Consider the following 57,344-nt stretch of genomic DNA (forward strand, 5'->3'; position numbering starts at 1 on the left):
CTGAAAGATTTAATGGCCAAGGCTACGCCGATGCGCTCCGGCGACGCGCTGGCGGGGCTGGCCGCCGCCAGTGCCGAAGAGCGGGTGGCGGCGCAAATGGCGCTGGCCGACCTGCCGCTGCGGCTGTTCCTGAACGAGCTGGTGGTGCCGTACGAGGACGACGAGGTCACGCGCCTGATCATCGACGACCACGATGCCGCCGCGTTCGCCCCCATCGCCCATCTCACCGTGGGCGACCTGCGCAACTGGCTGCTCGGCGACGCCGCCGACAGTGCCACCCTGGCCGCCGTCGCTCCGGGCATTACGCCCGAGATGGCGGCAGCGGTGTCCAAGATCATGCGCATCCAGGACCTGGTGCTGGTGGCCCGCAAGTGCCGCGTGGTCACGCGCTTTCGCAATACCATCGGGCTCGAAGGCCGCATGGCCACCCGGCTGCAACCGAACCACCCGACCGACGACGCCACCGGCATCGCCGCCAGCCTGCTCGACGGCCTGCTGTACGGCAGCGGCGACGCCGTGATCGGCATCAACCCCGCCACCGACAACGTCCCGCAAGTCATAAAAATCGTCACCATGCTCGATGAAATTATCGATCGCTACGCCATCCCCACCCAGTCGTGCGTGCTCACCCACGTTACCAATACGATTGCCGCCATCGAGCGCGGCGCGCCGATCGACCTGGTGTTCCAGTCGATTGCCGGCACCGAGGCCGCCAACACCAGCTTCGGCCTCAACCTGGCGCTGCTGGGCGAGGCGCGCGAGGCCGCGCTGTCGCTGGGGCGCGGCACCGTGGGCGACAACGTCATGTATTTCGAAACGGGGCAGGGCAGTGCGCTGTCGGCCAATGCCCACCACGGCGTCGATCAGCAAACGTGCGAAGCGCGCGCGTATGCGGTGGCGCGCAAGTTCAAGCCGCTGCTGGTCAATTCGGTGGTGGGCTTCATCGGCCCCGAGTACCTGTACGACGGCAAGCAGATCGTGCGCGCCGGGCTGGAAGACCATTTTTGTGCCAAGTTGCTGGGCCTGCCGATGGGCTGCGACGTCTGCTACACCAACCATGCCGAGGCCGACCAGGACGACATGGACATCCTGCTCACCATGCTGGGCGCGGCTGGCTGCACGTTTGTGATGGGCATTCCGGGCTCGGACGACATCATGCTCAACTACCAGACCACGTCGTTCCACGACGCGCTGTACGCGCGCCGCGCGCTGGGCCTTAAACCCGCACCGGAGTTTGAAATATGGCTGAAGCAGATGGAAATTTTTACCGGCGACGAGCGCGCCACGCTGGGCCGCACCATGCCGCCCTCGTTCCAGCGCGCGCTGGCGCAACTGACGTGAGGGCGCCATGAGCGAACTCGAATGCCGGCAGACTGACGCCAACGCCAACTCCAACGCCAACGCCAACGCCAACGCCGACACCGAAACCGCCGCAGCCAACGCGAACGTTGAAGACGCGCTGGTAGTGGCCAATCCATGGGCCGCGCTGCGCCGTTTCACCGCCGCGCGCATCGCGCTGGGACGTGTCGGCGTGAGCCAGCCGACCGCGCCGCAACTGGCGTTCCAGCTGGCCCATGCGCGCGCGCGTGACGCCGTGCACCAGGCGCTCGACGTGGCGCCGCTGCTCGAAGGCTTGCAGGAACTGAGCGGTCAACCCGCGCTGGCGCTGCACAGCGGCGCCGCCAGCCGCGACATCTACCTGCAACGGCCCGACCTGGGGCGCCGGCTCGATGATGCCTCGCGCCAGTTGTTGCAACAATACGCGCAGCCGCAGCCGCAGCCGCAGCCGTCAGCGGCACCGTCACAACCGCAAACGCAGCCACGGTCGCCAGCGGCACAGTCGCAACCACAACCGTCAGCGGCACAGCCGCCACCGCTACCCGCAGCCGCCGGCTACGACCTGGCGTTCGTGATCGCCGACGGCCTGTCGGCGCTGGCCATCGAGCAAAACGTGCTGCCATTCCTGCGCTGCCTGGCGGCGCGCCTCGCCCTCGAGGAATGGACGATTGCCCCGCCGGCCGTCGTGCTGCAGGGGCGCGTCGCCGTGGGCGACGAGGTGGGCGAATTGCTCGGTGCGCGCGCGGTGCTGGTGCTGGTGGGCGAACGTCCTGGCCTGAGCTCGCCGGACAGCATGGGCTTGTACCTGACCTGGGCGCCGCGCGTGGGCCTCACCGACGCCAGCCGCAACTGCATCTCGAATGTGCGGCCGGCGGGGTTGACCTGGGAGGCGGCAGCGTTCAAGCTGCACTACTTGCTGTCCGAAGCGCGCCGCCGCCAGTTATCGGGTGTGGCGCTCAAGGATGAAACCTCGGACGACGATCCGGCGCTGGCGTCTTCGCGGCGTAATTTCCTGCTCGACTAACATCCACAACATGAGCCGCACCACCCGACTTTTCCAGCTGATGGATGCCTTGCGCGGCTACCGCCGTCCCGTCACCGCCGCCCGCCTGGCCGAACAGCTGGGCGTCTCCGAGCGCACCATTTACCGCGACATCCAGACCCTGTGCAGCCTCGGCGCGCCGCTCGAAGGCGCGGCCGGTGTCGGTTACCGCCTGAAGACCGGCTTCTTTTTGCCGCCGCTGATGTTCAACATGGACGAGCTCGAAGCGCTGGTGCTCGGTGCGCGCTGGGTGCGCGGCCAGGGCGACGCCGCGCTCGCCGCTGCCGCCCAGACCGCGCTGGCCCGCATCGCCGCCGCCACGCCGAAAGATTTACGTGACGACATGGCCGAAACCAGTTTATGGGTGCCGCTCGGCATGGAACGGCAGCCGGTCGAAGAACAGCACGTGGGCCCGGTGCGCGAGGCGATCCGCTACCAGCACCGGCTGCGCATTGGCTACTGCGACGAGCACGGTCAGCCGTCGGAGCGCATGGTGTGGCCGTTCGCGCTGGCGTTTTTCGAGGGCAAGCGCCTGCTGGCCGCGTGGTGCGAGCTGCGCGCCGGTTTCCGCCATTTCCGCATCGACCGCATCGCCACCGTCGAGACCACGCGCGAGCGCTACCCGACCCGCCGCCACGAGCTGCTGGCCAGCTGGCGCCGCGAACACAATATCCGCCCCGACTCCTGACAGAAACTGGCGCGCCGCACCGCTACCATCGTGGCTCTTCTACACACCACACGGAGCACCGCATGCGCTTGTACCACCACCCGATCTCGTCCAACTCCCGCCGCGTGATGATGGCCGCCATCCACCTGGACGTGCGGCTCGATCTGACCGAAATCAGCCTGATGGACGCGGGCGACCGCCGCCGCCTGGCCGAGCTCAATCCGAACGGCATGCTGCCGGTGCTGCAGGATGGCCAATTCATCCTGTGGGAATCGTGCGCCATCATGCAGTACCTGGCCGACACCACGGCGGGCGGCGCGGCGCTGTACCCGCGCGACCCGGCGCAGCGCGCCGATGTCAACCGCTGGATGCTGTGGGCGTGCCAGCACTTCGCGCCGGCCATCAGCGTGCTCACCTGGGAAAATATCTGGAAGGGCATGACCGGTGGCGGCGCCCGCGATCCGCTCGAAGTGGCGCGCGGCACCTACGACCTCACGCGGCATGCGGCCGTGCTGGACCGGCACCTGCGCGCCCATGCCTGGGTCGCGGGCGACGCCTTGAGCCTGGCCGACTTCGCGCTGGCCGCGCCGCTGATGTACACGCGGCAGGCCCGCCTGCCGCTGGACGGCTACATCCACCTGGCGGCATGGCACGCGCGCATCCGCCAGCTGCCGGCATGGCGCCAGACCGAAAAAGATTTGGATTTGGAAACGAATGGTGCGCTTGTGTGAAGTGGCGCACGGAGCGAGTCACGCAGAGCTGATATTGTTCAGTCATCTCCTCTGGAGGAGATCCCTAGTTTTGGACTTCGCCCGCTACCCAGCGGGCTTTTTTTTGCCTACATCATCAGCACGGAGTACAGCGACCGCACTTCTTCGGCCGATTCGAGCATGATCCCATGCAGCGAGCCGTCGCCGATCAGGAAGTCGATGGTGCGAGCACCCTGTTCGCTGATGTTGGCGCGCGGCTGGTACAGCGGCGACGGCACGGGCGACAGGTCGTTGGCCAGCAGCAGGGTATCGCCCAGTGTCTCCGGCGGAATCGCGCGCAGGCCGGCCCACATCGCCTCGATGGCCTGGAACACGCCGTCGGGTACGCCCAGCCGGGTCAACACGCCACGGCCGATCTCGATCTCGCCATGGTCCACCCAGTCTTCCGGTTCGCCGTCGATGATCTCCGGGTAGTCGCCGGCGCACGACAGCATGTAAAAGCCCGCCACCTCGTGCATGATGCCGGCGAACAGCGCGGTTTCCGGATCGACCCGGGTGACGCGGCGCGCGATCACCTGCGCGAGCGCGGCCACGTGCGCCGTGTGCTCCCACAACTGGTTGATTTGCTGCTTGAGGGCGGGATTGGTGACTTCGCTGCCGATCTGGCGCACGATCAGGGCCGCCACCAGCGATTGCAGGGTGCGCACGCCGAGCCGTTGCACGGCGGTTTTGACGCTGGTGATCTCGATGCCGGAGCGGTTGTAGGCCGCCGAGTTGGCAATCGCCACGCTGCGCGCGGCCAGCAACGGGTTTGCCTGGATGAGTTTGGCTGCCGCTTCCACGTGGCAGTCGGGATCGTTCAATGCCTGCTGCAAGCGCAGCGAAGCGTTGACGTTGGCGGGGAAGGTCAATTCCCCGCGGCCAGCCTGTTGAGCGATGGCCTTGAATGCGTCGAGTCTGTCCATCCGAAAAATTATACGCGGAATATTGCTCCGTAGAACTTTTTGGTAGAACTTTTATGTAAAGACTTTTTAAACTGTCTTACTCTTCGCTGAAGATGGCGTCGTAGCCGTCGGTATTGTCCATGCCCTTGAGCTCGTCCACCAGGCCCAGGTCTTCCAGCTCTTCCACCGCGTTCATATAGCTGTTCGGTTTGGTTGCGCCGATCAGGCGGAAGATTTCGCCTTCTTCATTGCGCACGCCGATCAACAGCTTTTCCAGGCGCACTTCGTCCTCGTGGGCGACGTTGAGCAGCAGGTTGCCGATGATGTGTTTGTCGAATTTTGCCGGCTTGACGCCGTCGATCAGAGCAGTTTTCAAATGATTTCCTTGGTTGGGTCGGTGATGGGCGCACAGTGATTGGCGCCAGCCATGACGGCATTCTTAAGCCTGGCGAGATTTTTTTCAAGGGCCGCGTAGTCTTCGTCGCTGTAATCGGCAAACATTTGCCGGCCCATCGCCACCATTGCCGGAAACGCCGTGTGGAACGTGGCCTCGCCGGCGGCCGTGAGCCGGACAAAAAACGAACGCTTGTCGCAGTCGCTGCGCTCGCGCTCGACCAGGCCTTTCTGCTCCAGCCGTTCGATCACGCCGGTCATGGTGCCCTTGGTGATCAGGGTTTTCTCGCCCAGCTCCTTGTACGACATGCCCGGTGTATTGCCCAGCGTGGCGATGATGTCGAACTGCGCATGGGTCAGACCGCAGGCGCGCGCGTGTTCCGCCGAGCTGCGCTCAAAGCTTTGCATGCACTCGGCCAGCAGCCGGACACTTTTCAAATATCGTTCGCCCATGGGGCGTGATTATAGCTGGTTCGCAATTTGCAGCCGGGGCGGGTACTATAGTGAACTTCCATTCATGCCCCAGCGTATCGATGTCCTTTGCTAACCTGTCCGGCCTGGCCCGCCAACGGCCGCTGCGCGTGCTGCTGGTCAATGCGGGCGAGGCCGACGCGCTCACCTGGGCCGGCCTGGTGCAACCGCTGCGCATGGCCGCCGCCATGCTGGGACGCGACGCCTTCCAGCTTGAAACCATGACTCCTGCGCAAGTGGTGCTGGCCCAGCCCGGCTGGCAGATTGCACTGCTGGTGGCCGACGACGCCGACCGCACCATGGCGCCGGAGCTGGCGCGCGCCGTGATCGAGCGCATCCGCAGCGCCGAATACTGGGGCGGCGTGGGCGCCGGCGTGCTCTGGCTGGCGCTGGCGGGCGTGATGGCCGGCGTGCGCGTGGCGCTGCCGTGGGCGCTGTACGGCGACACCGAGAGCATCACCGACCGCGCCATCCTGAGCCAGCACTTGTTCGAACTCGACGGCCGTCACCTCAGTTGCTGCGGCGGCGCCGCCAGCATCGACTTCGCGCTGACCCTGGTCGAGCACCTGTGCGGCGCCACGGTGCAGGCGGCGATCAAGGAAAACCTGTGCATCGAGCGCGTGCGCAGCCACGACGAGCGCCAGCGCATCGCCCTGCAGGCCCGCTTCGGCGCCTTGCAGCCACGCCTGTCGGAAGCGGTGACCCTGATGGAAACCAATATCGAGGAACCGCTGTCCACCGACGACATCGCCAACCTGGTGGGCCTGTCGCGCCGCCAGCTCGAACGCCTGTTCAAGCAGTACCTCGACAGCCTGCCGTCGCGCTACTACCTGGAGTTGCGCCTGCAACGTGCGCGCCAGTTGCTGCTCGAAACCAACCACTCGATCGTGCAGGTGGGACTGATGTGCGGCTTTTCATCGGGCTCGCATTTTTCCACGGCGTTCGGTGCTTTATTCGGCAATACCCCCCGCGAAGAGCGTCAGCGTAAACTCGCCAATTAGGCAAGCTTTCCTGACGGCCAAAAGTGAAAAACCTTGTCGCCATTAGAAAAGAGTTTTAGCATGCGGCTTTTTATAATGGGTCTCGCGGCACGTTGCCGCGCGCAACCCAAGTACTCTCCAACATGAATAAGGGAATGCCATGAACGCCAAAGATACGACCGCTACCACCCGTCCTGTGACGCGTCAGACGTATGACGAAGTCCTGGTGCCTACTTACGCACCGGCAGCGATGGTTCCGGTCCGAGGCTCTGGCCTGGACCTGTGGGACCAGAATGGCAAGCACTACCTGGACTTCACGTCCGGCATCGCCGTCAACTCGCTCGGCCACTGCAACCCGGTCGTGGTCGAGGCACTGACGCGCCAGGCCAACACCCTGTGGCACCTCGGTAACGGCTACACCAACGAGCCGGTGCTGCGCCTGGGCCTGGCACTGACCGAAGCTACGTTTGCCGATCGCGCCTTCTTCTGCAACTCGGGCGCCGAAGCCAACGAAGCCGCACTGAAGCTGGCCCGTAAATACGCGCACGCCAAGTTCGGCCCGCACAAGTCGCGCATCGTCTCGTGCCTGCAATCGTTCCACGGCCGCACGCTGTTTACCGTTTCGGTAGGTGGCCAGTCGAAGTACACCGAAGGCTTCGAGCCGCTTCCACCGTCGATCGACCACATCGTCTACAACGATATCGAAGCGGCACGCGCGGCGATTACCGATGACGTGTGCGCCGTGATCGTCGAGCCGCTGCAAGGCGAGGGCGGCGTGGTGCCGGGCGACCAAGCCTACCTGCAAGCGCTGCGCGACCTGTGCGACCAGACCGGCGCCGTGCTGATCTTCGACGAAGTGCAATGCGGCATGGGCCGTACCGGCGACCTGTTCCACTACATGACCTACGGCATCACCCCGGACGTGCTGACGTCCGCCAAGGCGCTGGGCAACGGCTACCCGGTCGCTGCCATGCTGACCACCAATGAGTTGGCGGCCACCCTGGGCGTGGGCAGCCACGGCACCACCTACGGCGGCAACCCGCTGGCCGCTACGGTGGCGCTGACCGTGCTGGAAACCATCAACCAGCCCGAGTTCCTGGCGCGCGTGAAACAGGCCGGCGACAAGCTGCGCGGCACCATGGAGCAATTGATCGCCGATTACCCGCAAGTGTTTGCGCTGGTACGCGGCGCCGGCCTGCTGCTGGGCATGGTGGTCACCGACGCCTGGAAAGGCCGCTCGAAAGACATCCAGAAAGCCGCTGAAGCGAACGGCCTGATGGTGCTGATCGCCGGCATGGACGTGCTGCGCCTGGCGCCGGCGCTGATCGTCACCGACGAGCAGATTGCCGAAGCCGACCGCATCCTGCGCCTGTCGATCGATGGTTTGCTGAAGGCGTAAATTTCGCCGCCGACGTTTCCGGGTGGGCGCCTTGCCTGTACCCTAACGGGGGCCTCGAAAACCGTAGCGAGCGGCGCGATATTGTCTCGAGTAGCGCAAGCGTACGGACGTACGCTGAGCAACGCAGAGGCAATAGCGCCCCGCGCAGTAGGTTTTCGAGCCCCCTACCGAAGGAGTTCCCATGTATGTAGTCCGTCCGGTCGAACTAGCGGATATCGGCGCCCTCGAGGCGCTGGCCGCAGTACCCATGCCGGGAGTGCATACCCTGCCCAAGACACGCGAGAAAATCCTCGCCATGATCGAGGGTTCGATCGCTTCCTTTGCCGCGCAGGTCGATATCGCCAGCGAGGAATCGTACCTGCTGGTGCTGGAAAACCTGGCCGATGGCGCCATTGCCGGCACCGCCGCCATCTTTGCCGCTGCCGGGTCCAACGGCACCTATTTTTCGTTCCGCAACGACGTCATCCAGCAAGTCTCGCGCGACCTCAATATCAGCCACAGCGTGCATGCGCTCACCTTGTGCTCGGAGCTCACCGGCTACTCGCAGCTGTCGAGCTTTTACGTGGGCGAGCGCGAACAGGGCACGGCTGAAGCGGCGCTGCTGTCGCGCGCTCGGCTGATGTTTGCCGTGCTGGCGCCGCACCGCTTTTCCGACCGCTTCTTCGTGCCGCTGGCCGGCGTTACCGATGCCAATGGCGGTTCGCCGTTCTGGGATGCGCTGGGCCGCAAGTTCTTCCAGATGGATTTTCTCGATGCCGAACGCGTGATCGGTGGCGCCCGCAACCGCACCCTGATCGTGGAACTGATGCCGCACTATCCGGTATACGTGCCGCTGCTGCCGGGCGACGCCCAGGCCGCCATGGGCCAGATCCATCCGTCGGGCGAACTGGCGTTCAATCTGCTCACGGCCGAAGGTTTCGAGGCCGACGACTATATCGACATTTTCGATGGCGGTCCGATCTTGCAGGCCCATAAAAATTCGCTGCGCACCTTCACCGGCGCGCTGCAACGGCGCGCCGCCGTGGCGCCGGAATTGCGCGATCGCGGCCGCGAACCGCAGGTGCGCTACGCCATTTCGTCCGGCTTTGAGCACAACTTCCGCGCCGTCATCGCCGACTGCGCCGCGCTCGAAGCGCAGGTAACCGTGGCCTTGCCGGCAGAGGTGCTGGACACGCTGAACATCGCGGACGGCGACACCGTCATCTGCGTCCGAATCTGAGACTGGACCACCTATGCTAGTAGTACGCGCCATCCAAGCCGACGACCTCGACGCCCTGTACGTGATGGCCACGCAGGTCGGCAGCGGCATGACCACCTTGAAGCCCGACATGAAGATGATGGGCGACCGATTGGCGATCGCGGTCGCCTCGTTTGCCGAAACCATCGCGCCCGAAAAGCGCGACTACATGTTCGTGATGGAAGATACCGACACGGGCCGCCTGGCCGGCGTGTGCGCCATCAAGGGTGCGGTGGGCCTGAACGAGCCGTTTTATAACTACCGCATCGGCACCCTGGTGCACTCGAGCCGCGAGATCGACGTGTTCACGCGCATGGAAACGCTGTACCTGTCGAACGATCTCACCGGCAGCACCGAACTGTGCTCGCTGTTCCTGCACCCCGACTACCGCACCGGCAACAACGGCAAGCTGCTGTCGAAAAGCCGCTTCCTGTTCATCGCCCAGTTCCCGCACCTGTTTACCGAAAAGCTGATCGCCGAAATGCGCGGTTACCAGGAAGAAAACGGCCGCTCGCCGTTCTACGAAGGGCTGGGTCGCCACTTCTTCAAGATGGACTTCGACCATGTCGATGCGCTCACCGCAGTCGGCAAAAAATCGTTCATCGCCGAGCTGATGCCGCGCCAGCCTTTGTATGTGGCCTACCTGCCGGACGATGCGCAAGAGGTGATCGGCAAGGTCCACACGTCCACCGCGCCGGCGCGCCGGCTGCTGGAACAGGAGGGCCTGTATTTCGAAGGCTACGTCGATATTTTCGACGCCGGCCCGGTGCTGCAGGCGCGCGTGTCCGAATTGCGCGCCATGCGCGACAGCGTGCTGGCGCATGTCGGTACCACGGTGGCGCCCGATGCCGCGTGCGCCACCGTGGCCGACCCGGAGCCGCTGCTGGTATCGAACACCACGCTCCACGATTTCCGCATGATCCTGTCGCAGACCGCGCCAGTGAACGGCGCCGTGGCGCTGTCGGCAGCGGAGCAGGACGCCCTGCGCTGCGCCGACGGCGACGCCGTGCGCACCCTGTCGCTCAATCCGAGGAAGAATCCCCATGTTTAATACCGTGAACAACCCCCTGAGCAATGTCCTGAGCAACTTCGTCAACGGCCAGTGGTCGGTGGGCGGCGGCGCCGAACTGGTCACCGTCGATCCATCGAACGGCCAGCAAACCTGGGCCAGCCGCGAATCGACGCCCCAGGATGTCAATGCGGCCTGCACCGCTGCGCAAGCCGCATTCGAAGCATGGGCGTTGACACCGCTGGAAGAACGCATCGCGGTATGCCTGCGCTTCCGCGACCTGTTGAAACAGGATGCGGAAGAACTGGCGCTCTTGATCGCCGAGGAAGTGGGCAAACCGTTGTGGGAAGCGCGCACCGAGGTGACCACCATGGCCAACAAGATCGACGTCTCGGTGCAGGCCTATAACGCCCGCACCGGCCTCACGCAGAACAAGGTGGCCGATGGCGAGGCGGTGCTGCGGCACCGCCCGCACGGCGTGTTCGGCGTGTTCGGACCGTACAACTTCCCCGGCCACCTGCCCAACGGCCATATCGTGCCGGCGCTCATCGCCGGCAATACCGTGGTCTTCAAGCCGAGCGAATACGCGCCGCGCACGGCGATCAAGACCGTGCAGCTGTGGGAGCAGGCCGGCTTGCCGGCCGGCGTGATCAACCTGGTCAACGGCGGCCGCGAGACCGGCATCGCGCTGGGCCAGAATCCGCAGCTCGACGGCGTGCTGTTTACCGGCAGCTGCCCCACCGGCACCGCGCTGCACAAGCAGTTCGGCGGCCAGCCGGGCAAGATGCTGGCGCTGGAAATGGGCGGCAACAATCCGCTGGTGATCTGGGATGCGAACGATATCGATGCTGCCGTGTTCATGGCCGTGTCGTCGGCGTTCATCTCGGCCGGCCAGCGCTGCACCTGCGCGCGCCGCCTGATCGTCCAGCAGGGGCCTGCCGGCGACGCACTGATTGCCCGCCTGGTGGACGTGGCCAGCCGCCTGACGGTGGGCGCCTCGAACGCGGAACCGGCGCCGTTCATGGGCCCCGTCGTCTCCTCTGCGATTGCCAAACGGCTGGTGCAGGCGCAGGAAGACATGGTCGCCAAGGGCGGCGTGAGCCTGCTCGCCATGCGCCACCTCGACGAGAACACCGGCTTCGTCACGGCCGGCATCGTCGATGTGACCGATGCCGAGGACATCCCCGACGAAGAGTGGTTCGGCCCCCTGCTGCAGGTGATCCGCGTGGCCGATTTCGACGCGGCCATCCGCACCGCCAACGCCACCGAATTCGGCCTGGCCTCGGCGCTGATCTCGAACGACGAAAACCTGTGGAAGATTTTTCAGGTGCGCGCGCGCGCCGGCATCGTCAACTGGAACCGTCCGACCACGGGCGCCGCCAGCACCGCGCCGTTCGGAGGCGTGGGCAAGTCCGGCAACCATCGCCCGAGCGCCTATTACGCTTCCGACTACTGCGCGTACCCGGTTGCCTCGATCGAAAACCCCGCACTGGAACTGCCGGCCAAGCTGTCGCCCGGCATGCACTTCTAAGGAAGCTCCACCATGCCCGCACGCGAATTCAACTTCGACGGCCTGGTCGGCCCGTCGCACAACTACGCCGGCCTGTCGTTCGGTAACGTCGCCTCGTTCAACAACGTCAAGAGCGCGAGCAATCCCAAGCTGGCCGCCTTGCAGGGACTGGCCAAGATGCGCGCGCTGGCCGCGCGCGGCTTCGGCCAGGCCGTGATGCCGCCGCAGGTGCGCCCCAACTTCCGCCTGCTGCGCAGCGTGGGTTTTACCGGCACCGACGCCGAGGTGCTGGCCAAGGCTGCGAAAGACGCGCCGGTAATCCTGGCCAGCGCGTATTCGGCGTCACCGATGTGGACCGCGAATGCGGCGACCGTCAGTCCGTCGGCCGACAGCGCGGACGGGCGCGCGCATTTCACCGCCGCCAACCTGAACAACAAGCTGCACCGCGCCTTCGAGCACACGCAGTCGGCGCGCAGCCTGCGCGCCATCTTCGCCGATCGAAAACACTTTGCCGTGCACGATGCGCTGCCCGGTACCCCGGCGTTCGGCGACGAGGGCGCGGCCAACCACACGCGCTTTGCCCAGGACCATGGCAGTGCCGGCGTGGAGCTGTTCGTCTATGGCCGCACCGAGTTCGATGCGGCGGCGCTGGCGCCCAAGCGCTTCCCGGCGCGGCAAACGCTGGAAGCCTCGCAAGCCGTGGCGCGCCTGCATGGCTTGTCGCACGAGCGCACCGTGTACGTGCAGCAGAACCCCGACGTGATCGACCAGGGCGTGTTCCACAATGACGTGATCGCGGTCGGCAACGGCAATGTGCTGTTCTACCACGAGCAGGCGTTTGCCAATGAGGCGGACGCCATCGAGCGGCTGCGCCGCGCGGTGGGCGAGGTGGGAGCGCAGTTCAATCCGATTCGCGTGGCGACATCGCAGGTGGCGGTGGCCGACACCGTGGCCAGCTACCTGTTCAACAGCCAGCTGCTGACCAAGGATGGCGGCAAGATGGCGCTGGTGGTGCCGCAGGAATGCCAGGAAAACGCCGCCGTGGCGCGTTACCTGGAAGGCCTGCTGGCCGAGCAGGGCGCGATCGATGAACTGATCACGTTCGATCTGCGCCAGTCGATGCGCAACGGCGGCGGCCCGGCATGCCTGCGCCTGCGCGTGGCGCTGACCGAGGCGGAAAGCCTGGCCATGCACCAGGGCGTGGTGATGACCGAAGCGCTGTACCACACGCTGGTGGCGTGGGTGGAAAAGCACTACCGCGAGAGCCTGTCGCCGGATGACCTGGCCGACCCGCAACTGGCGATCGAGGTGTGCACGGCGCTGGAAGATTTGAGCCGGATCCTGGATTTGCCCGACCTGTACGATTTGAGTTGACCTGCAATCCTTCTGGTATGGGCGCGAAGTTTTAAAAGCTGGTCTAATACCGCATCACCACACCTTGACGCCACAAGCAACAAGGCGTGGGCATTTGAAAAATACCTATAACGTATCGGAGAAGCAACGATGAAACAAACACCACAAGACCTGCGCGCCGAGACGCTCGCATCGATCAACGCCAGCCAGCCTGCCAGCAGCAACGCCCAGGTCCCGGCCCTGATCGGCGCCTGGCTCGCAGCCCTTGACGACGAAGACCTGGCCGGCACCGTGCCCGCCAGCCTGGCGCCGGTCTTGATGGAAGGCTTCAGCAAAGCGGCCACCCGCACCGGCGCCGGTGCGCAAGTGGTGACCCTCCCTTACGACGACGGCCGCGGCGGCAAAGCCACCGCGCTGCTCATCCTCAACGACGACATGCCGTACCTGGTGGACTCCATCGTCATGGCCATGCGCAAGCTGCACATTACCGCCAACGGCGTGATGAATGCCGTGCTGCCGGTGGCGCGCAACGCCGATGGCGTGGTCACCGGCGTGGGCCAGGCCGGCGACAAGCTCGAATCTTACGTACTGTGCCTGCTGGCCGAGGACTTGCCCGCCGCCGAACTGGGCGCGCTGGTGGACCGCATCCAGATGGTCTCGCGCGACGCTGCCGTGGTGCGCCGCGACAAGGCAGCCATGCTGGCGCACCTGGGCCGCATCGGCGCCGAAGCTGCCGCCATCGGCGAAGAAGGCCAGGAAGTCGCCGCCTTCCTGGAATGGGCGCGCACCGAAGGCTTCGAGCCATTCGGCTACGCCTACTACCAGGTAAAGCCGGGCGTGCGCGAACTCGAACGCGACATCCCGAGCCGCATCGGCGTGCTGCAAGATACGTCGCACCCGGTCTATGGCACCTGCCTGGCCAACATTCCCGGCGACTTCGACACGCTGTCCAAGCGCGCCCACACGCTGTCCATCGTCAAGGCCGACGTGGAAGGCACTTTGCACCGCGACCAGCAGCTCGACTTCATCGGCATCCGCCACACCGACGCGCAAGGCGCGATCCTCGGCGAATACTGCTTCGTCGGTTTGTTCACCCGCGCCGCCACGTCCACCCCGCTGAACCGCCTGCCGTTCGCGCGTGGCCGCGTGGCCAAGGTGCTGTCGATCGCCGGCGTGCGCCAGGAAGGCTTCCGCGCCGAGAAATTCATCGAGATCCTCGAATCGCTGCCGCGCACCGAAGCGCTGGAAGCTGATCCGCAATGGCTGGCCGACGTGTGCGGCGCCGTGGTGTCGCTGTACAAGCAGCCGCGTACCAAGGTGTTCGCGCGCCGCGACGTGTATGCGCGCCACCTGAATGTGCTGGTGTACCTGCCGCGCGAGCGTTACAGCAACAGCGTCGCCTCCTCGCTGGCGCGCACGCTGCAAAGCACGTCGGGCGCCAACCACGTCAGCCTGCAAACGCTGGTGGCCGATGGCCCGCTGGCCCGGGTGTACCTGATCGCCCATGGCGCGCGCTATCCGCTCGACCTGGAAACCGATATCCAGCAACCGCTCACCGCAGTGCTCGACGGCTGGCACGACAGTTTCTCGCAACTGGCCGACACCGTGCCCAACGAGCCGGTACGCGCCCACCTGCGCAAGATGTGCGCCACCCTGCCGGTCGATTACGTGGCGTCCACCACGCCGGTCGCCGCTTTCCAGGACCTGCAAACCATCCTGCACAACACCGATCCGTCGCGCGTCGATGTGCGGGTGGAGAATTCCAACGGTGGCACCTCGATCCGCCTGTACTCGGTGGACCAGGTGCCGTCGCTGTCGATCATCCTGCCGGCGCTGCATAACGCCGGCGTGACCATCGACCGCGAACAATCGCACTCGCTGCGCCTCGACGGCCAGCGCCGCTACGTCACCAGCCTGTCGGTGGACCCGGCCAGCGCGGCCAGCCTGTCCAAGCCTGGCGTGGTGATGGTGGCCGAAGAATTGTTCTCGGCGCTGTTCAACAACGAAGCCGAAGACGGCCGCCTCAATGGCCTGGTCATCGAAGGCGGCTTGAGCGTGCGCGAAGTGCAGCTGGTGCGCGCGTACATGAGCTACTGGCGCCAGACCGGCACCCAGTTCTCGGTGCGCTACATCGCCGAAACGCTGCGCAAGCAGCCGGCATTGGTCAAAGAGCTGGTGGACGTGTTCCTGCGCCGGTTCGACCCGTCGCTGGCCGAGGCCACCCGGGCCGAGGCGCTGGACAAGCTGGCTGACATCAAGGCGCGCCTGCCCGGCATCAACCACGCCGACAGCGAGGAAGTACTGGGCGCGCTGGCCAACCTGATCGCCGCCACCCTGCGCACCAACTACTTCCAGAACGACCAGAAGGGCGACAAGATCATCTTGAAGTTCGACACAAGCAACCTGTCGCTGGTGCCGGAACCGAAACCGTACCGTGAAATCTACGTGTTCTCGCGCCGCTTCGAGGGCCTGCACCTGCGCGGCGGCCCGGTCGCGCGCGGCGGCCTGCGCTGGTCCGACCGCATGGAAGACTACCGTACCGAAGTCCTCGGCCTGGTCAAGGCCCAGATGGTGAAGAACGCCGTGATCGTGCCGGCCGGCGCCAAGGGCGGTTTCGTGTGCAAGCAGATGCCGAAAGACGCCGTGCGCGAAACCATTGCGGCCGAAGGCGAAGCAGTGTATCGCCTGTTCATTTCCAGCCTGCTGGAAGTGACCGACAACCGCGTGCTCGGCAACATCGTGCCGCCAGCGGACACCGTCTGCTACGACAGCGCCGACCCGTACCTGGTGGTGGCCGCCGACAAGGGCACCGCGACCTTCTCCGACATCGCCAACAGCATCGCCGTGCAGCGCGGCTTCTGGCTCGGGGACGCGTTTGCCTCGGGCGGCTCCAATGGTTACGACCATAAAAAGATGGGCATCACCGCCAAGGGCGCGTTCGAAGCCGTGCAGCGCCACTTCTACGAAATGGACCACGACATCCACGCAACGCCAACCACCATGGTCGGGGTGGGCGACATGTCGGGCGACGTGTTCGGCAATGGTGCGCTGTTGTCGCGCAAGCTGAAAATCGTCGCCGCCTTCGACCATCGTCATATCTTCCTCGATCCGAACCCGGACCTGGAGCAGTCGTTCGTCGAGCGCGAGCGCATGTTCGCACTGCCGCGTTCTTCATGGGACGACTACAACAAGGAACTGATTTCGGCCGGCGGCGGCGTCTATCCACGCACCGCGCGCACCATCGCGCTCTCGCCGCAAATCCGCGAAGTGCTCGACATCGAAGAGACCGCACTGCCGCCGGAAGAACTGATGCACCGCATCCTGAAAGCGCCGGTGGACCTGTTCTACAACGGCGGTATCGGCACCTACATCAAGGCATCGACCGAAACCCACGCGCAAGTCAAGGACCGCGCCAACGACAATATCCGTGTCGATGGCAACCAGCTGCGCTGCAAGGTCGTGACCGAAGGCGGCAACCTGGGCGCCACGCAGGCGGGCCGGATCGAATTCGCCCTGGCCGGTGGCCGCATCTTCACCGACGCCATCGACAATTCGGCCGGCGTCGATTGCTCCGACCACGAAGTAAACGTCAAGATGTGGCTGGACGTGGAAATGAACGCCGGCCAGCTGAGCGAATCGGACCGCAACCACACGCTCAACCTGATGACGGCCGACATCGAACGCCTGGTCCTGCGCGACAACACGCTGCAAACCCACTTGCTGGTGCGCGAAGCGCAGGCGCAGGTGGAGCCGGCGGTGCAGGACGGCTACGCCGACCTGATCGCGTTCCTGGAAGAAGAGGGCGCGCTGTCGCGCGACCTGGAGCAGCTGCCGACGGTGGCCGAACTGGCGCGCCGTAAATCCGACGGCCGTGGTTTGACCACGCCGGAACTGGCGGTCGTCATCGCCAACGTGAAAAACCGCTACAAGCGCATCCTGTCGGCGCTGCCGCTGACGGCACACAGCTGGGCCGAGTCGATGCTCAAGCCGTACTTCCCCGAGCTGATGGTCGCCACCCGTCCGGCGCTGGCGCACCCGCTGGCCAACGCCATCCTGGCCACCGTGCTGGCCAACGAAGCGGTCAACCGCTGCGGTCCGTTGATGCTGCGCCAGCTGGCCGGCGAACATGGCGTCGATGAAACCGACGTGATCCAGGCCTGGGGCCAGGCCTGGTCGGCACTGAACCTGGCGCCGGTATTCGCCACGCTCGACGCGGACGCGCTCAAGATCCCGCGCGCCGTCTCGATCAAGGTCGATGCCCGCACCCGCGTGCTGCAACGCGCAGTGATCGAAGGCGCGTTGACCGTGCCAGCCGACCAGTTGCGCGGCGGCGTGGAAGAACTCACGCGCCTGTTCGACCAGCCGGAACTGCTGTCGCAACTGACGCCAGCCGACGGCCAGTCCGATGCCGAGCTGACTACCGGATTGCGCCCTGAATTCGTGCAGGCGTGGAACGCGGTCGATGCCATCGAGGCGGTGGCGGCGTTCGTGTTTGCCGCCCTGTCGGTGCAGCGTCCGGCGGGCATGGACTTGCCGGCCTTCCTGCAAATCGGCCTGGCGCTGCGCACGCAAGTGGGCATCGACGTGCTCGAACGCGGCCTGAAACTGCCGGCAGCCAACCGCTCGCAGGAGCAGTTGCGCAACTACGCGCAAAACGCGCTGCGTCGCACCCAGCAACGCCTGCTGTCCAAGGTCCTGCAACACGCGACCGGCGGCCATTCGGCAACGGAAGCGGTGGAACTGGTGGCCAACACGCTGGGCCTGTCGGGCTACGCGCAGCCGGCCGACCTGGAACAGGCAATGCTTGATGTGTGGGCCTTGTCCGAGGCGGTCAACGCGGGCACCACGGCAGGGACCACCCTGCTGGCGGCGTAAGCGCATGGCTGGCGATCACACGCCAGTACCGTTGCCAGAGCCGGTGCGCGCGCTGGCGCAGGCCGACTTCGGCGCGGTCGCGCAGCGCTTCGGCGCCGCCGGCTTCGCGGTGGCGCAGCCGGCCGACGGCATCCTGACCATCAAGGCGGAGGGTCACCCCGGGGAGCGGCCTGCGCTGCTGATTTCGGTCGGCGTGCACGGCGACGAGACAGGACCGATCGAAATGGTCGCGCACCTGCTCGACGCCCTGTCGCGCGAGGCGGACAAGCTGGCGGTGAACCTGATGCTTTGCGTCGGTAATATCGGCGCCATCCGCGCCGGCAAGCGCTTCATCGACGCCGACCTCAATCGCATGTTCCGCGCCGAGCGCGGCACGCTGGCCGGTACCGCCGAAGCGGCGCGCGCCGACCAGCTGATCGCCGCTACCGCCGATTTCTTTGGTGACGCGGGACCCGTGCGCTGGCACCTCGACCTGCACACGGCGATCCGGCCATCGGTCTATCCGACCTTTGCCATCGTCCCCGAGATCATCGCCGAGCAACCGCGCCGCGCGCTGCTCGACTGGCTGGGGGCAGCGGGAATCGGCGCGGTGATCATGAATCCGGCGTCGGTGGGCACGTACAGCTACTACTCGGCCGAGCACCACGGCGCGGCCGGCACCACCGTGGAACTGGGGCGTATCGGCACGCTGGGCCAGAACGACCTGGCGCAATTTATCGACGCCTCGCAGGCACTGGACGACCTGCTGCGCGGCGTGCCCACGTCGGGCGCCGGCCGCCAGCCACACATCTTCAACACCGCGCGCCAGATCATCAAGCTCAGCGACAACTTCCGCATGGCCTTCGGCAAGGAGACCCACAACTTTACGGCCATGCAGCAGGGCGAAGAAATCGCCCGTGACGGCGACACGGTCTATACCGTGCAGCACCCGGAGGAGCTGGTGGTGTTTCCCAATCCCGATGTTCGGGTAGGGTTGCGTGCTGGGTTGATGGTGGTACGGGTAGGGTAAAGCGGGCGCACGATTAGCGCACCGGTGCCCATCGTGCCAATCCGGTGTAAGCTAATCGAGCCTACCCTGAGGGCCTCGCTCAGGGAATCTTGCTTACCGAGGAGTTTCCATGTCGAACCTTCCATTTGATTCGTTGGCGTATTCCGAGCGGCTGAAAGAGGCTGGCGTGCCAGCGTCGCAAGCCGCTGTTCATGCCAAGACCCTGGGCGAAGTTCTGGCCAGGGCAGTCGTATTTCCTGAAGATATGACGAGACTCGACACCTCGCTCTCGCAGAAGTTCGACATCGCACAGCTTAAGATGGCAGCCGAGTTCGAGAAGCTGCGCAGCGATATGAACGTGCTCAAGACCATGTTGGGTATCCTGATCAGCCTGACGCTGCCCATCCTTTTCAAACTGTACTTTGCCTGATCACCATAGTACAGCTGCATACAGCCCCAGCGCCGCCGCAGCCGACCAGCACCATACCCTCCAAGCGCTGCAGGTGGCAAACACCCACAGCACATACAGCGTGTAAAACGTAAAACTGAGCAGGCTGGCGATCAATACGCCTTCTGCGCGCGACACGCCCGCTATCCACGGCAGCGCCAAGGCCAGTACCGTCGACAGCAGCGCCGTCAGCCCGTAGCCTCCCACCCCCGCCAGCACGAACCTGCCCGCCACTTCCCAGCGATAGCGTGCGCTCACGCCAGTCGTTTTCTCGCTCACGGCTTCCCCTTTTGAACCTGCCGTGCGCGCCGCGCCATCACCGCCAGCATCACGCCAAATGCCAGCGCCACCAACTCCACGCCGGCGCGCTGCCAGTCGCCAGCCGCTGCATATGCCAACAGGTGCTGACCCGTGGTCAGGGCATTTAATAACGGCAGCGCAAAGCACAGCACCGCGCCGGCCGCCAGTTGCTCGACCCAGGCGCGCATGAAGGGGCGCACCAGCGCATGCAGCAAGGTCGCCAGCCACAGCCACAGGAAGGCGCGGATTTCCCATAGCGCGCGGTCGCTCCACTCGACCGGCAGCAGCCGGTTGGCATAGAAGTAGCCGATACAGGCCACCGCGATACCGGCAATCGCCGCCACGTTGAACGCTTCGATCACGCGATACACACCGGCGGTGGCGCGGCCGAATTCCTGTTCGCTCTTCTTGCGGCGCTTGACGCAAAACAGGATGGTGCCGGTCGCCATCATTGCCGTGCCGAGCAGGCCGCTGATGAAGTACAACCACTTCATGCTCCAGCCGCCAAAGCGCACCAGGTGCAGTGCCTTTAAAACTTCGTGGACGTCGGCGCTGGTGGTCGGCTGGTCTACCTTCGGCGCCTTCACTTCGATCACGGCGCCGGTCACGCCGTCGAACGCCACGCTCGACAAGGTATTGGCGATGGTTTCGGCGCGATGGTCGTCGGCGGGGCCGAATACGCGCACCACCATGCCCGCGCGGCCCGGCTGCTCCACCAGTACGCGCCGCGCGTGCCTGGCCATCAGGCTTTCCGCCTGCGGTACCAGCAGCGCCAGGTCCTGCATTGCCGCCGGCACGCCGCCGCGTGGCCGGCGTGCGGCTGGCTCCTTGCCATCAAGATCGGATTGGTAGCGCTGGTAACCGTCAGTCCCGTACACCGCTTGAAGCGGCCAGGGCATGTAGCTGGTGTAGAAAAACGTCAGCCCGGTATAGACGATCATGAATAGGAATGGCAGCGCCAGCACCGCCGTGGCGTTGTGGGCGTCGAGCCAGGAGCGCTGGCCTTTGCCGGGCCGGAACGTGAAGAAGTCCTTGAAGATGCGCTTGTGGACGACCACGCCGGTCACCAGCGCCACCAGCATGCACATCGAGGCCCAGCCCACCAGCCAGTAGCCGGGCGTATCGGCCTGCAGCATGTAGTGGAACGACATGAAGTGGCGTCCGCCCTCGGTCTTGCGGCTCGATGTCTGGTCGCCCGTGAGCGGCGCGCCGGTGGCCGGGTTCAGCGCGACCGGGCCGCCGCCTTGCCACACCAGCAGGACCGGGCCGCCGTTCTCTCCCGGCAGCTCGATGCGCCAGAAGCGCACCTTGCCGGCATTTGCCTCCAGGTGCGCGGTGGCCGCGCGCAGCACGGCCGCGCGGTCGCCGGGCGCAGCATCCTGCACCACCGGCCGTGCTTCCATCCACTGCGTGATCGGCTGGCGGAAGACCGCCAGCGTCCCGGTGAGGAAAATCGCGCACAGCACCCAGCCCGCCGTCAGGCCGCACCAGGTGTGCAGCCATGACATCTGTTGACGGAAACCGTTTTTCATCACGCACTGAACTCCGCGACGATCAGAAGCTGCCGCGCAGGGTCAGCATCACGTTGCGCGGATCGCCGTAGTAGCTGGCGTTCACAAAGCTCGACAGGGTGCTGTAGTAGCGCTTGTCGAACATATTGTTGAAGTTGACGGTGGCCGACCAGCGCGGGTTGATCTGGTACTTGATCATCGAGTTCCACACCGCGCGGCCGCTGACCACCGCCGACTGCGCGCCGATGGTGCGGTAGCTCATGCTCTGGGTATTGACGCCGCCGCCCACGGTGACGTCGCGCAGCGCACCGTCGGGCTGGTACGTGGTCCACAGGCGCAGCATGTGCTTGGGTGTGAAGCTGTTGAAGGCCAGGCCGCCGCTGTTGACGTCTTCCAGGTACTTGGTGCGGTTGAAGGTGTAGCCGGCGAAGATGTTCCAGTTTTTCAGCAGTTCGCCGCTCGCTTCCGCATCGAGGCCCTGGCTGCGGACCTTGCCGGTGTCGGTGTAGCAGTAGTAGTCGCTGCGGCAGGTGGGGCTGGTGCTGAAGTCTTCCTGCGCGCGGTTTTTCTGCACCACGCGGAACAGCGCCAGCGACGTGTTCAAGCGGCCGCCCAGCAGCTCGCCCTTTACGCCTGCCTCATAGTTGGCGCCTACCAGCGGTTTCAGGGCTTCGCCCGATTCCTTTTGCTCGTATTGCGGCGAGAAGATGTCGGCGTAGCTGGCGTAGGCGTTCCAGGTCGGGCTGATGGCATAGATCAGGCCAGCGTACGGCGCCAGCTTGGCGTGTTCACCCTGGTTGGTGGTTGATACCGACGGCGCGCGGCCGGTGGTAACGGTGTCCCACACGGTGCGCGACCAGCCTACCCGGCCGCCGATGACCAGCTTGAGCGGGTCGGCCAGTTGCAGGCGCACGGCGGTGTACGCGCCGATTTCGCGCGACTTGCCTACCCGCGCCTCGCGCGTGGTCTGGTAAATGAAATCGTCGGACGGTTCCGGGAAATCGGGATTGAAGTTGTTGATGTCGTAGGTGTAGTAGTTGCTGCTCACGCCGTAGATGGTGCGCGCTTCGGCGTACGAGTAGGTCACGCCGGCCACCACTTCGTGGCGGCGGCCCAGCGCGTCGAACTTGCCGGTGATGTTGGCATCCATGCCCGAGAGCTTGTTCTTGGCGATGGTGTTCGAGGCGCGCAGCGCGCCGCGATTGGTGGTCGGGTTGATCGCCACGCCGGAGCCGGCGTACTTCATGTCGTTCTTTTCCTCGACGTAGGCGGTGCTGACTTTCAGCGTCCAGTCGTCGTTGAAATAGTGGGTCAGGTCGGCGAACGCGCCGCGGTTGCTGTTGTTCTGGCGGTTCCAGGTGGCGCCCAGAAAAGTGGAGCGTGGCAGCTCGAGGTCGCGGCCATTGTTGTAGCGTGGCAGACCGTTGAGGAACGGGCGGCCTTTCACTTCCTCGGAGCTGAGCGCGAGGTTCACCGTGGTTTGCGGCGACAGATCGGCTTCGAGCGTGGCAAACAGGGTGGGGCTGCGGCGGTCGGCGTAGTCGATGAACGATTGTTTGTCTTCGTAGTCGGCCACCACGCGCGCGCGCACCTTGCCATCGTCACTGAGCACGCGGCTGGCGTCAAGCTGCACGCCATAGTTGTCCCACGAGCCGGCCTTGGCCACCACACTGGTGGCGTCGGTGGCCAGGGGGCGCTTGCGTACCAGGTTTACCGCGCCACCGGGATTACCGGCGCCTTGCAGCAGGCCGGCCGCGCCGCGCAGCACTTCCACCCGGTCATAGACGGCGGTGCCGGCATTGAGATTGCTGGCGCGCCCGTACATGCCGCGATTGAGCGGCACGCCGTCGTACTGCACGGTGGTCAAATCGAAGCCGCGCGAATAGATGTATTTGCCGCCTTGCGGGCTTTGCTGGATGGTGACGCCGGTGGTGCTGGCCAGGGTGTCGTACACGGTGGTCAGCGCCTGCTCGTCGAGCAGCTGGCGCGTGACCACGCTGATCGATTGTGGAATGTCCTTCAGCGCCTGCTCGCCCTTGCCGATGCTGACCGCGCGCGTGGTGTACGAGCCGGTGCCCTCGGTGGTGGGGCTGGCCTGCGCGGTGACCGACACCGCTCCCAGCGTTTGCACGGCCGCGTCATCGCGGCGCTGGGGACGAATCGTGACCACGGTGCCATCGATATCGGCCGCCAGGCCGCTGCCGGTGAGCAGGATGTGCAATGCGTCGCGCGCGGTCATACGGCCGTTGACGGCCGGCGCGGTTTTACCGGCCACCAGTGCCGGCTGCACCATCAGTTCGAGCCGGGTCTGGCGCGCCAGGGCGTCGAGCGCGGGCGCCAGCGGCTGGGCGCCGATACGGATCTCGACCGCGACTGCCGCTGCTGGCGACGGCGCAGATTGGGCCGATTGGGCGTAAGCGCCGGTGGTGGCACATGCGAGGGCGGCGGCTAACGCCAGCGGCGCAGGTTGAAAGCTGAAACGGGACATGCGATCTCCAGAGGTTGAATAAGAATCCTTCTCATGTAGACGCACGGTGTAACGGAACCCCAACCCCCGCTGCAAAATATTTTTCAGTTATTTTTGATTTATTTTTCGCTGGCGACGATTTCGGTCACCGCGCCGTCGCGCCGCAGCGCCACCGGCAGCACGCGCGGCAGCACGCGGCGGAAGTTTTCCAGCCGCTGAGGATCGAACGTGCCGGTCACGCGCAAGGCGGCGACTTCGGCATCGCGCACCTGCAGACCGGTGCTGCCGTAACGGCCGAATTCCGCCAGCACCTGCGCCAGCGGCGTGTTATCGAACGTGATGCGCCCGTCCCGCCACGGTGCGATGCCCGCTTCCGCCACCCGGCCGATCAATCCCAGCTGGCCATCGGCATCGGCAGCGATGCGCTGGCCGGCGCCCAGCTCCATCACCGGCGAGCCGGCGCCGCCGGTCACGCGCACGCGGCCTTCCTCGACCTGCACCCGGATCTCGTCGGCGCCGGGGATGTCCGGCGTGTGGCGCACCGAGAACCGCGTGCCCACCACGGTCACGCGCACGGCGCCGGCCAGCACCTCGAACGGGCGTGCCCGGTCGCCCTGGACGTGGAACACGGCCTGGCCGCCCAGCAGGCGCACCTCGCGCCGCTCGCGGTACAGGGCGACGGCAATGCGGGTGTCGGTATCGAGCCGCAGCACGCTGCCGTCGGGCAGGGTCACGTCCTGCTGCTGGCCGCGCTGGGTGCGGAAGTTGCCTGCGTAAAGCGGTTGATGCTGCCAGCGGTTCCAGGCCAGGAAGCCGCCACCGGCTGCCGACAGGGCAACCGTCGCCAGCGCGGCGCGCGGCGCCATCGCCGCCAGGCCGGCTAGCCAGTCGCGCCGGCCCCGGGATGCTGGGGCGCTGCTGCGCTGCTCGGCCGCCAGGTCCGCCGCCAGCTGCCGCCGCAGCTGGGCGACGCCATCTGCCGGCAACTCGTCGAGCTGGCGCCAGTCGTCGTGCCAGCGGGCCAGCGCCGCGCGGTGAGCCGGGTTGGCTTGCAGCCAGGCGTGGAACGCGGCTTCCTCGGCGGCCGTGAACGCGCGCTGGCGGCGGGCGAACCAGTCCAGCGCCTGTTGATCGACGTCGCTTGAGTGAGCGGGGGATGACGGGCTTGGGTTCATGGCGATGTCATGGGGATATGGATGTAGACGCGCGAGTCGGCGCCAGCCCAACCCCGGGCGGCGAACAATTTATTCATGCGGTGGACTTTCCGCGCAGCGACGGCACGCCTGCATGGCGTGCTTGATGTGGCGCTCGACCATCGTCACCGAAATCCCCATCTGCTGCGCCACGGCCGCCTGCGACAGGCCGTCGAATTTGTGCAGGATGAAGGCTTCGCGGCAGCGCAGCGGCAGCTCGCCGATCACGGCCAGCATCGCCTGCACACCCTGGGCGGACATGGCGGCGGTTTCGGGTTCGAGGGCGGCGGGGGCGGCCAGCGTATCGAGCACCTCGAAGTCGTCGGCATGGTGGTCGGGTTCAGCGGAAACACCGCGAACGGTATCGCGCCGGTGCTGGTCGATCATGAGGTTGCGCGCGGTGCGGTAGAGCAGGGCGCGCGGTTCGGCGATGGTCACACCGTCCTGCTGCATGGCGAGCACGCGCGCATAGCTTTCCTGCGCCAGGTCGGCGGCAGCCTCGCGGTTGTTCACCGCGCGCGACAGGAAATTGAGCAGTTCTCGGTAGTAGCGTGTTACCACATAGGTCCAAAGCCAAGGGGACGACGGCTCCCGTCACAGGCTGGCTTGGACTGCTTTGGCTGACCCTGGGTGTCCGGGATACCCCTTCTTATCCCGACCGGCCCAATTTTACAGGCTGGCTCCCGGCTGGTCAGCAGTAACTTGTTAGTTGCTTCCCTGGCCGCGCACGATGAGGACGGCGGCGAGCGTGGCGACAAAGCCCAGCAGAGCGGCGGCAACGCCCACGGCAGGGTGGACACGGCGCGAGACAGTGGGAATGTGGGAATGGATTTTTTTAACCGGCATAACACGAATCTCCTGGATGTCTTATATAAGTATCAAACTTGTACCAAGAGTAGCGCGCGTATCGATCTCGATCTACATCCTGGCTGTATCAAAAGTAAGTAACTGTAACGACGATAGCATTGTTAACACTTTATTTAAGTTGTATAGATCACACACAAGAACTTTCTTTAGGGAAGGCGTAAAGGCCTATAATCGCTTAGTTTTTTTGCCCGAACATATCTCCCACAAGGAATCACTGTGAATCAAACGCTGGTCCAGAAGCTGACCCGTACCAAGCCGGTCGCTCCACCTGTCGAGCATGTCAGCGCCGATCAAGCGCCTGCCGGCAACCGCCTTCATCGCTCGATGGGATTGTTTCCGCTGACCATGATCGGCGTTGGCGCCACCATCGGCACCGGCATTTTCTTCACGATGGTCGAGGCCGTACCCAAGGCCGGCCCGTCGGTGGTGTTGTCGTTCCTGATCGCGGCCATTACCGCCGGCCTGACGGCGCTGTGCTATGCCGAATTGTCGTTCCGCATACCCGCGTCGGGTTCGTCGTATTCGTTCGCTTACGCCACGGTGGGAGAGTTTTTGGCCTTTATCATGGCCGCCTGCCTGCTGCTCGAGTATGGATTGGCGGCCAGCGCCACGGCAATCGGCTGGTCCGACTACCTGAACAACTTCCTCAATAATGCCTTCGGTTGGCATATCCCGGAAATGCTGCGCTCACCCATGATCGTGGCCACGGCCAGCCACGGCATCGAGTTGCGTCCCGGCCATATCAACCTGCCGCCGATCCTGCTGGTGATCCTTTGTTGCGGGCTGCTGATCCGTGGCACCAAGGAATCGGCCACCACCAATGCCATCATGGTGCTGATCAAGCTGGCGATTCTGGTGTTCTTTATCGTGATCGCGTTCTCGGGTTTCGATATCAATAACTTCCACCCGTTCTTCAGCCCGGACAACGGCGTCCACTACACCGGCATGGCCGGGGTGACTGCCGCTGCCGCCACCGTGTTCTTCTCGTTTATCGGCCTCGACACCGTGGCCACCGCCGGCGAAGAAGTGCGCAATCCTACCCGCAACGTGCCGATCGGCATCTTGTCGGCGTTGGCGATCGTTACCGTGTTTTATATGCTGGTGGCGTTCGCGGCCATGGGCGCGCAGCCGGCGTCGATGTTTGCCGGCCAGGAAGCGGGCCTGGCGGTGATTTTGCAGAACGTCACCGGCCAGAAGTGGCCGGCGCTGGTGCTGGCGGCCGGCGCGGTGATTTCAGTCTTCAGCGTGACCCTGGTAACGATTTACGGCCAGACCCGCATCCTGTACGCGATTTCCAAGGATGGCCTGATTTCCAGGACGTTCCAGAAAGTGAATCCGCGCACGGCGTCGCCGGTGCAAAACACCCTGATCGTCAGCCTGGTGGTGGGACTGGTGGCCGGCTTTGTCGATGCGACCTTTCTGTGGGACATGGTCAGCATGGGCACCTTGACAGCGTTCATCGTGGTGTCGCTGGCGGTGCCGGTACTGCGCTACAAGCAGCGCGCCAACCCGACCGCCGGTTTCCGCGTGCCGTTCGGCCCTTACCTGGTGCCGGGGCTCAGCATCAGTGCCTGCTTGTACCTGATGTTCGGCCTGTCGCTGACCACGTACACGATCTTTGCGATCTGGATGTCGGCCGCTGTTATTACGTATTTCCTGTACGGCATGCGCAATTCAAAATTGAACAAGGCATAGACAGCCAGCCCAGGCCCGGACGTTAAAAAGCCCCGGTCCGCTTATGCGGCCGGGGCTTTTGCCATTTTGTTCGGGACGCCGGAGCGCTTAACATAACCTTCAGGGCAAGGCGCAGCGACGAAGACAGTACGAATGTACGGCGAGGAGCTGCAACGAAGCCATGGAGGTTTTGTTATGCGCTCTTATTTTGCGTCGCTTGGCTTGGAGCCGAGGTAAAGACGCAGGGCAACGGCGGTCAGGGCAACGGCAACTGGCAGGTTTTCGATGATGGTCAGCATGTTATTTCTCCTAGATTCAGTGATTCAAACAGGGATCACGACAACTTAAGCGCGGGCCGCGGCGTAACGCAGTTCCGACGCCAGGCTCGGCGAGTGTGCGGCCACTTCGTTGGCGGTGCTGCTCAGCCACCAGATGGTTTCTTCGGTGCTTTGTTCAGCAGCGATTTGCTCGGCAACGGCAACTGGCTTCTTGACGAACACCGCGACGAACAACTTGCGCACTGCGTTGGTAACGTCGCTGGCGAAGTCGGTAACGTTGGTGTGGTAGTTGAAAACGGTGGTAGTCATGTGCTGCTCCTTGAAAATGTCTGTTTGATGCAGTGCAGTATGCGCCTCTCCAAGAAATAAATATACTTTCATTTTGTGATGCATGCGATACGCAAAACGTATAACACCATCGTGTTGCCGCACGGTATGGTATTCAGAAAACTGATAAGCCCTGGCGTTGACACTGCAACTTTATTAGTCAGGCAATATTGCGCAGGACCGTCTGGCTGTAGCCGATAATTTTCACCGCGTCGGCCTGTAGCAGGCGGATGCGGCGCTGTACCAGCGGCCAGCCCGACCACGGCACGGCGTCCGCCGAGGGGGCCGCTTCCAGTGCTGGTTGCGCCTGGATATAAGCAGCTTGCGGATCGAGCGCCTGGCTCAGGGTGCGTACCACCTGCTCGTGGCTGATGCCGAGCATGGCGTTGACTGGCTCGGTCGGCAACTCGACCACGTGGCGGCGCAGGATGGCGCGCAGGGCAGCCACGTGCGCCACCAGCAGGTAATTCTGCACGATGAACAAATTGATATCTTCGACCGCGCGGCGCTTGCTGGCCGGCTCGTCCAACATGCGCACCAGCGCCGAGCTGAGCGCCGCCAGGCTGTCCATCAGGCGCTTGCGCTCGATGCGGTAGGCAAAATCGTCCTTGCCTTTGCCCTGTAGCAGGTCGAAGCTGGCCTGCATATAGCGCAGGTTGACTTCCAGCACGCCGCGCACCAGCCGGGGCACGCTCTGGTATTCCCAGTTGGCCAGCACGAAGCTGAAAGCGGTGGCCACGGCCGCGCCGATGAAGGTATCGACCAGCCGCTCCATGATCAGGTCGTTATTCCCGGGTGCAATCAAATGCATTTGCAGCAGGATCATGATCGACACCGCCACTGCCGCATACCGGTAACGCAGGTAAATAAACGTGGGGGTGGCCACCGTGGCCAGTACCAGCATGGCCAGGATCACCGCCATGCTGTTAATCAGGTGCAGCACCACTGCCGTGATCACGCAGCCGATGATGGTGCCGATGATGCGATCGGTTCTGCGCTGCTTGGTCATGCTGAAGCTCGGTTTCAGGATGATGACGATGGTCAGCACGATCCAGTAACTGTGCGCCGCGTATGGCAGCAGCGCTGCCACAGCCAGGCCCACCGAGATCGCCATGGCCACCCGCAGCGAGAAGCGGAAGATCGGCGAATCGAGCCGCAGGTGCGACAGGATCATGCGCAGTTCGTATTTCTGCTGCGACAGGAACGGCCCCATGTCGGCGTCAACCCAGAACGGTGTGGTCGCGTAGGCCTTCTGGCTGGCCTGGTGCAGTTCGCCGATCATCTTGATGATGGCGCGAATCTTGTTGCGCTGCGCGCGCAGCACCGCCAGCGCCTCCTGCTCCGGTTTGCCGGTGGCGATGCGCGCTTGCAGGGCCGCCAGCTCCGCTTCGATGGCGTCGAGTTCCGGGCCGTAGGTAATTTCCGGGTACGAGGCTTTCTTGCGGGTGACGTCGTAGGCCACCGATTCGATATCGCGTGCGCACTTCCAGGCCAGGTCGTGCAGGGTTTTCATGACCGGCGAGTCGGCCAGGTGCAGGCGCAGCTGGGCGTAGTCAGTGTGGGTGGACAGCACCAGTTCGTACAGGTCGAGCATGCACACGTGGGTTTGCACCACGATGGCGTCCTTGGCGTTCAGGTGGGCGCGCAGGATCAGGTCGCGCGAGGCCTGCTGGCGGTCGGCCAGCACGCTTTGCTGGCGCACCAGCTTGTTGAACTGCTCGTTCAGGTTGAAGCGGGTGTCATAGAAATCGGCCTTGATGTCGATGTAATGGGCCAGCTCGAACAGCGCCTCGGCCAGCACCTGTTGCTTGATACGGTGGCGCAAGATCCACGAAATCCCCATCGCATACGCCAGGTAAGCCACCGCGCCCGAGGTAAACCAGGCGGTGTGGATGAAGGACTGGGTGGCCGTCATCGAGTGTTCCATCGACATGGTCATGATGAACAGCGTGGCCAGTTGCAGCGGCATCGACTTTTTGCCGTACACCACCATCATGCAGGCGAAAAAGCTGATCAGGACCAGCATGGTCATCAATAGCCAGTGCAACGGCGCGCACAGGCTGATCAACAACGTCACGAAGCTGCACAGCAGCACGGACGCGCTCATCTCGTTGAACTTGTGGCGCAGCGGGCTGGGCATGTCCATCAGCGCCGTGCACAGGGCGCCGATACACACCGTCATTGCCGTGTGCAGGTCGGTAAATTGCAGCGAGATCAGGGTGACGCCGACCAGGCCGGCGGCAAAACGCAGCCCCAGGTAAAAATAGTGGCTGTAGAAAAACGTGCGCAGGTTGAGTGCGTAGTGCATGCGGTGACCTTGTGGGCAGCGGAACAAGCGACAAGATGCACGCGGCGGGATCGCCGCTGCGTGCATCCGAAGAACTCAGATTGTCTAAAACCTTAGAAGACCGATAACACCGGGTAACGGCGCCATTCCGGCTCGGCGTGGCGCTGGCCGTGTTCGAAGATAAAGCCCAGTACCGCATCCTGTTGCGACAGCAGCGCCGGGTTGGCCGCTTTCCACGCATCGAACTTCGCCTTCAGTTCAGGCTCGGCACCCAGCATCTCCAGCGCCAGGTCTTCGAACACATAGTCCGAGTATGCCTCTTTCTTCTCCAGCACGCTGTTGAAAAAGCCCCAGCGGAAGAAGGAATCGTGGCCCAGGGGTTCGAGCGTTTCCACCGCGTAGCGGGCATTGTGCTGCTTGAGCGGAATGAACCAGTCGCCGGCTTGCACCGTGAAGCTGCCCGTGCGCGCTTCGAGCTCGACCGCGTCGTGGTACATATGGCCTTCGTAGGCGTTCGGGCGCGAGGTGACCGAGACGATGTGATAGTACTGCGCCTCGATGGTGGCGGCCTCGTCGAACGGCGCCATCTCCACGCCGTTCCACTTCAGGCGCTCGATCGCTTCGCGCCACGCTTGCGGCACGATGTAGCCCTTGGGCGCGCGCACGGTGGCTGCCGGCACAAAGCTGTTGTAGTAGGCGATGTCCTTTTCCCAGGGCTGGGTGCGGTCGTACGACAGGCGCTGGTAGTCGCCCAGCAGGCTGGGGCTGCGCTTGGCGGCGTAGCCCTGGAAGCGGAAGGTCGATGGATTGGACTCGTCCATCTTCCAGTTCACGGTAAATTCAGTGGCGTTGGCGGCCTGTTCGCGGGCGTCGGCGCGCAGGTCGATGATCTGCTTGCCGTGGGTGGTCGTAAACGCCATGGTCACGTCGAGCAGCGCGCGCATCGATTCGTAGCGGTCCTTGAACGGCTTGAGCATGTGCGTTTCCGGCATAAAGCCGATCACGTGGTGCAGGGCCGCGAAGCCGGTGGAAAAGCGCGGCACTTCGAGAAATTCGGCGATGCCGTCGTCGGGCGTGTCCTGCACCGGGTTCACGTATGGGCAGGTGGGCCAGCCCTTCGCGGCCATCTGCTCGTAGATGTGCGGCAGCATGGTCTGGCGCAGGAACGGACCCAGCCCGTAGCCGAGCTTGTCGGCCTGGGTGTGGATCAGCGTCATCGTGTACGGGTAGTCGGCGCCGTTGGACGTGTGCGTATCGACCATCACGTCCGGGTCCCAGGTGCTGACCAGCTGGTTGAACAGCTGGGCGTTGAGGGTGTCGCACTTGATGAAGTCGCGGTTCAGGTCCAGGTGGCGGCTGTTGCCACGGAAACCGAACTGCTCCGGGCCGTCCTGGTTCACGCGCGATGTGTTGGCGCGGTTCAGCGCGCCATCGACGTTGTACAGCGGCACGAACAGCAGCACGGTGGTACCCAGTGCCTCCAGCTTGTCGGCATCGAAACACAGGTCGCGCACGATGGCCATGCAGGCATCGACACCTTCGGGTTCGCCGGGGTGGATGCCGTTGTTGTTGAAGAAGACCGGGCGGCCTTGCGCCTTGATCAGGTGGCGGTCAAACACGCCATCGGCGCTGACCACGCCGGCGTGGATCGGGATGCCGCCATCGGACGTGCCGATCTGTTCAAAACGCAGCACTTGCGGAAAGCGCTGCGCCAGCTGCTCGTAGAAGGCGATGCATTCGCTGTGCAAGGTGGTCTGGTTTTGATTGCCCTGTTCGTAGGGTGTCGGCATTTCTGGGTGCATGGCGGTCTGGTTCTCAGGGTGCATGGTGGAGGTGCGTGCGGTGTGCCTCGTGAGCTTGCCGGCACGTTTCAAGGGCAGCAATTGTATCATTGCTGCCCGTTTTTTGAGCGGTTGCGGCGCTGTAGTTGCGTTGCTTCAAGGAAAATATCGGCTGTCGATGATGTACTGGCGCCATGCTCATCGAGGCGGGAGACGGCCATGCGGAACAGACCTGGAGTGACGATGCTGGTCATCGTGGTGTTGCTGGCGCTGGCATGCCGGGCGGTGCTGGCGCAGATCGGACCGCGCTACTCGGTACAGCTCAAAGCGGGCATGTACACGCCGGCGCAGCAGGGCCGGGTGGAGCTGGCCGGCAGCGGGCTGGCGCTGATCCGGTACCAGGGGCTGGCGATCCTGGCGGTGGGCGCCGATGCCGACGCCTACAGCGCCGAGGCGGTGCGGCACTGGCCGGTCGCCGATTTGCTGGTGCTGACGCCGGCCAACCACGGGCGCTACGGCGGCCTGGCGCCGCTGGCGTCATTGCACGGACTGGGCGTGGTGTTGCCGGAGTTGGGCGGCCACCTGGCAGTGCCGCCGCCAGACGGGCAGGGGCCGCGCTGGTATCCGCTGCACACCTGGGATGCGCTGCACCTGCGCAAGGGCAAAACCTCGCTGCGCGTCACTGCCATGCCCGGTCAGCCGGGAACGGCGCACGTGGCCGGTTTCATGCTGGAGCTCGGCCATGGCAGGGCATCGTACCGCGTGTACCTCGGTTGCACGCCGCTGGCGGACGAAGAATTACGCGCCTTGCCCGACCGCCTGCCGGGTGCCGACCTGGCGCTGTTGCCGGCGCAGCAGGGGCTGCAATTGCTGCCGTTGCGCCGCCGGCAGGCGCCAGAGCCCTTGGCCGCTGAAGGTTACGCCTTCACTGCCGTGCGGCGCTAGCCGCCAGTCCACAGCGTCAACGGGGACCTGCGTCCCCATGGCCCCTACAGGAACCCGCCCCAGGCTTTCCAGGGCGCTTGGCGCTGCCAGTGCAGAGCGGATTTACTTCTTGGCGTTGGTCTCGACCCACGCCGCATAGGTATCGATGAACTTCTTCAGGAATTTCTTGGTCTCTTCGTTGCTGACCTTGCCGTCGTCGCCCAGCAGCTTGGTGGCATTGCCGATGTACATCTCCGGCTGTTGCAGCACTGGCATGTCGAGGAACACCAGAGACTGGCGTACGCTGTGGTTGGCGCCGAAGCCGCCGGGCGCGCCGGGGGTGACGCTGACCACGCCGGCCGGCTTGCCGCTCCAGACGCTGCTGCCGTAAGGCCGCGAGCCGACGTCGAGCGCATTCTTCAGCGCGGCGGTGGTCGATCGGTTGTATTCCGGGGTGAAGAACAGCACGCCATCGTATTCCTTGACGCGGTCGCGGAACTGGGTCCAGGCCTGCGGCGCCACTGCACCGTTTTCTTCGAGGTCCTGGTTATAGATGGCCAGCTCGCCGATCTCGACGATCTCCAGGCTCAGCGACTCGGGCGCCAGCGCGATGACCTCGTGGGCGAACTTGCGGTTGATCGACTCTTTACGCAGACTGCCGATGATGACAGCGATTTTCTTGGCGGGCATGGAATCTCCTGTGGGGTTGGACAATAGGGGGTAGTAAACGACCTCTTACTGTAACCGATCCCCACTGCCACAGGGCGCGCGCCAGCCTTTTGGGAGGGACCGCTGGCGTGCCCGCAGGTGGCGTTCGGAACCATCTCAGGCATACCGCAATTGCAGCCCCGATGAAAGCCGTGGTACGGTCTGACGAGCCGCTGCAGGCGCCTGCTTCACGTTGTCGAGTTGAAACACGCTGACCACCGTGTCCAGCCCTTGCGCCTGTTCATGCAGGGAGTCGGCAGCGGCGCTTGCTTCTTCGACCAGGGCCATGTTCTGCTGGGTAAGACCGTCCATTTGCACGATGGCAGCGCGGATCTGGTCGAGGCCGATGGCCTGCTCCTGGCTGGCGTCGGTGATCTCGCCCATGATGCCGGTGACGCGTTGCACGCTGCCCACGATTTCCTGCATGGTCGCGCCGGTCTGGTCCACCAGCCTGGCGCCGCTGCCCACTTTTTGCACTGAGTCCTCGATCAGCGCCTTGATTTCTTGCGCTGCGGCTGCCGAGCGTTGTGCCAGGTTGCGCACTTCGGACGCCACCACCGCAAAGCCCCGGCCCTGTTCGCCGGCGCGGGCCGCTTCCACTGCCGCATTGAGCGCCAGGATATTGGTCTGGAACGCGATGCCGTTGATGACGCTGATAATGTCGGCAATCTTGTTCGACGATGCGCTGATCGATCCCATGGTTTCGACTACCTGCGCCACCAGCACGCCGCCCTTGACGGCGACTTCGGAGGCCGAGAGCGCCAACGTATTGGCTTGGCGCGCACTGTCGGCATTCTGTTTGACGGTGGCTGTCATTTCTTCCATCGACGAGGAGGTTTCTTCCAGCGACGCCGCCTGTTCGGCCGAGCGCTGCGACAGGTCCTGGTTGCCGGCCGCAATCTGCGCGGACGCGCTGGCCATGTGGGTGGTGCTGCCGCGTACTTCGGCGACGATGCCGGCCAGGTTGCCTTTCATCGTGTCGAGCGCGGTCAGCAAGGTGCCGATTTCGTTAGTGCTATGTGCAGTGGCGCTGCCACGCAGGTCGCCGGCCGCGACCCGCCCGGCAATCGCCATCGCCTGTTGCAGGGGCTGGGCGATGGAATTGATCAGCAAGTAGCCGACAGCCAGCGCCAGCGCAGCACCCATGACCAGTGCAGCAATCGTGCTGTAGCGCATGGTGGCCAGGCTGTCCTGGACGAGAGCGTGATTGGCGTCGGCGTGCGCCCCGCTGAACTTCTCCAGCGCGGCCAATGCCACGTCGCCGATGCGGTAAGTGGGATTGATCTTCTTGATGAGTACCAGCTCGGCATCGTCCCAGTCGCCATTCCGGATGGCGGCGACGGCAGCGGCAATGTGGGCCACGCCCAAGCCGTCGCTGGCGCGGTACCACTCCTGCGCCAGGCGTTTCTGTTCGACGTTGTCGATGCTGCCGATATAACGCTGCCAGCGGTCACTGATGCGCTGGCTGGCCGCGTCGATCACGCCCCAATGCACGCCCAGCTCGTGGTCGTGCAGCTTGGCCCATTCGAATTCGGTGTTGTGTTGCAGCGCCTGCAGGATCTGGCTGCGGTTGGTTTCCATGTCGAGCCGAATGGCATTGCGTTCGCCGGACCGGGCCTGATCGGCCAGCGTGACATCGTTGATCAGGGCGACCGAGCGGCCGGCGGCATAAATGCCGTAGCTGCCGATGAGCACGATGACGGCCATGAGTGTTGCCAGTGCGGCGATGACCAGGTGTTTGATTTTGATATTTGACAGCATCGATTGCCTCGAGAATGCATGGTACTAGGTTAAGTAGAGTTGCACTATAGCACCATAATTTGAATTCATCATATTTTTCTATTGAATTTAGCATTTCAGCGAAAGTCTGGTCCTTGTTCAGCCACATCGATTGCGTTACAGTCCGGCATGGTCAACAGACTTCCTTCTTCAGAAACAGCGGCCGATAGCGATCCGCAATCCATCCTGACCAGCAAGGGCGTCGCTGCCCTGTTGGGCATTTCAATCTCGACAGCACAGTTGTGGATGGAAAACGGCAATCTGCCGTCGTGGAAAACGCCGGGCGGGCATCGCCGCGTGCACCTGTCGTCGGTGCAGCGCTTGCAACAGCGCCTCGCGCATGACGCGGGCCTGGCCGACGTCGCACCCCTGAGCGGCGATGTGCTGAGCCCCGCCGAAGTGCAGCGGCTGGCGGCGGTGGAGCGCTCGGGATTACGAGAATGCGAGACCGGACCGATATTCGACCCGTTGACCTGGCTGGCGGCCACCGTCACCACGGCGCCAATTGCCTTGCTGACGTTGCTGACGCAATCGCAGCAACTGTTTTTATCGCGCCAGGGCGTGACGATGAAAGACACCCCGCGTGACTGGGCCTTCTGCAACTACACGATTGCCCAGGACGACATGTTCTTTGTCACCGATACGCTCGACGACGCGCGGTTTCGCGACAACCCGCTGGTGACCGGCGCTCCGCATATTCGCTTTTATGCTGGTGTGCCGCTGATTGACGCCGACGGTTTCAAGCTCGGTTCGCTGTGCGTAATCGATACCGAGCCGCGTCGTCTGACCGGTCAGCAAGCGCGCGCCTTGCGCGAGCTTGGCGACATCGCGCGCCGTGAGCTCGGCGTCCGCCAGCAGCGTTAAGGCCAACTAAGCCCACATAAGCCCACATAAAAAAACCAGCCGCGTTGCCGGGGCGTGGTTTTGATGTGCCGGGATAAACGCTTATTCGGCGTTCATTTCCTTGAGCAGGTTGTCGGCGTGGTCCACGTGTTTCATGTTCCACAGGATGTAGCGCAGGTCGACCTGGATCGAGCGCGTCATGGCCTTGTTGAAGTCCCAGTCCGAGATGATCGAATCGAGCGTGCCGTCAAAGGCCAGGCCGATCCATTCACCTTTGCTGTTGAGCGCGGCCGAGCCGGAGTTGCCGCCCGTGATGTCCAGCGTGGCCAGGTAGGCAACCGGTACCGATTTCAGCGTCGGGTCGACATATTTGCCGAAGTCCTTGGCCTTGATCGCGGCCAGCTGCGCTTTCGGCGCGTTGAACTCGCCGGTGCCGGTGGCTTTGGCGGCCACGCCAGCGACGGTGGTGAACGCTTTCCAGTCGCTGCCATCGGAACCCGGCTGGCGGCCGGCGATCTGGCCGAAGGTCACGCGCAGGGTGCTGTTGGCGTCAGGATAAACGGCCTGGCCTTTGCTGTTCATGTAAGCAATTTTTGCTTTCATGTAGTTGGCATAGGCTTCCTGCAGCTTGCCGCCCAGTGCTTCCTCTTTCTCTTCGTCTTTCAGATCCGGGCCGTACAGCGCCACGGCGGCCTGGATGAAGCTGTCGTCGCTGGCCTTGAAGTCCGCCGGTTTTTTATCGATCCACGCAGTGCGCACGGCGGCGTCGCCCAGCTTGCTGCCAGCATACAATTTGTCCAGTGCCGCTTGCAGGTCGGCCTTGCTCATACCGTCCTTGATGCCCAGTACCTTGTCGAAGGCGGCGTTGCGCTGCTTGGCTGGCTCGGCGGCGTACTTGACCAGGCTGTTCAGGATCAGCGCCTTGTCCACTTTCTCGTCATAGTTGCGCACCAGTGCTGCGACGCTCGACTTGATGCGCGGTACGTCGCGGACCTGGTAGCCCGACTTGCGCTCGGTGTCCGGCTTGGTGTTTTCGTTGGCCAGGCGGTACAACATGCGTGCCGTGTTCAGCAGGCGTGGCTTGGACGACGACAGGAAATAGTCGCGCTTGGTCTCCGCGTCACGCTCGGCGATCAGCTTTTCCACGGCTGCGATGTCGGCGCCGAATTCCTTTTTACGGGCGGCATCGGCATTGATCCACTGTTTCAGCGCTTCATGCTCGGCGGTCTTGCGGGCCAGCATGTCGCTGCCGGCGTACGAGTCCAGCATGCCCTGGCGGTTCTTGTAGTAGTTGTTGATGCTGGCCACTTGCGACGCGTACTTGAGCGCGGTGTCCTTGTTGTCCTTGGTGGTCTCGGCAATGATCGCCAGGCTCTCGCCCGACGATTTCACGAAGGCCGGGTAGCTCCAGTCGAACGTGTAGGCCACTTCCGATGGCAGGCGGTGGCGGTTGGTGCGGCCAGGGTAGCCCAGGACCATGACGAAGTCGCCTTCCTTGACGCCTTCCTTGGCCAGCTTCAGATAGTGCTGAGGCACGTACGGCACATTGTCCTCGCTGAAGTCGGCAGCCTTGCCGTCGCGGCTCACGTAGGCGCGGTAGAAACCGTAGTCGCCGGTGTGGCGCGGCCACATCCAGTTGTCGGTGTCGCCACCGAATTTACCCACGCCTTCAGGCGGTGCGTGCACCAGGCGCACGTCGCGGATTTCCAGTTGCTTGATCAGGTAGAACTCGAGGCCGCCGTAGAACGACGACACGGTGCAGCGGTGGCCGGCGTCCTTTTCGCACTCGGCCTGGATGCTCTTGGTGTTTTTCTCGATCGCGTCGAGGCGGGCCTTGCCGTCGAGCTTGGCGACGGCCGCAGTGATCACCTGCTTGCTGACGTCGGTCACGGCCTTGGTGACGAAAATGCGGCTGCCTGGGGCGGCCGGCAGCTCTTCGCTCAGGGTCTTGGCCAGGAAGCCGTTGGCCAGCAGGTCACGCTCGGGCGTGGAATTGTGGGCCACGCTGCCATACACGCAGTGGTGGTTGGTGGCGACCAGGCCTTGCGGCGAGACGAACGAGGCCGAGCAGCCGCCCAGGCTGACGATGGCGCCCATCGGGAACTCGGTGAGCTTGGTCAGCGAGGCAGGGTCGAGCGCCAGGCCGGCGGCTTTCAGTTGATTCGCTACTTGTGGCAGCTGTTGCGGCATCCACATGCCTTCGTCGGCGTGGGCGGCAGCGGTGGTGCTCAGGATGGCGAGCGCGATCAGTGTCTTATACATTTGTTATATATCGTTTTCCAAAGTGGTGATTGGGAACAGCGGGAGGAGTATATCAACAAAAAAAAGCCCTGCGCATCCACGGCTGTGGATGGCAGGGCTTTGTTGCAATGCCGGGGAATCAGTCGGCTTTGATGGCTTCGATCTGGATTGCCAGCTTGACTTCCGGCGAGAATGCGGGCAGACCGATATTGAGGCCGAAGTCGCTGCGCTTGAACTCGGCGGTGGCGTCGGCGCCGCACGCTTCCTTCTTGTAGCGCGGATGCATGATGCATTTGAACTTGTCGATCTTCAGCGACACCGGCTTGGTCACGCCCATCATGGTCAGCTCGCCATCCACGCCCACCAGCTTGTCCCCCTCGAACTTGAAGGTTTTGCCGACGTAGGTCATGGTCGGATACTTGGCCACGTTGAACATGGTGTCGTCCTTGGCGTGCTTGTTCATCGCATCGAGGCCGAAGTCGATCGAGTCGGCCTCGATCTTGACGTTCAGCGCGCCGGTCTTGGCTGCCGGATCGAGCGTTACCGTGCCGCTGCTCTTGTTGAACTTGCCGCGCCAGACCGACAGGCCCATGTGGTCGGCCTCGAAGCTCGGGAACGTGTGGGTCGGGTCGAGATTGTAGGTCGTGCTCGCCGCCATCGACGAGGCGGTGGCGGCGGTCAACAGCGTGGCGATCAGTAACTTCAGCTTCATGCGAGGTATCTCCCTGGTGGTGGTGGTGGTGGTGATTGATTAGCCGGCGACGACGTGGAACTTCAGGACCACTTCATCGGCAACCATGCTGGTGTCTTTCCATTCACCTTCGCCGATATTGTAGGCCAGGCGCTTGATCGGCAGGGCGCCGTCGAATACCTGCTTGCCGCCTTCGGTTTTCACGGTCAGCGGGAAGGTGACGTCGGTGGTCTTGCCCTTGACGGTCAGCTTGCCGGTGACGGTCAATTTACCGGCGCCGGCTGCCTTGATCGAGCTCGAGACGAACGTCGCTTTCGGGAACTGGGCGGCGTTGAACCATTCTTTCTTTGCCACTTCCTTGTTGTAGTCGGGGTCGCCCATGTCGAGGCTGGCCGTTTCCACTTCCACGGTCGCTTTCGATGCGTCCGGCTTGGCCGCGTCGTAGTCGATGGTGGCGGTGAATTTCTTGAATTTCGACTCGATCGGCACGTTCATCTGCTTGAAGGTGGCGCTGACCGTGGATTTGGCCGGATCGGCCTTGAGTGCTGCGGCGCCGGCGATCAGGCTCACGCCCAGCAGGGAGACGAAGGCAAGTTTGTTCAGGGTTTTCATGTGGGGCTCCGGGTAAGTAAAGTCGCGGGATTAGAACGGCAGCATGCGTTTGAGCGTGGTGTCGCGGTCGAAAAAGTGATGCTTGAGGGCGGCCAGGGCATGGGCCACGACTGCGCCCGCCATGGTCATGACCAGGACGTAGTGCACCGTCTTCAACAGCGCCTTGAGTTCGGGGTCGGGGGCGATGATCATCGGCAGTTGCACCAGCTTCAGGTACACCACCGGCACGCCGGCCGCGCTGCCGTACAGGTAGCCGGAAATCGGCGCGGCAAACATCAGGAAGTACAGCAGGTAATGCATGCCTTCGGCCAGCTTGTGCTGGAGCGGAGGAATGCTGGCCAGTGCCGCAGGCGGCTTGTGCGACAGGCGCCACAGCAGGCGTATCGCCACCAGGGCCAGTACCGTCACACCGATCCATTTATGCCAGGAAAAGTATTTGAGCTTGGTGGGCGAGAAGCCGGGAATGGCAACCATGGTCAGCCCGAGGAAAAAGGCTGCGATGATCATCACGGCGATCAGCCAGTGCAGGAGCATGGCTGTCTTGGTATAGCGTTGCATAGGTGCTCCAGAAATTAGTACGTGTTAGGACTAAATCGGACTATAGCAAACAAATAATTCTTTTGCTTAACTTTGCATTAAACCAGAATAAAAAAGCCCCCGGAACTTTTCAGTTGCGGGGGCTAGTGTAAGCGAGATTTCTTTAATTTATCAGATGGCTTTGGCCAGAGCCGCTGCAATGCCGATGTAGTTCGCCGGCGTCATCGCCAGCAGGCCGTCCTTGGCTTCCTGCGGAATGGCCAGGCCGGTGATGAAGTCGCGCAGCGCGTCTTTCGAGATGCCCTTGCCGCGCGTGAGTTCCTTCAACTGCTCGTACGGGTTCTCGATGCCGTAGCGGCGCATCACGGTTTGCACCGGCTCGGCCAGCACTTCCCAGTTGGCGTCGAGGTCGGCTGCCAGGCGGGCCGGGTTGACTTCCAGCTTGTTCAGGCCGCGCAGGCAGCTGTCATAGGCCAGCAGCGTGTAGCCGAAGCCCACGCCGATATTGCGCAGCACGGTCGAGTCGGTCAGGTCGCGTTGCAGGCGCGAGACCGGCAGTTTTTCCGACAGGTGTTTCAGCACGGCGTTGGCCAGGCCGAGGTTGCCTTCGGAGTTTTCGAAGTCGATCGGGTTGACCTTGTGCGGCATGGTGGACGAACCGATTTCGCCAGCCTTCAGCTTTTGCTTGAAGTAACCGAGCGACACATAGCTCCAGATGTCGCGGTTCAGGTCCAGCAAGATGGTGTTGGCGCGGGCAAAGGCGTCGAACAGTTCGGCCATGTAGTCGTGCGGCTCGATCTGGATCGTGTACGGATTGAACTGTAAGCCCAGGCGCGTTTCGATCACGTCTTTCGAGAACGCTGCCCAGTCGAACGATGGGTACGCCGACAGGTGGGCGTTGTAGTTGCCCACGGCGCCGTTCATCTTGCCGAGGATTTCCACCTGCTCGATACGCTTGATCGCGCGCTGCAGGCGGGCCACGACGTTGGCCATTTCCTTGCCCAGGGTGGTCGGGCTGGCGGTCTGGCCGTGGGTGCGCGAGAGCATCGGCAGGTCGGCGTTGGCGTGGGCGATTTCGGTCAGCTTGGCGATCACGTTGCGCAGCGACGGCAGCATCACGGTGTCGCGCGCGGCCTTGAGCATCATGCCGTGCGAGGTGTTGTTGATGTCTTCCGAGGTGCAGGCGAAGTGGATGAATTCGGAGGCGGCAACCAGTTCCGGCACATCCTTCACTTGTTCCTTGAGCCAGTACTCCACGGCCTTGACGTCGTGGTTGGTGACGGCTTCGATTTCCTTGATGCGGGCGGCGTCCTGTTCGGTGAAGCCGGCGGCGATCTTGTCGAGCAGGGCCGAGCCTTCGGCCGAGAACGGCTTGATCTCGTCGAAGCCGGCCAGCGACAGCGCTTGCAGCCACGAGATTTCCACCTTGACGCGGTGGTGCATAAAGCCGGACTCGGACAGGATGGGACGCAGCAGATCGGTTTTACCGGCGTAGCGGCCGTCCAGCGGGGACAGCGCCGACAGCGTGGAGTAAGGAGTAGTGGTCATGATGGCAGGAGTGGGTGAAAAATGCGCAAAGGCAGATTTTACCATTGGCAGGGCAGGTGCCTGCCGATGTTATACTCACCACCGATCTTCAACCCCGGCCTGTGCTTCGGTCATCTACGTTAGCGTGCTATGAAACTCATCGGTTCCCTCGGCAGTCCTTATGTGCGCAAAGTGCGCGTTGTGCTGGCCGAGAAAAAACTCGACTACCAGTTCGAACTGGAAAATGTCTGGGCGCCCGATACCGCCATCAGCAAGCTCAACCCGCTGGGCAAGGTGCCCAGCCTGGTCATGGACGACGGCTCGGTGATGATCGATTCGCGCGTGATGGTCGAGTACCTCGATACGCTCACGCCCGTGTGCAAGCTGCTGCCGGCCAACAGCCGCGACCGCGCCGACGTCAAGTGCTGGGAAGCGCTGGCCGACGGCATCATCGACGCGGCGGTCATCGTGCGCCTCGAGCGCCTGCGGCCGATCGAGCTGCAAAGCGAGGACTGGGTGGCGCGCCAGCAGGGCAAGGTCAAGCTGGGCCTGGCCGCGCTGTCCGACAAGCTCGGCGACCTGCCTTACTGCATGGGCAAGAATTACTCGCTGGCCGACGTCGCGGTCGGCTGCACGCTGGGCTGGCTGGCATTCCGTTTCCCGCACATCGGCTGGCGCGACGACCACGCCAACCTGGCGCGCCTGTTCGACAAGCTGTCCGAGCGCCAGTCGTTCAAGGACACTTTCCCGTCCGCCTGAGTGATGGCCGACTCCAAGCCGTCCGCCGACGACAGCAACCCGTCCGCCGCCCAGCAGCGGCGCCTGCAAATGGCCGACATTGCGCGCCTGGCCGGCGTGTCCACGTCCACCGTCTCGCGCGCGCTCGCCGGCAGCAAACTGGTCAGTGAAGAGACGCGGGTGCGCATCATGGAACTGGCGCGCTCGCTCAAGTACACGATCAATATCGGCGCGCAAAACCTGCGCATGAAGCAGAACCGCACCATCGGCGTGGTGATCCCGTACGACCACAACACGCGCCAGCACCTGTCCGACCCGTTCTTCCTCGGCATGCTCGGCAGCCTGGCCGATGCGCTCACCGAACTCGGCTTCGACATGCTGGTCTCGCGCGTGGACGCCGACGAACTCGACGCTGCCGCCGCGCCGTTCGACACCGGCCGCGTGATCGGCATCGTGCTGATCGGCCAGTGGCGCCACCACGACCAGTTGAACCAGCTGGCCGCGCGCCACGTGCCGATCGTGGTGTGGGGCGCGCAGCTGCCGCAGCAGCTGTACTGCACCGTGGGCGGCGACAACGTCACCGGCGGCGAGCTGGCGGTGGACCATCTGCTGGCAGAAGGCCGGCGCCGCATCGCCTTCTTCGGCGACATCAACCTGCCCGAGGTCGGGCTGCGCTATGCCGGCTACTGCCGCGCCTTGCAGCGCGCCGGCGTGGGCATCGATCCGGAACTGCTGGTGCCGGTATCGTTCCTGCCCTCGGGCGGACAGCAGGCGGTCGAGGAGCTGCTGCGCCGGGGCGTGGCGTTCGACGCCATCTTCGCCGGCTCCGACCTGCTGGCCATGATGTCGATTAACGCCATGCGCGAACACGGCCTCTACGTGCCGGGGCAGGTGGCGGTGGTCGGCTACGACGATATCGAATTGTCGAGCTATTTCCACCCGCCGCTGACCACGATCCGCCAGCCGATCCGCGAAGCGGGTCGGGCGCTGGTGACGTCGCTGCTGGAACTGATCGAGGGCCGCGAAGCGCCGTCGCAACAACTGCCGACCACCTTGGTCGTGCGCAGCAGTAGCCGCACAGTCTGAGGATTGTGGGGTTTATGCAACCGATTGCATAACTATTTATACCGCAGCGCAGCAATCCAAATCTCTTTGTTCCCAGCTAGATTCCAGATGATCATTCTGCATGGATGGCTTTGTGCAACACGGTATGCAATCGATTGCATTAATTTTCATTCCGGTGAATAATGGCATATCTGCTCAATAATGCAGCAGAGCAAAACGACAACAACACCGGAGATCACCATGATACAAAGCACCCCCAAACTGGGCGGCATCGCCGCCGCTGTCGCGATCGCCATGCTGCACCTGGGCGCCCACGCACAAGACACCACCGCTGCCGCACCGGCAGCCCAGCCAGACGGCCTGAACATGGAGCGCGTGATCGTCACCGGCACCACGCTCGGCTCGTCGAAGATGAAGTCGAGCGTGTCGATCAGTACCATTGAAGGCGATGCCATCCAGAACGCCGCGCCGCTCAGCGCCGCTGAAGTGCTGCGCTCGGTGCCGGGCGTGCGCGCCGAATCGTCGGGTGGCGAAGGCAACGCCAACATCACCGTGCGCGGTGTGCCGGTTTCGGCCGGCGGCGCGCGCTACGTGCAGATCCAGGAAGACGGCCTGCCGGTACTGCAATTCGGCGACTTCAACTTCACCACGCCCGACAGCTTCGTCAAGATCGACAGCACGCTCGACCACCTGGAAGTGGTGCGCGGCGGCTCGGCCTCCACGCTGGCCACCAACGCCCCGGGCGGCATCATCAACTTCATCACCAAGACCGGCGAAGAGCAGGGCGGCAAGATTGCGATCAGCCGCGGCCTCGGCTACGACGAAACCCGCTATGACTTCAGCTACGGCGCGCCGATCTCGGACAAGACCCGCTTCTTCATCGGCGGCAACTACCGCACCGGCGAAGGCGTGCGCGACACCGGCATGAGCACCGCCAGCGGCGGCCAGGTGCGCGGCAATATCACGCACGAACTCGACAACGGCTTCATCCGCCTGTCGTTCAAGCACCTCGACGACAAGACCCCGACCGCGCTGCCGGTGCCGGTGAGCGTGAATAACCAGCACATCAGCGAAATCCCCGGCATTGACCCGCGCACGGTCAGCTTCTACTCGCCGTACTGGACCCGCGACGTGGTCCTGAGCAAGAACAACACGCCGGTCTCCACCGACGTCAACGACGGCCTGCACGTCAAGAGCAACACCTTCGGCCTCGAAGGCTCGTTCAAGCTCGGCGACGGCTGGACACTGTCGAACAACTTCCGCACCGCCGACAACAGTGGCCGTTTCACCGGCATCTTCGCCGGCAACAACGGCACGGTCGGCAACTACACCATCGCCACCGGCCCGAACCGCGGCCAGGCCTACAACGGCCGCGCGTTTTCGGCCGTGGTGTTCAACACCTCGATCGACGACGCCGGCAACACCCTCAACGACACCAAGCTGTCGAAGACCTTCCAGCTCGGCGGCGGCGCCAGGCTGACCACCACGGCGGGCCTGTACCTGTCGAACCAGAAGCTGGCGCTGACCTGGAACTTCAACGAATACCTGATGCAGGCCACCGGCGACAAGCCGGCCCTGTTGCGCACTGCCAGCGCCACCCCGGGCCTGGTCGGCCCGGCCTTCGGCGGCTGCTGCTCGCGCGCCGTGGACATGGAATACAAGACCACGTCGCCGTACCTGAACGTCGGTTACGAAGTCGGTCCGGTCAACCTGGACGCCAGCGTGCGCCGCGATAACCAGAAAGCCACCGGCACCGCCAACCTGGCCTCGGCCAGCACTTCGGCCAATGCCGTCAACGGCTTGCTGTACAACCCGGCCACCGAACAGATGGTCAACTACAAGGTGGACCATACTTCGTATTCGGTCGGTGGTAACTACCGCATCACCAGCAACCTGGCGGCGTTCGCGCGCGTGAGCGATGGCGTGGCCTTCAATGCCGACCGCATCCTGTTCGGCACCCCGCTCGACGGCAGCGCGCCGATCAACATCAACACCGTCAAGCAGTACGAGGGCGGCGTGAAATGGCGCAGCGGCGGCGTGAGCACGTTCGTCACCCTGTTCCAGGCCAAGACCGACGAGAGCAACTACGAAGCGACCACCCAGCGCAGCACCTCGAATCGCTACGACGCCAAGGGCGTGGAGCTGGAAGGCGCGTACAGCATCGGCGACTTCCGCATCACCGGCGGCGCCACCTACACCCACGCCAAGATCGTCGGGACCGCTGCGGCGGATGTCGCCAACATCGGCAACACCCCGCGCCGCCAGGCCAAGTGGATTTACCAGGTGGCGCCGAGCTACACCTTCGGCCAGGCGACCGTGGGCGCCAGCGTGGTCGGCACCGGCAAGTCGTGGGGCGACGATGCGCACACCATCATCATGCCGTCGTACGCGATCGTCAACGCCTTCGTCAACTACCGCGTGACCGAAAAGGCGACGGTTGCCCTCAGCGCCAACAACCTGTTCAACAAGATCGGCTACACCGAGATCGAAGGCGACGGCCATGCCGCGCGCTCGGTCACCGGCCGCGCCGTCAAGGCGACTGTCTCCTACGCGTTCTAATCAATCAAGCAACCGACCATGGCTTCTGATGTTTTTGCCGACCGCCTGCTGGCGGTCCTTCCCGACCAACTGCGCGCGCCGGCGGCGCAGCGCCTGGCCGCCAGCGGCCCGGTGCTGCACCGGTTGCTGGCCGGCCTGTACGGCGACCACTGCGGCCATGCCGGTTTCGATGCCTGGTTCGGCGACCTGATGGCAGCGCTGGGCCAGCTGCACGCCCAGCGTTCGCCCGAGTTGCACGCGCAGGACGCGCAGCGCGCAGCCGACCCCAACTGGTTCCTCGACCAGCGCATGCTCGGCTACTGCACCTACGTGCAAAAGTTCGGCGGCGACCTGAATGGCGTGGCACGGCGCATCCCGTACCTGCAAGAGCTGGGGGTGACGTATTTGCACCTGCTGCCGTTCCTGCGTCCACGTGCCGGCGAAAACGATGGCGGCTTTGCCGTCACCAGTTTCGACGAAGTTGATCCTGCGCTCGGCAGCAATGCCGACCTCGAATCGCTGACGGAACAGCTGCGCGGCGCCGGCGTGAGCCTGTGCTCGGACCTGATCCTCAACCACGTGGCCGACGACCACGCGTGGGCGCTGGCCGCCAAGGCCGGCGATGCCCAGGCCCGCGCCCGGTTCCACGTGTTCCCGGACCGCGACCTGCCGGACCGCCACGAACGCACGCTGGGCCAGGTGTTTCCGCAGGTAGCGCCCGGTAATTTCACGTACGTGGAAGCGGCCGGCGGCTGGGTATGGACCACGTTCTACCCTTACCAGTGGGACCTGAACTGGTCGAACCCGGACGTGTTTGCCGAGATGGCAGCCGTGATGCTGCGCCTGGCCAATCGCGGCATCGAAGCGTTCCGCCTCGATTCCACCGCCTTCCTGTGGAAGCGCGAAGGCACCAACAGCATGAACCAGCCCGAGGCGCACCAGCTGCTGCAGGCGCTGCGCGCCATTGTCGATATCGTCGCGCCGGGCGTGCTGCTCAAGGCCGAAGCGATCGTGCCCACGCGCGAGCTGCCCGCCTACCTGGGCAGCGCCGAAGCACCGGAATGCCATATCGCTTACCACAGCAGCCTGATGGCCGCTGGCTGGGTGGCGCTGGCCGAGCAGGATACCGAAGTACTGCGCGCGGTAGTGCACAACACGCCGGACCTGCCGCGCGCGGCGACCTGGCTCAGTTATGTGCGCTGCCACGACGACATCGGCTGGAACGTGCTGCGCGCCGAAGCGGGCGAGAACAGCGCCGCACGGCTGGCCGCCGCCTCGCGCTTCTTTGCCGGCGCCACGCCGGGCAGCTATGCGCGCGGCGCCATCTTCCAGAGCACCGATCCCAACGCGGCGCATGGCAGCAACGGCATGGCCGCGTCGCTGACCGGTTTGCAGACTGCCGCCACCGAAGAAGAGCGCGCGCTGGCGCTGCGCCGCATGTTGCTGCTGCATGGCCTGGCGCTGAGCTTTGGCGCGCTGCCGGTGCTGTACATGGGCGACGAGCTGGCGATGCTGAACGACGAGAGCTACCTGGCCCGCCCCGAGCACGCGATGGACAGCCGCTGGCTGCACCGCCCCGTGTTCGACCAGCAGCGCTGGGAACACCGCCACGATGCCGATACCACCGAAGGCGCGATGTACGAAGGGCTGGCGCAGTTGCTGCGCGCCCGCCGTGGCCACGACGCCCTGGCTGCCGGTGCCCCGCGCACCTTGCTGGCCGACGCGCCGGCCGGCGTGCTGGCGCTCGCCCACGGCGAACGCCTCCTCACGCTGTTCAACTTCTCGGCAGCGCCGCAGCAGTACGCGCTGGTTGGCGCGTGGCGCGACGTGGTGACGCCGGGTCTCCTGACCGGGACGTTGACGCTGGCGACGTACGCGATGTACTGGCTGGCACGCGAATAATTCCAAACCGGCCCCCAGGGCTGGGATACACTCGTCCGCAAGGGCGCGGAGACAAGCATGAACCAACAAACCATCGCCGTATTCGGCGAATCGCTGGTGGACGACTTCATCACCGAACAGGTGGTGGGCGGCGCACCGTTCAACGTGGCGCGCAACCTGGCCGCTTTCGGCGTGGCGACCCTGATGGTCACCCGCATCGGTGAAGATAAAAACGGCGCGCTGGTGCGGCGCGAGTTCGAGCGTTTCGGCATGACCGAGGCGGGCCTGCAAATCGACGCCCTGGAAGCGACCGGCCGCGTGGTGGTCGAGCGCAACGAAGCCGGCCATCGCTTCATCATCCTGCCCGACCAGGCCTACGACTACGTCGCCGCCGCCCCGGCCCTGGCCGCGCTGGCGGCCTCAAAGCCGTCGGTGCTGTACTTCGGCACCATGGCCCAGCGCCACGAGACCTCGCGCGCCACCGTGCGCGCCATGCTCGATGCCTCGAAGGCCCAGCGCTACCTGGACCTGAACGTGCGCGACGGCCAGGTGACCGAGCGCTGCGCGTTCGAGTCGCTGCACCTGGCCGACATCGTCAAGGTCAACGAGGAGGAACTGAAGGACCTGTTCAAGTGGTACACCCACACCCAGCCCGGCACCAAATCGGTCGATAGCCGCGAGATGGTCGACGCCTGCCAGGCGCTGATGCGCACCTTTAACCTGCAAACCCTGATCGTCACGCTCGGCGAGCGCGGCGCGATCGTCTTCGAGGCCGACGGCACCGTCACCATCAACCAGCAGTGCCATGCGCCAGCGCATATCGTCGACACCGTCGGCGCCGGCGACGCGTTTTCGGCCGTGTTCCTGTACGGCCAGGCGCAGGGCTGGCCGCTGCCTTTGACCCTGGCGCGCGCCAACGCGTTTGCCGGCGCCATCTGCGGCGTGGCCGGCGCGGTGCCGAACGATATCGGTTTCTATGCGCCGTGGCTGGCCGCCTGGCACGCGGGGCAGGTGCTCCCACCGGCAGCGGACCTGGGAGTGGCCGCATGAAGCCGCACCTGTCGTTCTGGCAGATCGTCAACATGAACATCGGGTTCTTCGGGATCCAGTTCAGCTTTGGCCTGCAGCAGAGCAGCATGAGTCCCATCTACAAGTACCTGGGCGCCGACGAAGCGAGCCTGCCGTACCTGTGGCTGGCCGGCCCGATGACGGGCCTGCTGGTGCAGCCGCTGATCGGCGCCATGAGCGACCGCACCGTCACGCGCTGGGGCCGGCGCACGCCGTACTTCCTGATCGGCGCCATCCTGTGCAGCCTGGGCCTCTTGGCCATGCCGTTCAGTCCCACCTTGTGGATGGCTGCCAGCCTGCTGTGGATCCTGGACGCTGCCAACAACGTCACCATGGAGCCGTACCGCGCGTTCGTCTCCGACAAGCTCGCGCCGAAACAGCATTCGCTCGGCTTCCTCACCCAAAGCGCGTTTACCGGGCTGGGACAGACGCTCGCTTACCTGACGCCGTCGCTCCTGGTGTGGATGGGCATGAACAAGGACGCCGTCAACGGCAGCCATATTCCGCACATCGTGATTGCCGCCTTCATGATCGGCGCCGTGTTCTCGATCACGTCGGTGCTGTGGACCCTCAAAACCACGCCCGAGCATCCATTGACGCCGGTGGAGCTGGCCGAGATCCGTTCGCGCCCGGTGGGCTGGCGCCACACGCTGGGCGACATCGTCACCGCCGTGCGCGAGATGCCGGAGACCATGCGCCAGCTGGCCTGGGTAAAACTGTTCCAGTGGTATGCGATGTTCTGCTATTGGCAGTACATCATGCTGTCGCTGTCCACCACCTTGTACGGCACCACCGACCAGGCCTCGCAGGGCTTCCGCGATGCCGGTTTGCTGGCCGGGCAGGTGGGGGCGTTCTATAACTTCATCGCGTTTGTCGGTGCACTGGCCCTGGTGCCATTCACGCGCCGCTACGGTCCAAAGATCACCCACAGCGTGTGCCTGACCCTGGCCGGTTTTGCCATGATGAGCATTCCGTCAATCCACTCCGAGGCGCTGCTGTTCGTGCCGATGATCGGCATCGGCCTGGCGTGGGCCAGCATCATGGGTAATCCGTACGTGATGCTGGCGGGCTGCATACCGCCCGAGCGCACCGGCGTGTACATGGGCATCTTCAATATGTTCATCGTGCTACCGATGATCATCCAGATCTTCACGCTGCCGCTGTACTACCGCAGCCTGTTGGGCGGCAACCCGGAAAACGTGATACGCCTGGCCGGCGTGCTGATGCTGTGCGGCGCGGTGGCGGTGCTGTTCGTGAAAATTAAAAAGCCGCAGGCGGAAATGATTCCGGCTGCGGCCTGATGAAACTGCCCGATGGGTCGTGCAGTTTCTTACTCGCTGTGCATCTGGCTTTGCAGGTAGTTCTGGATGCCGACCTTGGCGATCAGGTCTTGCTGGGTTTCCAGCCACTCGATGTGCTCTTCGGTGTCTTCCAGGATCATCAGCAGCAGGTCGCGCGAGACATAGTCGCCGACTTTCTCGGCGGTGGCGATGCCTTCCTTGACCGTGATGTGGGCGGCTTTTTCCAGCTTCAGGTCGCAGCCGATCATTTCTTCGGTGTTCTCGCCGATCATGATCTTGTGCATGGCTTGCAGATTCGGCAGGCCGTCGAGCATCAGGATGCGGTCGATCAGTTTGTCGGCGTGCTTCATTTCGCCGATCGATTCTTCGTATTCCTTCTTCGCGATTTTTTCCAGGCCCCAGTGGCGGTACATGCGCGCGTGCAGGAAGTACTGGTTGATAGCAGTCAGTTCATTGGTCAGCTGTGCGTTCAGCAAGCGGATAACGTCGGCGTCGCCCTTCATATGCGGCTTTCTCAAATGGTTACAATGACCGCATTCTGCCACGAACTTCGCTGCGATGTGAAGTTAATTTCGCTTAAATGCAGGAAATACGTATTTAATTGCGCGTAACGAGACCAGTGAGAATAATGAGAACAATTAGCATGCGCATCTGACGTCGTTTGCGCGGGTTTGGCTGTGTGTGAAGCAGCCAACCTAGTGCGCACGCGCTCAAGGCTAGTATGGGTGTTCGAACTTTTCACCCAACAGGAGCGCCCCATGGATTCGATCAACGCCAACCAGCCGGAACACAACCACGAAGATTTGATGGGCCAGGACGCCATCAAGAAGATTCGCGACCTGGTCGACAGCACCCCGGAATGCTTCTTCTGCACCAGCGATGCCGGCGGCCCCGGCGACACCCGCCCGATGCATACGATGCAGGTGGATGACCTGGGCAACCTCTGGTTCTTCAGCGCCAGCGACAGCTTGAAAAACCGCGAACTGGCCGCCGACCCGTCGGCCACGCTGTACTTCCAGGGCGCATCGCACGAGTTCCTGCACCTCGAAGGCATCGCCACCGTGCTGCGCGATCCGGTCAAGCAAAAGGAATTGTGGAACTTTACGCTGAAGACGTGGTTCACCGAAGGCGAGGACGATCCGCGCATCACGCTGATCAAGTTCGCGCCGACCTACGGCTACTATTGGGATACCAAGCACGGACGTGCTGTGGCAGGGGTGAAGATGCTGGTGGGGGCGGTGACGGGGAAGACCCTCGATGATTCCATCGAGGGCCGTTTGGATATTTAACCGAGCTGGAAATTGATCGGCACCAGCGCATAAACGGGGATGGCCTTGCCATCCTCGATATACGGCTTGTACAACGCGCGCAGCACGGCCTGGCGGCCGGCTTCGTCGAGGTTGGTCGAGCCTGACGATTTTTGAATCAGCACTTGCTCGGCCTCGCCCTTTACGTTGATCAGCACGCGCAGCAGCACGGTGCCGCTTTCGCCCATGCGGCGGGCAATGTTGGGATAGACCGGTTGCGGCGCGCGGATATAGTCGGCGCCGTGGATGGTCTTCGGTGCAGCTGGTGCAGGCGCCGGCGGTGTCGGCGTGGGCGTGGTGACAGCCACCGGTGTAGCGGGCGGGGTCGGCTCGGCGTTACGCGGCGAGGGCGGTGCGACCGTGATGGTCGGCTGCGTTTGCGGCGTGGGCAGGACCGGCATCGGCGGAATAAACTTCGGCACTTGCACAACCATCGGCACGATCTTCGGTTCCGGCGGCGGCTTGAGCGGCTCTGGCGACGCCACGAAGCTGACCGTGACCACCTTGGGCATGACGGCTTGCGCCACCTTGTTGAGCATGCCAGTGCTCATCATCCAGAACAGCACTCCATGTACTGCGACAATCGCGGCCAGTGGGGCTGCCTTGCGTCCGCGCACGCGCCACAACCGCCGGGCGCGCCACATCAGGCCGGAGCCATCCACGGACATCGCGCTCGCGGTCCGTTCATAGAGCATTGTATTCATAATTAGTTGGTAAACACTGGGCGCTTGAGCACAGTTTCTTCGATGGCGGCAGCCTGCGCGGTGGCCAGGTGCTCGTTCAAAATGTCTTCGGCGCAGCTGAAGCATTGGCCGCAGCAGGTGGCAACGCCGAGATCGCGGCGCAGTTCTTCCATCGACGTGATGCCAAACTCCATGGCTTGACGGATTTCACGATCAGATATGTTGTTGCAGACACATACAATCATTGATGCACCTTCTGGCTAGGCTCGCTATTGCGGGTTGGGTGACTGCGAAAGTTGGTTTTTAATAAGATTGCTACCAACTTAATGCGAATCATTATCATTAGCCGTATACTGCCTCAGTTCCGTTGCGGATGCAAGCCTAAATAGTAGTCATTCGCATTAACGAATATAATGCTAGTATCCTGTTCTTTGCCGCACTAAAAGTTTGTTGCGCGCAGCCGACAAGTGCCGACTCACCAGCCTGGATTTAGCATATGACGCAAGCTGTTCCCTTCCTTACTCTCGATGCGCTCGCTGTCGGCGCCTCGGCCATCGTCACCCAGGTCGCCGCCGGCGATGTCGCCGAAGACGGCGTGTCGCTGTCGCGCCGCCTGATGGAACTCGGTTTCGTGCCCGGCGAAAAGGTCCGCCTGCTCAAGCGCGGCATGCCCGGCGGCGAACCGCTCGCCATCAAGGTGGGCAACTCCACCTTTGCCTTGCGCCGCTTCGAAGCTGCGCTGATTTCGATCCAACCGGAATAATTACTAATGGCTGTCGTAGAAAAAACGGTGCCTGGTGTTCATAACGCACCGGCCAATGCCCTGCCACCTGTCGTGGCCCTGCTGGGTAATCCCAACTGCGGCAAGACCGCGCTGTTCAACCGCCTGACCGGCGCACGCCAGAAAGTGGCCAACTACGCCGGCGTGACCATCGAACGCAAGGAAGGTGCCTTCAATTCGCAGGCCGGCCACACGTACCGCGTGCTCGACCTGCCGGGCGCCTACAGCCTCACCGCCCACACCCCGGACGAAGCGATCACGCGCGACGTGGTGGCCGGCCTGCGCCGGGGCGACGCCGCGCCGGACGTGCTGGTGTGCGTGGTCAACGCCACCAACCTGCGCCTGAACCTGCGCCTGGTGCTCGAGGTGCAGCGCCTGGGCCTGCCCATGCTGCTGGCGCTGAACATGGTCGACGTGGCCAAAAAACGCGGCGTCGTCATCGACACCGCGCGCCTGTCGCAGGAGCTGGGCATGCCGGTGGTGGAAACCGTGGCTGTGCAGCCGGGCGGCGAAAAGGCGCTGGTCGCCGCGCTCGATACCATGCTGCCGCTGCCGCAGGTCGTCACCAAGCCGCTGTCGGCCATCGACGCGGTGTCGGTGGAAGAGACCCAGCGCGAAGTGCGCCGCATCATCGCCGCCGCTGTCAGCGGCGACGACGAAGCATCGTCCACGTCCGAAAAAATCGACAGCGTGGTGCTGCACCCGGTGGTCGGCCCGATCATCCTGGCCGTACTGATGTTCTTCGTGTTCCAGGCCGTGTTCAGCTGGGCCGCCACGCCGATGGACATGATCACCGGCGCCTTCGAGCACCTGGGTGCGGTATTGGGCGAGTATGTGCCGGAAGGCCACCTGCGCAGCCTGCTGGTCGATGGCATCATCGGCGGCGTGGGCGGCGTGTTGGTATTCCTGCCGCAGATCCTGATCCTGTTCTTCTTCATCCTCATGCTCGAGGACTGCGGCTACCTGCCGCGCGCCGCCTTCCTGCTCGACCGCCTGATGGGCGGCGTGGGCCTGTCGGGCCGCGCCTTCATCCCGCTGCTGTCGAGCTTTGCCTGCGCGATTCCCGGCGTGATGGCCGCGCGCACGATTCAAAACCGGCGCGACCGTTTTGTCACCATCATGATCGCGCCGTTGATGACGTGTTCCGCGCGCCTGCCCGTGTATGCGCTGGTAATCGCCGCCTTCATCCCGAGCCGCGAAGTGCTTGGCATCATGAACCTGCAAGGCCTGGTGCTGTTCATCCTGTACGTGGCCGGCATCGTCTCGGCCATGCTGGTGGCGTACGTGATGAAGCGCACCATGGGCGGCAAGGGCAAGCACCCGTTGATGATGGAACTGCCGGCCTACCACTGGCCGCACCTGCGCAACCTGGCGCTGGGCCTGTGGGAGCGCGCCAAGATTTTCGTCACCCGCGTCGGTACCATTATCCTCAGTCTCACCATCATCCTGTGGGCACTGAGTTCGTTCCCGGACGCGCCGGAAGGCGCCACCCAGCCGGCCATCTACTACAGCGTGGCGGGCATCATCGGTCGCGGCCTCGAATACATCTTCGCGCCAATTGGCTTCAACTGGCAAATCTGCATCGCGCTGGTGCCCGGCATGGCCGCGCGCGAAGTGGCAGTGGGCGCCCTGGGCACCGTGTATGCGATGTCGCAGACCGGCGACGAGCTGGCCAATTCGCTGGCGCCGGTGCTGGCCGCCAGCTGGGGCTTGCCAACGGCGCTGTCGCTGCTGGCGTGGTTCGTGTTTGCGCCGCAGTGCCTGGCCACCCTGAGTACGGTCCGCCGTGAAACCAACAGCGTCAAAGCTGCGTGGTTCATGGCCGGTTATCTGTTTGCGCTGGCGTACGTGGCGGCATTCCTCACGTTCCGCATCTCGACGGCAATCATCGGAGGCTGATATGTGGCAGAACCTTATCGTGGCGGTGATCGTGGCGGCAGCCTTGCTGCACTTCAGTACCAGGTATCTCCCGGCCGCCTGGCGCCGGCAGATCGTGTACTTCCTGGCGCGCCGTGGCGTCAACCAGGACCAGGCCGCCAAATTCTTCAAGACCACGCCCGACTGCGGCAGCGGCTGCGGCTCGTGCGGCTCGTGCGGCACCGATGACAAGGCTGCACCGGTGGCCGGTTCCGCCGGCGATACGTCGCAGCCGCTCAAGCGCGTGATTCCGCTGCACGTGCAGCGCTGATCTGCGCTCGCTCAGAGCCGATCAGTCTTCAAGCTTCGTACCGTCTGCCACGTGGGGCCAAAGGCGCCCCACGCCACCGACAGGCCGGCCACCTGTTCCAGTTGTTCGATAAACTGCGCCGCGCTGGCGATGGGCTGCGCCGCCAGCCTTGGCGCAGCCTGCTGCAAGAGCGCCGTCAGATCTGCCTGGTGTTCCAGGTCGCCCCTGGCGCCCTGATGCAGGCCGATGACTGCATCCTGAGCATTGCGCTGGCATAGCTGCGCTTTGTCCGCCCCATGCGCCACCTCGTATCCCTCGCACCAGCGCAGTTGCGGCGCCCGGTCGAACGCATCGAGATGGCTGACCAGCAAGCCATCGAGCCGGCCGATCGCTGCCAGCGCATAGCGCAGCAGCACCAGGTCGGGATGGCCGCGCCGAAAAATTCCCTGCCAGCCGCCCGCCGCATTGTGCGGCTCCGGCAGCAGGTCCAGGCGCGGGTCGTGGCTGGGAAACGGGCCGTTGCCGTGGCGCGTCAGGTAACTGCGCATCGCGCCCAGGTGGGTAATGCGGCCGTGCTGGCCGGCGTCAACGGCCACCGCTTCGACTGCCGACGTATGGATGGTGCTCCAGGTGGTGTACGGGTGGAAGCCGCGCCACTCGTCGAGCAGAACGCCTTGCGCACCTTCGAACAGCACGGTGCCGGGCAGGTGCAGCCGGGCCGCCACGTCTGCATGCGGCGCGGGCGGCGCATGCCGCGCTAGTCGCTGCACCTGCTCCAGCCAGCGGCGCGCCAGCGCGCCATCGCGCAGCACTGCCTGCTCCTCGTGCCAGCCGGTGCGCACGTCGTCCGGGGCGCCGTCGTGGGACACTGCTGCAAGCAGGGTGGTGCGGAGCGCTTCCAGTTTGTCGAGCGCGCGGACGGGCGTGAGCAGATCAGCATAGCGCAGCGTGAGTTCGGGATGCGCCAGGTCGTGGCGGACGGTTTCGCCCACGCCCACGCCGCAACTGCCATGAGCGGCGGCGCCGCGCGCCAGCTCGCGCATGCGCCCGGCCGCCTGGTGAAACGGCGTGGTGAGGCGGCAGCGGGCATCGATGACCAGCCGTTGCAGGGCATCGGTGACGCCGGCGCGCTGCAGGTAGCTGCTCTCGACCAGCAGCGCGGTGGGGTGGACGATGACCGGAAAGGCCAGCAGCGTGTGCACGCCCGGATGGAAGCTGCCTGCGCCGAACTGGGAAAACGTGTGGTGGCGGCCATCGGGCAGCACCACGTTGTGCGCCGCCTGGGCGCCGCCATTGAAGCGCACCACGGTGTGGGCCTGCATGGCGCGGCACAGCGCATCGATGAACAGGCCCTTGCCGCAGTCGCCAAAACCCAGTCCCTGGACCGACACCAGCCGGGTTGCCATCGCGCTCAACCGAACAGGCGGCGCCACCAGCTGCTGCCGCCGACTGCCGCGCCGCCCATGCCGTGGGCAGCGGCGTCCGGATCACCGAGTGCGGCGTAAGGGCGGACTGCGCGGATGATGGCGGAAATCCGGTCGCCGGCAATGCCGTTGGCGGCCAGCGTGGGCGCCAGGGCATCGATGCCGGCGACCGATTTTTCGGTGAGCGCCACCAGCGAGGCGGCCACCGCGCAGGCATCTTCCGGCGCCTCCGTGCAGATCACGCGGTCCCCTAGCAGATCGCGCCAGCGCCGTTCGCAGTTCTTGCGGCGCTGGAGGTCCGGCACCAGGAAAAAGATGTGGAAGGTTTCGGCCGCTGCCGCGATCACTTCCGCGATCGGAATATCTTCATCGAGCTTGTCGCCGATGAGCGTATCGATCTGGTGGCGAGACACGGCCGGGTACGGATGCTCGTCGCCGGTCAGGAACAGATAGCCCTTCTTGCGGCGCCTGGTCCAGCAA

Annotated in this window: 51 protein-coding genes (2 of these 51 cut by a window edge); 26 read left to right on the forward strand and 25 right to left on the reverse strand. The window is 64.1% G+C overall.

The window, feature by feature from the left end; translation table 11 throughout:
- The 4 genes from SR858_RS00250 to SR858_RS00265 all read left to right on the forward strand — a co-directional run.
- Positions 1-1,341, forward strand: the 3' portion of a protein-coding gene (locus SR858_RS00250; RefSeq protein ID WP_019923590.1) for an ethanolamine ammonia-lyase subunit EutB. The gene continues 51 nt to the left of window position 1, outside the view; only the last 1,341 of its 1,392 coding nucleotides appear in the window; its start codon lies beyond the left edge, outside the window; it ends in the stop codon at positions 1,339-1,341.
- A 7-nt stretch (positions 1,342-1,348) separates the two neighbouring features.
- A complete protein-coding gene (locus SR858_RS00255; protein WP_019923591.1) occupies positions 1,349-2,362 on the forward strand; it encodes an ethanolamine ammonia-lyase subunit EutC in 1,014 nt (337 codons plus the stop codon).
- Between the two features lie 10 nt (positions 2,363-2,372).
- Complete coding sequence (locus SR858_RS00260; protein WP_026637595.1) at positions 2,373-3,068, forward strand: helix-turn-helix transcriptional regulator; 696 nt, start codon at positions 2,373-2,375, stop codon at positions 3,066-3,068.
- A gap of 62 nt (positions 3,069-3,130) precedes the next feature.
- The gene (locus SR858_RS00265; protein WP_019923593.1) at positions 3,131-3,778 is read left to right on the forward strand and encodes a glutathione S-transferase family protein; all 648 of its coding nucleotides are present in this window, start codon (positions 3,131-3,133) and stop codon (positions 3,776-3,778) included.
- 107 nt (positions 3,779-3,885) lie between these two features.
- On the opposite strand, the gene SR858_RS00270 is transcribed toward SR858_RS00265, so the two are convergent.
- From SR858_RS00270 to SR858_RS00280, 3 genes are all read right to left on the reverse strand, one after another.
- Entirely contained in the window at positions 3,886-4,722 is an 837-nt protein-coding gene (locus SR858_RS00270; RefSeq protein ID WP_019923594.1) for an HDOD domain-containing protein, read from the reverse strand.
- Positions 4,723-4,798: 76 nt separating this feature from the next.
- Entirely contained in the window at positions 4,799-5,077 is a 279-nt protein-coding gene (locus SR858_RS00275) for a hypothetical protein (protein WP_019923595.1), read from the reverse strand.
- Positions 5,074-5,547, reverse strand: a complete 474-nt coding sequence (locus tag SR858_RS00280; RefSeq protein ID WP_026637596.1) for a MarR family winged helix-turn-helix transcriptional regulator — start codon at positions 5,545-5,547, stop codon at positions 5,074-5,076. Before SR858_RS00280 ends, SR858_RS00275 begins: the two co-directional genes overlap by 4 nt.
- 80 nt (positions 5,548-5,627) lie before the next feature.
- Between SR858_RS00280 and SR858_RS00285 the strand changes: the two genes are divergently transcribed.
- The 9 genes from SR858_RS00285 (at position 5,628) to SR858_RS00325 (ending at position 19,346) form a co-directional block, all read left to right on the forward strand.
- A complete protein-coding gene (locus SR858_RS00285) occupies positions 5,628-6,566 on the forward strand; it encodes a GlxA family transcriptional regulator (RefSeq protein WP_019923597.1) in 939 nt (312 codons plus the stop codon).
- Positions 6,567-6,705: 139 nt separating this feature from the next.
- Positions 6,706-7,944: an acetylornithine/succinyldiaminopimelate transaminase gene (locus SR858_RS00290; protein WP_019923598.1), complete on the forward strand. Its 1,239-nt coding sequence runs from the start codon at positions 6,706-6,708 to the stop codon at positions 7,942-7,944.
- Positions 7,945-8,125: 181 nt separating this feature from the next.
- The gene (locus SR858_RS00295) at positions 8,126-9,163 is read left to right on the forward strand and encodes an arginine N-succinyltransferase (RefSeq protein ID WP_019923599.1); all 1,038 of its coding nucleotides are present in this window, start codon (positions 8,126-8,128) and stop codon (positions 9,161-9,163) included.
- Positions 9,164-9,176: 13 nt separating this feature from the next.
- Entirely contained in the window at positions 9,177-10,232 is a 1,056-nt protein-coding gene (gene astA / locus SR858_RS00300) for an arginine N-succinyltransferase (RefSeq protein WP_019923600.1), read from the forward strand.
- Positions 10,225-11,721, forward strand: a complete 1,497-nt coding sequence (gene astD, locus SR858_RS00305) for a succinylglutamate-semialdehyde dehydrogenase (RefSeq protein WP_019923601.1) — start codon at positions 10,225-10,227, stop codon at positions 11,719-11,721. The genes astA and astD overlap by 8 nt, the downstream gene beginning before the upstream one ends.
- 12 nt (positions 11,722-11,733) lie before the next feature.
- Entirely contained in the window at positions 11,734-13,074 is a 1,341-nt protein-coding gene (gene astB / locus SR858_RS00310; protein ID WP_019923602.1) for an N-succinylarginine dihydrolase, read from the forward strand.
- Between the two features lie 129 nt (positions 13,075-13,203).
- Entirely contained in the window at positions 13,204-17,928 is a 4,725-nt protein-coding gene (locus tag SR858_RS00315; protein ID WP_019923603.1) for an NAD-glutamate dehydrogenase domain-containing protein, read from the forward strand.
- Positions 17,929-17,932: 4 nt separating this feature from the next.
- Positions 17,933-18,937 (forward strand): succinylglutamate desuccinylase, encoded by a 1,005-nt coding sequence (locus SR858_RS00320; protein ID WP_019923604.1) that lies wholly within the window; start codon positions 17,933-17,935, stop codon positions 18,935-18,937.
- Between the two features lie 109 nt (positions 18,938-19,046).
- On the forward strand, positions 19,047-19,346 hold the full coding sequence (locus SR858_RS00325; RefSeq protein WP_019923605.1) for a CCDC90 family protein: 300 nt from the start codon (positions 19,047-19,049) through the stop codon (positions 19,344-19,346).
- On the opposite strand, the gene SR858_RS00330 is transcribed toward SR858_RS00325, so the two are convergent.
- The 6 genes from SR858_RS00330 to SR858_RS00355 all read right to left on the reverse strand — a co-directional run bounded on the left by SR858_RS00330 (position 19,347) and on the right by SR858_RS00355 (position 25,681).
- Positions 19,347-19,643 carry a hypothetical protein gene (locus tag SR858_RS00330; protein ID WP_019923606.1) on the reverse strand — a complete coding sequence of 99 codons (297 nt, stop codon included), beginning with the start codon at positions 19,641-19,643 and terminating at the stop codon, positions 19,347-19,349.
- Entirely contained in the window at positions 19,640-21,196 is a 1,557-nt protein-coding gene (locus SR858_RS00335) for a PepSY-associated TM helix domain-containing protein (RefSeq protein WP_019923607.1), read from the reverse strand. The genes SR858_RS00330 and SR858_RS00335 overlap by 4 nt, the downstream gene beginning before the upstream one ends.
- 22 nt (positions 21,197-21,218) lie before the next feature.
- On the reverse strand, positions 21,219-23,663 hold the full coding sequence (locus SR858_RS00340) for a TonB-dependent siderophore receptor (RefSeq protein ID WP_019923608.1): 2,445 nt from the start codon (positions 23,661-23,663) through the stop codon (positions 21,219-21,221).
- 98 nt (positions 23,664-23,761) lie between these two features.
- Entirely contained in the window at positions 23,762-24,817 is a 1,056-nt protein-coding gene (locus SR858_RS00345) for a FecR family protein (protein WP_019923609.1), read from the reverse strand.
- A 69-nt stretch (positions 24,818-24,886) separates the two neighbouring features.
- On the reverse strand, positions 24,887-25,396 hold the full coding sequence (locus SR858_RS00350; protein WP_019923610.1) for a sigma-70 family RNA polymerase sigma factor: 510 nt from the start codon (positions 25,394-25,396) through the stop codon (positions 24,887-24,889).
- Between the two features lie 144 nt (positions 25,397-25,540).
- Complete coding sequence (locus tag SR858_RS00355; RefSeq protein ID WP_019923611.1) at positions 25,541-25,681, reverse strand: hypothetical protein; 141 nt, start codon at positions 25,679-25,681, stop codon at positions 25,541-25,543.
- Between the two features lie 237 nt (positions 25,682-25,918).
- On the opposite strand from SR858_RS00355, the gene SR858_RS00360 reads away from it, so the two are divergent.
- A complete protein-coding gene (locus tag SR858_RS00360; RefSeq protein WP_019923612.1) occupies positions 25,919-27,397 on the forward strand; it encodes an APC family permease in 1,479 nt (492 codons plus the stop codon).
- Positions 27,398-27,720: 323 nt separating this feature from the next.
- Here SR858_RS00360 and SR858_RS00365 read toward each other — a convergent pair whose 3' ends face one another.
- From SR858_RS00365 to SR858_RS00380, 4 genes are all read right to left on the reverse strand, one after another.
- On the reverse strand, positions 27,721-27,963 hold the full coding sequence (locus SR858_RS00365) for a hypothetical protein (RefSeq protein ID WP_019923614.1): 243 nt from the start codon (positions 27,961-27,963) through the stop codon (positions 27,721-27,723).
- A gap of 178 nt (positions 27,964-28,141) precedes the next feature.
- Positions 28,142-30,289, reverse strand: coding sequence for an FUSC family protein (locus SR858_RS00370; protein WP_019923615.1), 2,148 nt, complete (start codon positions 30,287-30,289; stop codon positions 28,142-28,144).
- A gap of 92 nt (positions 30,290-30,381) precedes the next feature.
- A complete protein-coding gene (locus SR858_RS00375) occupies positions 30,382-32,070 on the reverse strand; it encodes a M14 family zinc carboxypeptidase (RefSeq protein ID WP_026637598.1) in 1,689 nt (562 codons plus the stop codon).
- Between the two features lie 86 nt (positions 32,071-32,156).
- Positions 32,157-32,303, reverse strand: coding sequence for a hypothetical protein (locus SR858_RS00380; protein ID WP_157094840.1), 147 nt, complete (start codon positions 32,301-32,303; stop codon positions 32,157-32,159).
- Between SR858_RS00380 and SR858_RS00385 the strand changes: the two genes are divergently transcribed.
- Positions 32,293-32,994, forward strand: coding sequence for a hypothetical protein (locus tag SR858_RS00385; RefSeq protein ID WP_019923617.1), 702 nt, complete (start codon positions 32,293-32,295; stop codon positions 32,992-32,994). The genes SR858_RS00380 and SR858_RS00385 overlap by 11 nt on opposite strands.
- A 102-nt stretch (positions 32,995-33,096) precedes the next feature.
- Here the strand turns inward: SR858_RS00385 and SR858_RS00390 are convergent, their stop codons facing one another.
- Both SR858_RS00390 and SR858_RS00395 read right to left on the reverse strand, forming a co-directional pair.
- Positions 33,097-33,663, reverse strand: a complete 567-nt coding sequence (locus SR858_RS00390) for an NADPH-dependent FMN reductase (RefSeq protein ID WP_019923618.1) — start codon at positions 33,661-33,663, stop codon at positions 33,097-33,099.
- A gap of 135 nt (positions 33,664-33,798) precedes the next feature.
- Positions 33,799-35,442 (reverse strand): methyl-accepting chemotaxis protein, encoded by a 1,644-nt coding sequence (locus SR858_RS00395; protein WP_019923619.1) that lies wholly within the window; start codon positions 35,440-35,442, stop codon positions 33,799-33,801.
- A gap of 147 nt (positions 35,443-35,589) precedes the next feature.
- On the opposite strand from SR858_RS00395, the gene SR858_RS00400 reads away from it, so the two are divergent.
- Entirely contained in the window at positions 35,590-36,324 is a 735-nt protein-coding gene (locus SR858_RS00400; RefSeq protein ID WP_026637600.1) for a GAF domain-containing protein, read from the forward strand.
- 81 nt (positions 36,325-36,405) lie between these two features.
- Here SR858_RS00400 and SR858_RS00405 read toward each other — a convergent pair whose 3' ends face one another.
- The 5 genes from SR858_RS00405 to purB all read right to left on the reverse strand — a co-directional run bounded on the left by SR858_RS00405 (position 36,406) and on the right by purB (position 41,932).
- The gene (locus tag SR858_RS00405) at positions 36,406-38,565 is read right to left on the reverse strand and encodes a S46 family peptidase (protein ID WP_019923621.1); all 2,160 of its coding nucleotides are present in this window, start codon (positions 38,563-38,565) and stop codon (positions 36,406-36,408) included.
- A gap of 118 nt (positions 38,566-38,683) precedes the next feature.
- Positions 38,684-39,256: a YceI family protein gene (locus SR858_RS00410; protein ID WP_019923622.1), complete on the reverse strand. Its 573-nt coding sequence runs from the start codon at positions 39,254-39,256 to the stop codon at positions 38,684-38,686.
- 39 nt (positions 39,257-39,295) lie between these two features.
- Positions 39,296-39,847, reverse strand: coding sequence for a YceI family protein (locus SR858_RS00415; RefSeq protein WP_019923623.1), 552 nt, complete (start codon positions 39,845-39,847; stop codon positions 39,296-39,298).
- A gap of 30 nt (positions 39,848-39,877) precedes the next feature.
- Positions 39,878-40,405: a cytochrome b gene (locus SR858_RS00420; protein WP_019923624.1), complete on the reverse strand. Its 528-nt coding sequence runs from the start codon at positions 40,403-40,405 to the stop codon at positions 39,878-39,880.
- A gap of 150 nt (positions 40,406-40,555) precedes the next feature.
- Positions 40,556-41,932 carry an adenylosuccinate lyase gene (purB, locus tag SR858_RS00425; protein ID WP_019923625.1) on the reverse strand — a complete coding sequence of 459 codons (1,377 nt, stop codon included), beginning with the start codon at positions 41,930-41,932 and terminating at the stop codon, positions 40,556-40,558.
- Between the two features lie 129 nt (positions 41,933-42,061).
- On the opposite strand from purB, the gene SR858_RS00430 reads away from it, so the two are divergent.
- The 6 genes from SR858_RS00430 to SR858_RS00455 all read left to right on the forward strand — a co-directional run bounded on the left by SR858_RS00430 (position 42,062) and on the right by SR858_RS00455 (position 50,502).
- Positions 42,062-42,670, forward strand: a complete 609-nt coding sequence (locus SR858_RS00430; RefSeq protein WP_026637601.1) for a glutathione S-transferase N-terminal domain-containing protein — start codon at positions 42,062-42,064, stop codon at positions 42,668-42,670.
- Positions 42,671-42,673: 3 nt separating this feature from the next.
- Entirely contained in the window at positions 42,674-43,735 is a 1,062-nt protein-coding gene (locus SR858_RS00435; protein ID WP_019923627.1) for a LacI family DNA-binding transcriptional regulator, read from the forward strand.
- 219 nt (positions 43,736-43,954) lie between these two features.
- Complete coding sequence (locus SR858_RS00440; protein ID WP_019923628.1) at positions 43,955-46,273, forward strand: TonB-dependent receptor; 2,319 nt, start codon at positions 43,955-43,957, stop codon at positions 46,271-46,273.
- Positions 46,274-46,291: 18 nt separating this feature from the next.
- A complete protein-coding gene (locus tag SR858_RS00445; RefSeq protein ID WP_019923629.1) occupies positions 46,292-48,154 on the forward strand; it encodes an alpha-amylase family protein in 1,863 nt (620 codons plus the stop codon).
- Positions 48,155-48,211: 57 nt separating this feature from the next.
- The gene (locus SR858_RS00450) at positions 48,212-49,183 is read left to right on the forward strand and encodes a PfkB family carbohydrate kinase (protein WP_019923630.1); all 972 of its coding nucleotides are present in this window, start codon (positions 48,212-48,214) and stop codon (positions 49,181-49,183) included.
- On the forward strand, positions 49,180-50,502 hold the full coding sequence (locus tag SR858_RS00455; protein ID WP_019923631.1) for an MFS transporter: 1,323 nt from the start codon (positions 49,180-49,182) through the stop codon (positions 50,500-50,502). Before SR858_RS00450 ends, SR858_RS00455 begins: the two co-directional genes overlap by 4 nt.
- Before the next feature lie 29 nt (positions 50,503-50,531).
- Here the strand turns inward: SR858_RS00455 and bfr are convergent, their stop codons facing one another.
- Complete coding sequence (bfr, locus tag SR858_RS00460) at positions 50,532-51,005, reverse strand: bacterioferritin (protein WP_019923632.1); 474 nt, start codon at positions 51,003-51,005, stop codon at positions 50,532-50,534.
- Positions 51,006-51,260: 255 nt separating this feature from the next.
- Between bfr and SR858_RS00465 the strand changes: the two genes are divergently transcribed.
- Positions 51,261-51,791: a pyridoxamine 5'-phosphate oxidase family protein gene (locus SR858_RS00465; protein ID WP_019923633.1), complete on the forward strand. Its 531-nt coding sequence runs from the start codon at positions 51,261-51,263 to the stop codon at positions 51,789-51,791.
- On the opposite strand, the gene SR858_RS00470 is transcribed toward SR858_RS00465, so the two are convergent.
- Positions 51,788-52,513 carry an energy transducer TonB gene (locus SR858_RS00470; protein ID WP_154820034.1) on the reverse strand — a complete coding sequence of 242 codons (726 nt, stop codon included), beginning with the start codon at positions 52,511-52,513 and terminating at the stop codon, positions 51,788-51,790. The two genes, SR858_RS00465 and SR858_RS00470, sit on opposite strands and share 4 nt — an antisense overlap.
- A gap of 2 nt (positions 52,514-52,515) precedes the next feature.
- Complete coding sequence (locus SR858_RS00475) at positions 52,516-52,737, reverse strand: (2Fe-2S)-binding protein (RefSeq protein WP_026637602.1); 222 nt, start codon at positions 52,735-52,737, stop codon at positions 52,516-52,518.
- A gap of 251 nt (positions 52,738-52,988) precedes the next feature.
- Here SR858_RS00475 and SR858_RS00480 point away from each other — a divergent pair, with 251 nt between their 5' ends.
- From SR858_RS00480 to SR858_RS00490, 3 genes are read left to right on the forward strand one after another with little or no spacing between them, the layout of a single operon-like run.
- Complete coding sequence (locus SR858_RS00480) at positions 52,989-53,255, forward strand: FeoA family protein (protein WP_019923636.1); 267 nt, start codon at positions 52,989-52,991, stop codon at positions 53,253-53,255.
- Between the two features lie 6 nt (positions 53,256-53,261).
- A complete protein-coding gene (gene feoB, locus SR858_RS00485; RefSeq protein ID WP_051120374.1) occupies positions 53,262-55,172 on the forward strand; it encodes a ferrous iron transport protein B in 1,911 nt (636 codons plus the stop codon).
- Between the two features lies 1 nt (position 55,173).
- Entirely contained in the window at positions 55,174-55,461 is a 288-nt protein-coding gene (locus SR858_RS00490; RefSeq protein WP_019923638.1) for a DUF6587 family protein, read from the forward strand.
- Positions 55,462-55,472: 11 nt separating this feature from the next.
- Here SR858_RS00490 and SR858_RS00495 read toward each other — a convergent pair whose 3' ends face one another.
- Both SR858_RS00495 and SR858_RS00500 read right to left on the reverse strand, forming a co-directional pair.
- On the reverse strand, positions 55,473-56,846 hold the full coding sequence (locus SR858_RS00495) for an adenylosuccinate synthetase (protein WP_019923639.1): 1,374 nt from the start codon (positions 56,844-56,846) through the stop codon (positions 55,473-55,475).
- A 5-nt stretch (positions 56,847-56,851) separates the two neighbouring features.
- Positions 56,852-57,344: the 3' portion of a hypothetical protein gene (locus SR858_RS00500; protein WP_019923640.1), read on the reverse strand. Its footprint extends 476 nt past the window's final position; the window shows 493 of its 969 coding nt (coding positions 477-969); its start codon lies off the right edge, out of view; the stop codon is at positions 56,852-56,854.

The sequence above is a fragment of the Duganella zoogloeoides genome, assembly GCF_034479515.1.
In the GTDB taxonomy this organism is placed as follows: Bacteria; Pseudomonadota; Gammaproteobacteria; order Burkholderiales; family Burkholderiaceae_D; genus Rugamonas; species Rugamonas zoogloeoides.

Excerpts from the sequence above, each read along its gene's own strand:
- SR858_RS00365 (WP_019923614.1), bottom strand. The coding sequence starts at position 27,963 with ATGACTACCACCGTTTTCAACTACCACACCAACGTTACCGACTTCGCC.
- astA (WP_019923600.1), top strand. The coding sequence starts at position 9,177 with ATGCTAGTAGTACGCGCCATCCAAGCCGACGACCTCGACGCCCTGTAC.
- SR858_RS00440 (WP_019923628.1), top strand. The coding sequence starts at position 43,955 with ATGATACAAAGCACCCCCAAACTGGGCGGCATCGCCGCCGCTGTCGCG.
- SR858_RS00465 (WP_019923633.1), top strand. The coding sequence starts at position 51,261 with ATGGATTCGATCAACGCCAACCAGCCGGAACACAACCACGAAGATTTG.
- SR858_RS00375 (WP_026637598.1), bottom strand. The coding sequence starts at position 32,070 with ATGCACCCAGAAATGCCGACACCCTACGAACAGGGCAATCAAAACCAG.
- SR858_RS00335 (WP_019923607.1), bottom strand. The coding sequence starts at position 21,196 with ATGAAAAACGGTTTCCGTCAACAGATGTCATGGCTGCACACCTGGTGC.
- SR858_RS00415 (WP_019923623.1), bottom strand. The coding sequence starts at position 39,847 with ATGAAAACCCTGAACAAACTTGCCTTCGTCTCCCTGCTGGGCGTGAGC.
- SR858_RS00315 (WP_019923603.1), top strand. The coding sequence starts at position 13,204 with ATGAAACAAACACCACAAGACCTGCGCGCCGAGACGCTCGCATCGATC.
- SR858_RS00445 (WP_019923629.1), top strand. The coding sequence starts at position 46,292 with ATGGCTTCTGATGTTTTTGCCGACCGCCTGCTGGCGGTCCTTCCCGAC.
- SR858_RS00325 (WP_019923605.1), top strand. The coding sequence starts at position 19,047 with ATGTCGAACCTTCCATTTGATTCGTTGGCGTATTCCGAGCGGCTGAAA.
- SR858_RS00475 (WP_026637602.1), bottom strand. The coding sequence starts at position 52,737 with ATGATTGTATGTGTCTGCAACAACATATCTGATCGTGAAATCCGTCAA.
- SR858_RS00420 (WP_019923624.1), bottom strand. The coding sequence starts at position 40,405 with ATGCAACGCTATACCAAGACAGCCATGCTCCTGCACTGGCTGATCGCC.
- SR858_RS00455 (WP_019923631.1), top strand. The coding sequence starts at position 49,180 with ATGAAGCCGCACCTGTCGTTCTGGCAGATCGTCAACATGAACATCGGG.
- SR858_RS00490 (WP_019923638.1), top strand. The coding sequence starts at position 55,174 with ATGTGGCAGAACCTTATCGTGGCGGTGATCGTGGCGGCAGCCTTGCTG.
- bfr (WP_019923632.1), bottom strand. The coding sequence starts at position 51,005 with ATGAAGGGCGACGCCGACGTTATCCGCTTGCTGAACGCACAGCTGACC.
- SR858_RS00265 (WP_019923593.1), top strand. The coding sequence starts at position 3,131 with ATGCGCTTGTACCACCACCCGATCTCGTCCAACTCCCGCCGCGTGATG.
- SR858_RS00435 (WP_019923627.1), top strand. The coding sequence starts at position 42,674 with ATGGCCGACTCCAAGCCGTCCGCCGACGACAGCAACCCGTCCGCCGCC.
- feoB (WP_051120374.1), top strand. The coding sequence starts at position 53,262 with ATGGCTGTCGTAGAAAAAACGGTGCCTGGTGTTCATAACGCACCGGCC.
- astB (WP_019923602.1), top strand. The coding sequence starts at position 11,734 with ATGCCCGCACGCGAATTCAACTTCGACGGCCTGGTCGGCCCGTCGCAC.
- SR858_RS00395 (WP_019923619.1), bottom strand. The coding sequence starts at position 35,442 with ATGCTGTCAAATATCAAAATCAAACACCTGGTCATCGCCGCACTGGCA.
- SR858_RS00390 (WP_019923618.1), bottom strand. The coding sequence starts at position 33,663 with ATGCCCGCCAAGAAAATCGCTGTCATCATCGGCAGTCTGCGTAAAGAG.
- SR858_RS00380 (WP_157094840.1), bottom strand. The coding sequence starts at position 32,303 with ATGACCAGCATCGTCACTCCAGGTCTGTTCCGCATGGCCGTCTCCCGC.
- SR858_RS00405 (WP_019923621.1), bottom strand. The coding sequence starts at position 38,565 with ATGTATAAGACACTGATCGCGCTCGCCATCCTGAGCACCACCGCTGCC.
- SR858_RS00345 (WP_019923609.1), bottom strand. The coding sequence starts at position 24,817 with ATGAACCCAAGCCCGTCATCCCCCGCTCACTCAAGCGACGTCGATCAA.
- SR858_RS00270 (WP_019923594.1), bottom strand. The coding sequence starts at position 4,722 with ATGGACAGACTCGACGCATTCAAGGCCATCGCTCAACAGGCTGGCCGC.
- SR858_RS00470 (WP_154820034.1), bottom strand. The coding sequence starts at position 52,513 with ATGAATACAATGCTCTATGAACGGACCGCGAGCGCGATGTCCGTGGAT.
- SR858_RS00340 (WP_019923608.1), bottom strand. The coding sequence starts at position 23,663 with ATGTCCCGTTTCAGCTTTCAACCTGCGCCGCTGGCGTTAGCCGCCGCC.
- SR858_RS00280 (WP_026637596.1), bottom strand. The coding sequence starts at position 5,547 with ATGGGCGAACGATATTTGAAAAGTGTCCGGCTGCTGGCCGAGTGCATG.
- SR858_RS00430 (WP_026637601.1), top strand. The coding sequence starts at position 42,062 with ATGAAACTCATCGGTTCCCTCGGCAGTCCTTATGTGCGCAAAGTGCGC.
- SR858_RS00260 (WP_026637595.1), top strand. The coding sequence starts at position 2,373 with ATGAGCCGCACCACCCGACTTTTCCAGCTGATGGATGCCTTGCGCGGC.
- SR858_RS00450 (WP_019923630.1), top strand. The coding sequence starts at position 48,212 with ATGAACCAACAAACCATCGCCGTATTCGGCGAATCGCTGGTGGACGAC.
- SR858_RS00320 (WP_019923604.1), top strand. The coding sequence starts at position 17,933 with ATGGCTGGCGATCACACGCCAGTACCGTTGCCAGAGCCGGTGCGCGCG.
- SR858_RS00385 (WP_019923617.1), top strand. The coding sequence starts at position 32,293 with ATGCTGGTCATCGTGGTGTTGCTGGCGCTGGCATGCCGGGCGGTGCTG.
- SR858_RS00495 (WP_019923639.1), bottom strand. The coding sequence starts at position 56,846 with ATGGCAACCCGGCTGGTGTCGGTCCAGGGACTGGGTTTTGGCGACTGC.
- SR858_RS00410 (WP_019923622.1), bottom strand. The coding sequence starts at position 39,256 with ATGAAGCTGAAGTTACTGATCGCCACGCTGTTGACCGCCGCCACCGCC.
- SR858_RS00255 (WP_019923591.1), top strand. The coding sequence starts at position 1,349 with ATGAGCGAACTCGAATGCCGGCAGACTGACGCCAACGCCAACTCCAAC.
- SR858_RS00355 (WP_019923611.1), bottom strand. The coding sequence starts at position 25,681 with ATGCCGGTTAAAAAAATCCATTCCCACATTCCCACTGTCTCGCGCCGT.
- purB (WP_019923625.1), bottom strand. The coding sequence starts at position 41,932 with ATGACCACTACTCCTTACTCCACGCTGTCGGCGCTGTCCCCGCTGGAC.
- astD (WP_019923601.1), top strand. The coding sequence starts at position 10,225 with ATGTTTAATACCGTGAACAACCCCCTGAGCAATGTCCTGAGCAACTTC.
- SR858_RS00370 (WP_019923615.1), bottom strand. The coding sequence starts at position 30,289 with ATGCACTACGCACTCAACCTGCGCACGTTTTTCTACAGCCACTATTTT.
- SR858_RS00295 (WP_019923599.1), top strand. The coding sequence starts at position 8,126 with ATGTATGTAGTCCGTCCGGTCGAACTAGCGGATATCGGCGCCCTCGAG.
- SR858_RS00400 (WP_026637600.1), top strand. The coding sequence starts at position 35,590 with ATGGTCAACAGACTTCCTTCTTCAGAAACAGCGGCCGATAGCGATCCG.
- SR858_RS00285 (WP_019923597.1), top strand. The coding sequence starts at position 5,628 with ATGTCCTTTGCTAACCTGTCCGGCCTGGCCCGCCAACGGCCGCTGCGC.
- SR858_RS00290 (WP_019923598.1), top strand. The coding sequence starts at position 6,706 with ATGAACGCCAAAGATACGACCGCTACCACCCGTCCTGTGACGCGTCAG.
- SR858_RS00480 (WP_019923636.1), top strand. The coding sequence starts at position 52,989 with ATGACGCAAGCTGTTCCCTTCCTTACTCTCGATGCGCTCGCTGTCGGC.